Here is a 57,671-nt window from a genome sequence, read left to right on the forward strand (position 1 = left end):
ACGGCCACCGCGAGCGCTTGGCCGCGGGCGAGCGGGGCGAACGGGAACACCTCGGTGAGCGGGCAGCCGCCGAGTTTCAGGCCGAGGCTGGGCAGCGGCACGCTGGTGACGAGGATGTCGAAGAGCAGCCGGGCCGCCTGGCCGACGACGGGTCCGCCGATCCGGTGCCCGAGCGGCGGCACATGGTCGGCGAGCAGCGCGACGGCGCCCGCTCCCCGGTTGGGCCCTGCGTCCTTGTTGCGGTCCATGGCGGTACGGACCGCGCGCAGCCGTCCGAGCGGATCCGGATCGTCGACCGGAAGCCGTATCAAGTACCCGGAGAGCCGGTTGCCCTGTGGGTGCGCGGTGCGCGGGCGGCGCTTGGAGACGGGGATCAGGGCCCGGGGTGCGACGCCTTCGCTGCCGTCGCCGCGCTCGTCGAGCCAGCGGCGCAGGGCGCCCGCGACGACGGCGATCAGGACGTCGTTGACGGTGCCGCCGACGGTCTTGCGGACGCGGTGCACGTCGTCGAGGTCGACCACCACGCCCGCGGTACGCCGAGTGCCGGTGGGCTCCGAGGTCAGGGCGGGCGACGACTGTACGCCCAGGGTCGCGCGGGCGACCGAGGCGCCGATGTCGAGGGCCCGGCCCACGTCGGAGAGGGTGCCGCGGACCAGGCCAGGCAGCTTGCGGACGTCCGGGAAGAGCCCTCGGGGCGGCTCGGCGGGGCGCGGGCGGGGTTCCGGCAGGTCCATCGGGTCCATGATCGCGGCCGCGAGCATCAGCGCCCTCAGCCCGTCGGCCAGTGCGTGGTGGAACTTGAAGAGCACGGCGAACGACACGCCGTCCTCGCCGGGCAGCACATGCGCCTCCCACGGCGGCCGGTCTCGCTCCAGCGGGCGCTCCATGAGGCGGCCCGCTTCCGCGTGGAAGTCGTCGGTCGGCGCGTGCAGTGTCACGTGGTCGAGCGGCTCGAAGTCGGGCGCGGGCTCGCGGGTCGCGCCGCCGAAGGCCGGCGGGAAGGTGAGCGGGAAGGCCAGCGGCTGCCATACGTCACGGATCCGCATGCGCAGCCCGGGGACCCCGGCCGCGCGGGCCGCCAGCAGGTCGGCGGCGTGCGCGCCCGCGGTGGGCGAGTGGGCCGTGAAGACACCCAGGGCGCCGAGGTGCATGGGGTGCTGGGCGGACTCGATGTTCCAGAACGCCAGGTCGAGTGGTGCGAGCAGGTCGGAGGTCAAAGGCTTGCTCTCGCGTCGACGACGGGTGAGCAAGCAGTCAAACCCGGACAGGTGATTACGGTCAAGTACGATCAAGCTACGCTCAGTTAACAGCAGATTAAGTCCAGTCACGGGTCCCGCCCCGGTGGGAGAGGCGGGACCCGTGTGACTCCTGAGGTCAGTTCAGCGCAGGTGGGGCCGCCTCCGCGGACGTCCCCCACTCGGACGGCTCATCGCCGACCGTGAAGGCCAGCGAGCCGATGCCCCGGAGCGCGTCGGTCGTCAGGTACGTACGGCCGTACGAGGATCCGTTCACCTGGGCCGACTGGATGTACCGGTCACTGTCCGAGGTGCCCGGAGCGGTCACCGTCAGAGCGCCGCGCGGGTAGTAGCGCCGGTCGAGTGTGAGGTCGATCCGCTCGAATACGGGCGTCGACAGGCCCCAGGTGTCGTAGCCGGGCTGCACCGGGAAGATCCCGATCGACGACAGGACGTTCCAGGCGGACATCGTGCCCAGGTCGTCGTTGCCGGTCATTCCGGTCGGCGCGTCTGTGAACAGGGTCAACGCCGCATGCACCACGTCGGTCGTCTTCCACGGCTGACCGGTCGACAGATAGGTGTACGGCGCGATCAGGTCGGGCTCGTTCTGCGGGTTGTACTTGTCCGCGTTGTAGTAGTCGTACGGACCGTTGACCCACACCTCCCGCGCGGTCTTCGCCGGGTCCTGAAGGAGCTGCTGGTACGCGAAGAAGGAGTCGAGCCGGTCGTTGGCCGCCTGCTTGCCGCCGATCAGGTCGACCATCCCCGGCAGGTCCTGCGGTACGAGCCACTGGTACTGCCAGGACGTGCCCTCATGGAATCCCTCGCTCTGGGCCGGGTCGGCCGGCCCCGTGAAGGCCCCGGACGCGTCACGCGCACGGAAGAAGCCGGTCGAACTGTCGTAGATCTTCCGGTAGTTCTCGGACCGGGCGGCGTACCGCACCGCGTCGGCGTCATGTCCCAGGTCCCGCGCCATCGCGCCGAGCATGGCGTCCGACAGTGCGTACTCCAAGGTCGCGGACGCACCGTGGTCGTAGTCCGAGTCGCCGGGCTTCGCGTGCGGGCGGTCCTTGACGTAGGGCGCGAAGCCGTTGGCAATGTATTCCTTGTTGGCCTCGCGCCCCACGGCCGACGAGTCGGCGGGCGGCACCCCGTCGGCGTTCTTCTTCAGCGCGCGGTACGCCCGCTCCTCGTACCCCTTGAGCAGACCCTGCTGGTAGGCGTTGGTCAGGAACGGGGTGACCGGATCGCCGGTCATGATGTTCGTCTCGACGGTGCCGTAACCCCACTTGGGCAGCCAGCCGCTCTCCTCGTCGATCTTGATCACGGAGATCGCCATGTCCCGTGCCTCACGCGGCGCGAGCAGGGAGAGCAGCTGCGACTGGGTGCGGTAGGTGTCCCACAGCGACCAGTTCTGGTAGTAGGTGAAGCCCTTTGCGCGGTGGACCTTCTGGTCCCAGCCGGTGTAGCGGCCGTCGGCGTCGCTGCCGATGTTGGGCGCGAGGAAGGACCGGTAGAGGGACGAGTAGAAGGTGCGGCGCAGGGTGTCGGTGCCTCCCTGGGCGCGTACGTCGTTCAGCCGGTCCTCCCAGGTGCGGTCGGCCTCGCCCCGGACGGTGTCGAACGAACGGCCGCCCTCGGAGCGGAGGTTGAGCGCCGCACCGCGGGCATCCACGTAGCTGAGTGCGGTGGTCGCCTCCACCGTGCGGTCCTTCGTCGTGTCGAAGCGGACGAAGGCGCCGTCACGCCCGGCCTGGGACCCGGTGGTGACCGTTTCGCCGTCCCAGGTGCCGTAGGTGGTGAACGGCCGGTCGAAGCGGGTGATCGTGTAGACGGTGTACGGCTTGGTGTCCTGGCAGAAGCCGCTGCCCGTGATCGCGGTGCGCACGGTTCGGTCGTCGAGGATCTCGACCTTGGTGGAGACCGTCCTGTGCAGCGACTGTCCCGCGTTGAGCAGGACGTTGGCCTTGTCCGTGGCCGGGAAGGTGTAGCGCTGCACACCGGTGCGTGCGGTGGCCGTCAGCTCGGCGTCGATGCCGGTCTTCAGGCCGACCTTGTAGTAGCCGGGGCTCGCGGATTCCGTGTCGTGGCTGAACTCGGCCTGATACCGGCCGTAGTCCGTCTCGGTCACGTCGCCGGTGGTCGGAAGGACGGGCAGGTCTCCTCCGAGCCCGCAGCCGACGCCCGACAGATGGACGAGGGAGAAGCCGCGGATGTGGTTCTGGGAGTAGTCGTAGCCCGTGTTGTGTCCGGTGTCCGGGGAGAACTGCACCATGCCGAAGGGCACGGCGGCACCGGGGTAGGTGTTGCCGTCGTTCTCCGTGCCGATGAACGGGTTGACCAGATGGGTGAGTCGACCGGCGCTGGGCCCGGCGGCCTGGGCGGCGGGGGCGGCGAACAGCGCGGACGCTGCCACCGCCCCCGCCATGAGCAGGCGCAGGTGCCGGGCCCATCTCATTGGACTCACAGGATTCATGGGACTCAAGGGGAGACCTCCGTTGTCGTGACGTCAGGAACTGGGGCAGCCCGCCGGGGTCGCCCGGGACGCGTCACGGATCAGTGCCTGGTGCGCGGCCCTCACCCGCTGGACGTCCGGTTTCATGACCTTGCGGTCATAGGTGAGGAGCCCGTTGAGCTCTCCCTCGACGTCCGAGATCTGCGTGTAGACGGCGCCGTTGGATCCTCGGCAGGCCAGTTGGCGCACCTCGTCGAGCCGGGCCAGGTAGTCGTCCGTGTAGGTCGCCGGGTCCACGTCGACGTACGACTGCTGCACCGACCAGGCATGCCCCGGTACCGCGAGCCCGAGGCCGCCGTACTCGCCGGTGACCAGGGCCCGTTTCCCGTCGGGGGCGGGTGGCAGCGCGGGGCTCGGATAGCCGTGCTCGTCCATGATGTCGCCGGTGCCTCCGTCGGCCCCCAGGTTGAGGCCCGACATGCCGTTCACCAGCCGCGTCGGATCCCAGGCCTTGGCCTGGTCCGCGATACGGGCCTCGTCGTACTGCCCCCAGCCCTCGTTGAAGGTCACCCACATCACCACCGACGGGCTGCTGATGTGCTCGTCGATCAGCTGCTTCATCTCGCGCTCGTACTCGGCGCGGGCCGCGGCGTCCGGGTTCACCCCGGCGGTCATCGCAGGCATGTCCTGCCAGACCAGCAGGCCGAGCCGGTCGGCCCAGTAGAACCAGCGGTCGGGCTCCACCTTGATGTGCTTGCGTACGGCGTTGAAGCCCAGCTCCTTGTGCATCCTCAGGTCGTAGGCGAGGGCCTCGTCCGTCGGTGCCGTGTGCAGGCCGTCGGGCCAGAAGCCCTGGTCGAGGGTGGCCATCATGAAGACGGGCTCGCCGTTGAGGACGGTGCGCGGGGTGCCGTCGATCTTCTCCACCGCGATCGAGCGCATACCGAAGTAGCTGCCGACACGATCGCCGCCGACGGTCACCCTGAGGTCGTAGAGGAAGGGGTCGTCCGGGGACCAGAGTCGCGGATCGGCGATCTTCAGTGTCAGTGGCTGTCCGGTGCGGCCGCTCACCGTCGCGACCTTGTTCTTTCCGTCGTACGCCGTTGCCGTGACCGCGAGGCCGTCCCGAACACCCCTCGCCTCTATGGCGAGTTGGCCGTTCGCGACGTCGGGCGTGAGCTTGAGCGAGTCGATGTGGTCCGCCGCGACGGGCTCCATCCACACCGTCTGCCAGATGCCGGAGGACGGGGTGTACCAGATGCCGCTGGGGTCGAGGCGCTGCTTGCCGAGGGGAGGGTTCTCGCCGTTCGCCGAGTCGGTCGGGTCGTACACGCCGACGATGAGTTCCTGGGTGCGGCCGGGCTTCAGCGCGTCGGTGATGTCGGCGCTGAACTTGTCGTAGCCGCCCTGGTGTTCGGCGACCTTGACGCCGTTGACGTACACCTCGGACCGCCAGTCGACGGCGCCGAAGTTGAGCTGGAGCCGCTTGCCGGAACCCACCTTCCAGTCGGCGGGGACGGTGAAGGTGCGGCGGTACCACATGCGGTCCTCGTGCCGCTGGACACCGGAGAGCTGGGACTCGACCGGGTATGGAACGAGGATCCGCTCACCCAGGTTCCTGCCCACCGGCGGCTGCTCGCCCGCCGTGGCCGCGGCGAACTGCCAGCGCCCGTTGAGGTTCCGCCAGGCGTCGCGGGTCAGTTGGGGCCTGGGGTACTCGGGGAGCGCGTTGTCCGGTCCGACCTCGTCGGCCCAGGGGGTGCGCAGTTCGTACGTGGAGTGGTTGGGGCCGCTGCTCCAGAAGGCGCCGATCGGCTTGCCGGCCGTTGCGAGTCCGCCCTGGCCGTCGTAGCGGACGTCCGCGGTGCCGCGCGCGGTACCGGTCTTGTTGCCCACGACGGGCTCTTTGAGCGTGACCAGGAGGGCCTTGGGGTCGGCGGGGTCCAACTCGGCTGCGCTCAAGGGCCACTTGGCGCCGCCGATCACCGCTTCGAGGTGGTCGGTGACGGTGGCCGGTGGCGCGAGGAGGTCATGGGCGAAGTCGAGCCTGAGGGTACGGCCGTCGGCCAGGACCGTGGTCGCGACGGCGCCGTCGTAGTCGTAGCCGTCGGGCAGGCGGAACGCGGACTGCGGGACGGCGACCTTGCTGCCGCCGGGCTCGGTCCAGCGCAGGTGGAGGTTGGAGCCGCCGTAGTGCTCGAAGTACTCGAGTCTGAAGTCGTAGGCCTGGCCCGCTGTCAGGTCGACGGGTTCGGCGGTCTGTTCGCGGTCCCAGTCGTCGACCCAGTGGTCGATGGCGAGTTCGCCGTCGATCCAGAGACGGAAGCCGTTGTCGCCGATGACCGAGAACGTGGTGAGACCGGTCTTCTCGGGCACGATCTGGCCGGTCCAGCGGACGCTGACATCGTTGTCCTGGCCTGTGGCGGACTTCAGGCGGGATTCCAGGTTGTCGAAGTCGAGGTTCGGGTCGAAGCCGGTGGCCTTGAGCTCGTGGAAGTCGAAGGCGCCGGGGGCGGACTGGGTGTAGTAGTCGCCCTTCAGCCCGTGGATCTCCACGGGATCGTCGGCCGACGCGGGTACGGCGGTCAGACCGGCGAGGCCCAGGGCCCCGGCGAGCAGTAAGGCGAGTCGGTCTCTGAGTCGTCTGATGCGCACGGATCCTCCTCGTTGAGGACGGGTGTGGCGGCTCTTGCTCAGGCGGTACAACGTTGTCATCAACGGCAGTTGGCATGACAGCACGGGAAACGTTTCCTGTCCAGGGACATGACAACGGACTGACATGACAACGGACACGGCAACGGCCTTGGCGGGTGATCGTCCACCCACCAAGGCCGTTGTCAGGCGCCTACGACACGCGCTGGCCCTTCCCCAGGGCGATCACTCCGCCCTTGGAGACCGTGTAGAGCTCCGAATCCCGGTCCGGGTTGACGCCGATCGTCGCGCCGGGCGGCACCTCGACGTTCTTGTCGAGGACCGCGCCGCGCACCACCGCGCCCCGCCCTATGTGGACGTTGTCGTGCAGGATCGAGCCCTGTACGACGGCCCCCGGGTCGACGACGACGCCCGGCGAGAGCACGGACCTGGTGACCTGCCCGCGGATCAGACAGCCGGCGCTGATGATCGACTCGCTGGCGATACCGCCGGCGTTGAATCTCGCCGGCGACAACTGCCCGGAGTGGGTGTAGATGGGCCAGCTGCGGTTGAAGAGGTTGAAGGCGGGGCGTTCGGCGATCAGGTCCATGTGGGCGTCGAAGTACGCGTCGAGAGTTCCGACATCGCGCCAGTAGCCCTGGTCCCGGGTGGTCTCGCCGGGCACGTGGTTGTCGCTGAAGTCGTACAGCTGCGCCTCGCCCCGGTCGGTGAGCATGGGCAGGATCGAGCCGCCCATGTCGTGCACGGAGTGCTCGTCCTCGGCGTCCCGCTGGAGCGCCTCGATCAGGGCCTTGGTGGTGAAGATGTAGTTGCCCATCGAGGCGAAGACGGACTCGGGATCGTCCGGCAGGCCCGGCGGATCGGCGGGCTTCTCCAGGAAACCCTGCACCGTCTGGTTGTCGGAGCCCGGGCTGATGACGCCGAACTGCGAGGACTCGGTGCGCGGCACCCGTATGCCCGCCACGGTCACACCCGCGCCGCCCTCGATGTGCTGGGCGAGCATCTGCCGCGGGTCCATGCGGTAGACGTGGTCGGCGCCGAACACCGCTATGTAGTCGGGCCGTTCGTCGTGCACCAGGTTGAGGGACTGCAGGATCGCGTCCGCGCTGCCCAGGTACCAGCGCGGGCCGAGCCGCTGCTGGGCGGGGACGGGCGTGACGTAGTTGCCGAGCAGGCTCGACATCCGCCAGGTCGTGGTCACGTGCCGGTCCAGCGAGTGCGACTTGTACTGCGTCAGGACACAGATGCGCAGGACGTCGGCGTTCACGAGGTTGGAGAGTACGAAGTCGACCAGGCGGTATGTGCCGCCGAAGGTGACCGCGGGTTTCGCGCGGTCCGCGGTGAGAGGCATGAGCCGTTTGCCCTCTCCACCCGCAAGTACGATTCCCAGCACCGAAGGTCCACCGCGCCGCATGCCGCCGCCCCTCTGAACACGGTCGGGCCAAACTCTCCTCGCGGAGCCTGGCCCCTGTTGCTGAACTGCGCCTGTCCGATGGTTACCCCGGTTTGAGGACTTCTTCGTACAACTGGACGGTGCGCCGGGCGACCGCGTCCCAGCCGAACTCCCGCACCGCGCGCTCCCGCCCGGCCTCGCCCATGCGCCGTGCGGCCTCGGGGTCGGCGAGCACCGAGTCGAGGGCGCGTGCCAGACCGGCTTCGAAGTCCCCCTCGACCTGCACCAGGACGCCGGTCACACCGTCCTCGACGACCTCGGGAATCCCGCCGACCCGGGACGCCACCACGGCCGTGCCGCAGGCCATCGCCTCCAGGTTGACGATGCCGAGCGGCTCGTAGACCGAGGGGCAGACGAACACGGCGGCGCGCGTGAGGAGTTGGATGACATCCGGGCGGGGCAGCATCTGCGGGATCCAGTGCACCCCGTCGCGTACGCCGCTCAGCTCCTGGAAGAGGTCGCGGAACTCCCGGTCGATCTCCGGGGTGTCGGGGGCGCCCGCGCACAGCACCACCTGTACGGCAGGGTCGATGTCCCTTACCGCGCGCAGCAGGTGGGGCACGCCCTTCTGACGGGTGATGCGGCCGACGAAGAGTATGTACGGGCGGCCGGTGTCGATGCCGATGCGGTCGAGGACGTCCGTGCCGTGGTCCGGCTGGTAGAGGGCGGTGTCGATGCCGTTGTGCACGACACGCACCTTGGCCGGGTCCAGGGCGGGGTAGCAGGTGAGGATGTCCTCGCGCATGGCACCGGAGACGGCGATGACGGCGTCGGCGGCCTCGATGGCGGTGCGCTCGGCCCAGCTGGAGAGGGCGTAGCCGCCGCCGAGCTGCTCGGCCTTCCAGGGGCGCAGCGGCTCCAGCGAGTGGGCGGTCATGACGTGCGGTATGCCGTACAGGAGCTTGCCGAAGTGGCCGGCGAGGTTGGCGTACCAGGTGTGCGAGTGGACGAGCTCACGGCCTTCGAGGGCGGCGGCGATGGAGAGGTCCACGGAGAAGGTGCGCAGGGCGTCGTTGGCGCCGTCGAGGGCGGGCCAGGGGCGGTGGCGTACGACGCCGCTCCCGGCGCCCTCGCCCCAGCAGTGCACGTCCAGCTCGGTGAGGGCCCGCAACTCCCGGGCGAGGAACTCGACATGGACGCCCGCCCCGCCGTACACGTCCGGCGGGTACTCCCTGGTCAGCAGTCCAACTCGCACACAGAACCCCTGTCGTAGCGGCCGGTGCCCCTCATGGTCACTCACCTGGGGCGGATGGGGAAGAGCACGGCTGTCCCCAACGAGGCTTTCCCGTTCGGGGGTTTCATGAACGCGGTTGCCGTCAATGCTCTGGCGGTCGGGTGAAGCAGCAGTCGCCGCAGAGTCCCCCTCCGGGGAGTCGGTAGTAGAGGCAGCAGCTGCGGCGCCGGAGTGTGGTGGGGTCGAGGGTGTTGGAGAGGTCGGGGTGGGCGAAGAGGTCGGCGGCGAGCGTACGGGCCCGGTCACCCACCTCCGTACGGCCGTTGGCCTGTGCCCAGCGGTCGAGTTGGCGCACGGCTCCTGCCAGGGCCGATCCGGCGTTGCCCCACAACAGACCTGCGGAGATGCGGTACCGGGAACGCAGGACCGCCGCCAGGGGGGCGAGATGACCGGCTCGTACGACCTCGCCGATCGCCGTGGCGGGCAGCGGGCGCACCTCGGACAGCCACAGGTCGTCCGGAGCGCTGCCGTCCGGATCCCAGTGCAGCAGCCGTGGGTCGAGGTCGGGCAGCCGCCCGTACAGCGCGGCGGCGCCCAGCGCGACCGACCACAGCCGGGCGGCGAGGGCCTGGTGCGCCACGGACACGGCGATCCGCGGCTCGGGCGCATGGATACTCTGCGTGACTTTATGAATGCGGAAAGTTATCGGATCCGCGTAAACCTCTTTGTGGGTGTCGAATCGTGATGCCGTATAGGCCTGCGCGAGCGTGGGCAGGGGGCCTCGCGGCGGTACGCCGGTGCGTAGTACGAAGAAGCCGCCGAGCGGGCCGAGCGCCGCGAGTTGGGGGTCGAGGTCCACGAAGAGCAGTAGTACCAAGGCCCCTAGGGGATACCACCAGCGGGTCCGGGTCCCGTGTCGCCCACCTTGGGTATGACAGAGGGCGATTCGTACTCCATCGGCAGTAGGACCCAATGCCTGCTCAGGTACGACGACGCGAACAGTTTTGCGGGGCATCGTAGTCACCATGGAAGCCGACCGTTCGTCGCGACGGGCCCAGCGCCCCCGCCGTACGCAGAGGAGGGACTCATGAGTGCCCTCGCTTTGTCCGTGTTGCTCTCGTTCGTCTCCGCCGTCGCGTATGCGGGCGGAGCGATCGTGCAGGAGCAGGTCGCGGTGACCTCCCCCGACCAGACCTACGCACCGCTGCGCAGGCCCATCTGGTGGGCTGCCGTGGCGCTGAACGGCCTCGGCGGACTGCTGCACGTGGCAGCGCTCGCCTACGGCCCGCTGAGCCTGGTGCAGCCGCTGGGCGCGCTGACCATCGTGTTCGCCCTTCCCATGGCGGCCCTGTTCGTCGGCCGCAAGGCCGGGGCGACCGCCTGGCGCGGCGCGATCATGGCCACGGTGGGTCTCGCGGGCCTGCTGTCGCTGGTCGGCTCCTCCGATTCGCAGTCCCTGGGCAGCACCGAGCGCGTGGTGCTGGCCGTGGTGACCGGCGGCGCCGTGGTGGCGCTGATGCTGGCGGGACGCGCCGCGCACCGGCATCCGGCCGTGCGCAGTGTGCTGCTCGCGGTCGCGGCGGGTATCGCCTTCGGTATGTCCTCGGTGTTCACGAAGACGGTCGCGGTGGACTGGACGAACCAGGTCTCGCTTTCCGACCTGCCCAGCCTCGTCGTGATCGGCGTCTTCGCGACGGCCGGCATGCTGCTGTCGCAGGCCTCCTACAAGGGCGCCGGTCTCGCGGCACCGCTGGCCACACTGACGGTCGTGAACCCCGTCATGGCGGCAGCCGTCGGCATCACGATGTTCGGCGAAACCTTCCGCTACGGCACGACGGGCACCGCTCTCGCACTGGGCTGCGGGGTCGTCGCCGCAGGTGGCCTGATCCTGCTCACGACGGAGAAGATCGGCGGCACTCGGCGCACGGCGGCACCGGCGGGGCTCGAGGCCGGATCGGCTCCTGGCACGGCTGAGCCGGCGGTCCCGGTCCCTTTGGCGGCCGCGAGCCCCTCCGCTCTCTCGGACACCGGGTCAGCCTCCGGATCAGCCGTCGAAGAGCTGCTCGCGGGGCTTCCCGGGCAGGCCGGCGCCGGGGGCCGCGAAGACATCCTCGTACCGGGTCCACCGGGTCCGATGACGACGGTCGCGACGGCGGAGACCGCGTCTGAGGACACGGAGCCGCCGGACCAAGTGCCCTACTACAGCCCCATGTACGGCGGGCCCTACGTACCGCTGCCGTTCGTGAGCCACCACCGCACCCGAGTCAAATCCTGACCCCGCCCGCTCGCAGGTAGGCGACCGGGTCGACGTCAGTACCGAAGCCGGGCCCCGTCCGCACCTCGAAGTGCAGATGCGGGCCCGTGCTGTTGCCGGTTGACCCGGAGCGTCCGATGCGCTGGCCACCCGTCACGCTCTGCCCGGCCTTCACGGAGATCGCGGACAGGTGGGCGTACTGCGTGTACCGGCCGTCGGCGTGCCGGACGACCACCTGGTAGCCGAAGGAGCCGCCCCAGCCCGCGCTGACGACACTGCCGGCCGCGACCGACTTCACGGAGGTGCCGGTGGCCACGGGAAAGTCGACGCCCGTGTGGTAGCCCTTCGACCAGGAGGATCCGGCGGCGTGGTACGGCGTGCCGGTGGAGGCGTTCACCGGGGCGACGAGACCGGAGGCCTTGTCGGTCGTGGTGGAGGACGCCTTGTCCGTCGCGGCCTTCTGGGTCGGAGCGGGCTTCGGAGTCGTCTTGGGCTTCGGAGTCGCGGTGGGCTTCTTGGTCGTGGTCGGCGTCGAAGCGGACGCGCCCCCGGTGTCCGTCGTGGCGGCCGTGCCGCGCAGGCTCAGCCGCTGCCCGGGGAGGATCAGATCCGGGTCGGAGCCCACGGTCGTACGGTTCGCCGTGTACAGCTTCTGCCAGCCGCCCTGGACGTCCCGGGAGTCGGCGATGCCGGAGAGCGTGTCGCCGCGGACGACGGTGTACATCTCGGCGGTGCCCGCCTGGGACTGGGGTGTGGTCTGCGGCTTCACGTCCTGCACGGAGCGCTTGGTGCCCTGGGCGCTCTTGGCGCTCTGCGAAGTGGCCGGAGAAGGGCTGATGTCGGGGGTGTCGCCGCCCCGGGTCAGACCGGCACGGACGGAGCACACCGGCCAGGCGCCGGGCCCCTGGCCCTTGAGCACCTTCTCGGCGATGGCTATCTGCTGGTCCCTGGTGGCCTGATCCGCGCGCTGCGCGTAGGCCTTGCCGCCGTAGGCCTCCCAGGTGGACTGGCTGAACTGCAGCCCGCCGTAGTAGCCATTGCCGGTGTTGATGCTCCAGTTGCCGCTGGACTCGCAGGCCGCGACCTTGTTCCAGGTGCCCACGTCGGCCGCGTGGGCGACACTGGTTCCGACGAGCGGGAGCGCGATACCTGCGCCGCCGGCCGTGACAGTGAGTGAGGCGCGGTTGATCCTGTTCGGCTGATACCGGCGGTGCCGGCCGCGTACGGCCATGAAGGAGCCCCCTCAACATGCTCAGGAGCGGCAAAAGTAAGCGCTGCGAACAGGCCATGACAAGAGGGCAATCAGCCGACCCATCACCTCAAGTGACCAGGAATCCACCGCGCTTGCACGGCCAATGAGGCGACTGGGGCCTCTGCTGCGTACACAACACTGCCAAGCCGGGGTGCGCCGACGCCGGATCATGGAGTGGCGTAATACTGGCAGGCAGGACGGCATTGATGATTACAGCAGCTATGGGAGCCAACCGTATGAGCACTTCAGCCCAGATCGGCGTCACGGGTCTCGCGGTCATGGGGCGCAATCTCGCCCGCAACTTCGCGCGCAACGGCTATACCGTCGCGCTGCACAACCGCACCGTGGCAAAGACGAACGCGCTGGTGGAGGAGTTCGGTCACGAGGGCGAGTTCGTGGCGGCCGAGACCGCGAAGGAGTTCGTGGCGGCGCTGGAGCGGCCGCGGCGCCTGGTGATCATGGTGAAGGCGGGCGAGCCGACCGACGCGGTGATCCAGGAGTTCGCCCCGCTCCTGGAGCCCGGCGACATGATCGTCGACGGCGGCAACGCGCACTTCGCGGACACCCGGCGCCGGGAGCGTGAACTGCGCGAGCTGGGCCTCCACTTCGTCGGCACCGGAGTCTCCGGCGGTGAGGAGGGCGCGCTGCTCGGCCCGAGCATCATGCCGGGCGGCTCGGTCGAGTCGTACGCCTCCCTCGGTCCGATGCTCGAGAAGATCTCCGCGAAGGCGGCCGACGGGTCCCCGTGCGTGACGCATGTCGGTCCCGACGGTGCCGGGCACTTCGTGAAGATGGTGCACAACGGCATCGAGTACGCGGACATGCAGCTGATCGGCGAGGCGTACCAACTGCTGCGTGACGTGGCCGGCTACTCCCCCGCGCAGATCGCGGACATCTTCCGCACCTGGAACACGGGACGGCTCGACTCCTACCTGATCGAGATCACCGCCGAGGTCCTGTCGCACGTGGACGCGGCGACGGGCAAGCCCTTCGTCGACGTGGTGGTGGACCAGGCGGAGCAGAAGGGCACGGGCCGCTGGACCGTGCAGATCGCGCTGGACCTGGGCGTTCCGGTGTCCGGCATCGCGGAGGCGGTCTTCGCCCGCTCGATCTCGGGCCACGCGGCGCTCCGCGAGGCCTCGCGGGGTCTCGCCGGGCCCAAGGCGACGGCGCTCGGCGAGTCCGAGGCCGCGGCCTTCGCGGACCGGGTGGAGCAGGCGCTGTACGCGTCGAAGATCGTGTCGTACACGCAGGGCTTCCACGAGATCACCGCGGGCAGCGACGAGTACGACTGGAACATCGACCTCGGCTCCGTCGCCTCCATCTGGCGAGGCGGCTGCATCATCCGGGCGGCCTTCCTGGACCGTATCCGCGCCGCGTACGACACCCGGCCCGACCTGCCGAGCCTGCTGTCCGACGAGACGTTCGCGCAGGAGATCGCCGCCGCGCAGGACGACTGGCGCGAGGTGCTGGTCGCCGCGACCCGTCAGGGCGTCCCCACGCCCGGCTTCGGCGCGGCCCTCGCCTACTACGACGCCCTGCGCGCCGAGCGCCTGCCCGCAGCCCTCACACAGGGCCAGCGTGACTTCTTCGGCGCGCACACCTACCGGCGGACCGACCGGGAGGGCTCGTTCCACACGCTGTGGGGCGGGGACCGGTCCGAGGTGGCTGGCTGAGCGGGATCGCGTACGACGGTGGCCCGGTGCGGAACCCCGCACCGGGCCACCGGTCTTTCGGGCTACGGCCCGTGCTCTAGGCCAGCGGTCCAGGCTGGGGTTCCGGCTCCGGCACCGGGTCCGGGCCCGGCGGCTGCGGGATCGGGGACGGCGACGGGTAGGGCTCCGGTGACGGAGACGGGCGCGGGCCCGGCTTCGGCACCGGATCCGGGAAGGGCTGCGGGCGGTCGGGGCCCGGGCCCGGAGTGGGGCCCGGCTTCACGGGGTCGGGAAACGGGTGCGTCATGGTGTCCTCCAGCCAGTCGGTACGTCGGCCCTGGACTTTTCCCACGCGTACCCGGCCCCCGCGCACCCACTCACCCCGTCGCGCGAGGGATGGCGACCAGGTGGAGCAGAGCGAGCCGACCGGCCCGGGCATCGGGGACACCCGGAGGTCAGAAGCGTCCCGGGTGCGCCTCGAGCCAATCCATCGCCGCCGTCAGCAGCTCCGGGTCGGCCGCCGGAGCCTCCTCGGGGTGGCGTGCCGCCCACTTCACGACGTACGGGCAGAGCGGCGCGACGACAGTGCCCTCGCGCGCGGCGATGGCGTACAGCTCGCGCGCGAGGGAGCCCGCGATGCCCTGGCCCTCGTGCTCGGGTTCCACGATGGTGTGCACCGGGACGAGTGCGCGCCCGGGGGCTTCCAGGACGAAGTACTCGATGTGGCCGACCACTTCGTCCCCGGCGAACGCTTCCAGGCGGCCGCCCGCCCGGTCGTCGCGGATCTCGATGTCGCTCATGGGCACCACTTCCTCGATTGCCTCTGGTGAGGTCAGGCCACCACGGCCTGCGGGCTGCGCTCCTGGTCCGAGTCCGGCACCGGCTCGGACGGGTCGGCGCCCAGGGCCACGATCCGGTTGTCGCGGTCCACGTGCACGACCCGCGGCCGCAGTTCCCGCGCCTCGGCGTCCGAGACCTGAGCGTAACTGATGATGATCACCAGATCACCGGGGTGCACGAGATGGGCCGCCGCTCCGTTGATACCGATGACTCCCGAGCCGCGTTCACCCTCGATGACGTACGTCTCCAGGCGAGCGCCGTTGGTGACGTCGACGATGTGGACCAGCTCGCCGGGCAGCAGATCGGCCGCGTCCAGCAGGTCGGCGTCGATGGTGACGGACCCGACGTAGTGCAGGTCGGCCTGGGTCACGGTGGCTCGGTGGATCTTGGACTTGAACATGGTACGAAGCATGAAGGCACTCCCGGATCAAGGCTCCCTGCCTGCGTTATTGCAGGTCAAGGGCCGTTCCCTACCCTACAACCAGTCGCGGCGGAACAGGGCCCGTTCGCAGGCGCCGCCCGCGCACCCGGGACGTCCTCACGCGGCCCTCCTCGGACCGTGGGCGTCGGTCAGCACCTGGTGGCGCAGACGTGCACAGGTACGGGTGATCAGACGGGAGACGTACATCTGCGAGATACCGAGCTGGAGGCCGATGCGGGCCTGTGTCATCTCGCCGAAGAACCTCATGTACAGGATCTGGCGTTCGCGTTCGGGCAGTGCTCGCAGCAGGGGGCGCAGGACCTCGCGGTCGAGCACCCGGTCGAAGCCGGGCTCCATGGCGCCGAGGGTGTCGGTCAGTGGACGGTGGTTCTCGAGGGTGCCGGGCACGGTGTCCACGGACAGAGCGGTGAAGCTCTCCAGCGCGCCCTGGCCCAGTCGTACCTCGGCCTCGGTCAGGCCGGTGTACGCGGCGATCTCGGGGACGGAGGGTTCGCGGCCGCCCGGCGAAGAGCTGAGCTCATGGCCGGCGGCGCGGACCCGGCCGCGCAGTTCCTGTACCCGTCGCGGCACATGCACGCCCCAGAGGTCGTCCCGGAAGTGCCGTTTCACCTCGCCGAGGATCGTCGGTATGGCGAAGCTCGGGAAAGCCGTGCCGAGACCGGGGTCGAAGCGGGACACCGCTTTGACCAGACCCAGTTGCGCGACCTGGTTGAGGTCTTCGAAGGTCTCGCCGCGGTGATGGAAGCGCCGGGCGAGCCGTGCGGCCATCGGCATCCAGGCGCACACCACCTCCTGCCGCAGCGCGGATCTCTCCTGACCGTCCGGCAGAGCGGCGATACGGCTGAACGCTGCGGCGGTGTCCGGCGCGTCGTCGTAGTCGTGGGGGCGTGTGCTGCGTGGGCTCTGCGTGCGTACGTCCGGCATGAGCGCGTGTCTCCCCGATCGGTGGCATCACTCACCGTGGGAGCCGGCAGACCGCAGCGCACAGGGGAGCAGCGGAAGCTGCTCGCACGGGCGTGCCTCCGGTCCGAAGCACAGCGGACGGCTTCCCGGACGGCCCGCGTTCAAACAGGGAGGCCTGCCCAGCGCCGAGTGCCTGCGCTGCCCTCTTCGTACGACTGATCGGCGCCGTCCTGGGAACCCAGCGGACAGCGGCGCAGCCACCGGGATCACGTGTGGTTCGCCGTCCATCGGCAGGAGTAGACAGATGCTGGCATTCGTGGCGGCCGCGCTCTTCATCATCGCCTTCCTCATCCGCGTGACCGAGACATCGACCGAGGCGATCTTCAGCCCGACGAGTCTCATGCTCGTCGGACTCGCCTTCCTGGCCGTGCACTTGGCCGGCGTGGGGTCGGGCTGGTCCGGTCGGCGAAGCTCCACCCGCGCAAGCTCCACCCGCGGAAGTTCCACCCGGAGAACCAGAAGTCGACGCTGAGCACAGCGCCCAAGTGCCGTTCGGGGCACCGGACATCCGCGCGCCACCGTGTTTTGGCACCGTCCCCCCCCCTGAGACAGGCGGCTTGAGGACCGCCCCCGCACCGGGCGACGACTATGCTGCGGTACGGGCGTCCCAGACCCTGGCGGCTTTGTCAATGCTCGACACAGTGCACCACAGCGTCGGCTGCCGAACGGTCTTCAGAACCGAGGCGTCATGCCCCTACCGCAGCTCACCGTTCACCGCCATGACCGAAGGAACCGGGCCCCGATCACCATGGCCGGTGAGATCGACCTGGAACTGCCGGACGGCTTCCGTGCGGACTGGGCTCGGTGGCCCGGGTGAGGCCCGACAGTCGTTCGACCCGTATCCAGTCGCTGGTCGCCGAGCAGGCGGCCCTGCGCGGTGCCCGGGTCGGCGTGGTGGACGTGTGCACCGCGGCCGTGGCAGCGCTGCCGGTCGGCGGGGCCGGACTGTCGGCGATGTCCAGGACCGCGGCGAGCCATCCGCTGTGCAGCACCGACGACATCAGCGAGCAACTGGAGGAGCTGCAGCTCACGCTGGGCGAGGGGCCCTGCGTGGACGCCTTCACCCACGGCTCGGCCGTCCTGACGCCCGATCTGCTCACCGGTGAACTACAGGATCGCTGGACCGTGTTCGCCGACGCGGCCCTGGAAGCGGGCGCACGCGCCGTCTTCGCCCTCCCCCTGCAGATCGGGGCGATCAGTCCGGGAGTTCTCGACCTGTACGCCAATGTGCCGACCGTGCTGGGCGCGGAGGAACTGGCCGACGCGATGGCCTTCGCCGATCTCGCGACGTTGCTCCTGCTCGACGCGCGGATCGACGAGACGGGTACAGCGGCCGACGGAGCACTGGCGGACCGCGGCTTTGAGGACCTGGGCGGACACCGGGCGGAGATCGACCAGGCCACCGGCATGCTCACCGCCCAGCTGGACGTCGGCATCGACGAGGCCTTCGTCCGGCTCCGCGCCTACGCCTACATGCAGGGCCGCCGGCTTGTCGACGTGGCCACCGACGTCGTGGCCCGTCGGCTCCACTTCTCCCCGGACGCGAAACCCCAACAGACCGACGAGGAACCCTGATCCATGGGTGCCATCCGATGAACGTGCCGTGCCTCCCGCCCCTCCCGGCGGGACCAGTCCCAATCGAGGGTGTCACCATGAATCAGCAGCTCCTGGCCAAGACATTCGTCGAGCTGGCCGACAACCTGGTCGCCGACTTCGACCTCATCGACTTCCTGCGCCTGCTCACCGACCGCTGCGTGGGCATGCTCGGCGCAAGCGCCGCCGGTGTGTTGCTCGCCGACCGCGACGGCGAACTCCGCGTCATGGCCGCCTCCGACGAACAGGTACGCCTCCTTGAGCTCTTCCAGCTCCAGAACGACGAAGGCCCCTGCCTCGAATGCTTCCGCACCGGCACACCGGTGGTCGTCCCCGACCTGACCCGGGAGGTCGACCGCTGGCCGCGCTTCGTCACGGCGGCCCACCGCAGCGGGTTCGGGGCGGTCCAGGCCCTGCCCATGCGTCTGCGGGACGAGGTCGTCGGCGCCCTGAACCTCTTCCACGCCGCCCCGGGCCCCTTCGACCCGGCGGGCACGCTCATCGCCCAGGCCCTGGCGGACGTCGCCACCATCAGCCTGTTACAGCAACGCTCAAGCCATCGCAGCACGGTCCTCAACGAACAGCTGCAGACCGCGCTGAACAGCCGAGTGCTGATCGAACAGGCCAAGGGAAAGCTGGCCGAACGCCAGAACATCGACATGGAGCAGGCCTTCACCGCACTGCGCGGCTACGCCCGCGCCCACAACCAACGCCTGTCCGACGTGGCCCGCGCCTTCATCGACGACTCCGAAGCCTTCCCCGGCCTGGTGCGCTGACTAGGACCGGCCGACCCGGCCGGCTGCGGCGTGACCGATCAGCAGGTAGACGAGAGCAGGCAGACCGTAATTGACCACGGTTCGCCAGTTGTCCGACTCGATGGTGAACAGGTTGCGCGACCAGCCCGAGAGCCAGTTCGCCGCGTCGTGGATCCAGGAGACCGTACCGTTTGTGGTGTTGGCGTCGAACAGGTAGAAGGCGATCCACAGGATCAGGATCAGCGCGGTGATGTCCGCGATGATGAGGATGGCCCTCCCCGCGAGGCTTCCGCCGTAGCGTCTGGACATGTCCAACGAGTGACCCTCGCCGAAGAGTTGAAACCTCGCCGACCCGACAGCTCCTGGCATGCTCGGCCCGGTTTCGCCCCCGGTACTGCTCCGCGCAGTTGCCCGGCGTCAGATCCGTCGTCGCCGGGTCCGCTCTTTCAGAACCTGTGCCACGCGGGGGAGTTCCTCGTACAGCAGGCGGCCCACCAGCGCTCCGCCGAAGACGACGACGCCCACTCCGACCAGCCAGGACTGGATGACCAGGACGGTTCCGAAGGGACCATAGGTGACCGCGCTGGATGCGATCAGCGGTGAGAAGACGAGACGGGAGAAGACCCGAAGCCCGAGCAGCCCGAGCACCGTTGCCACTGCGCCGGGCAGCAGAGCGCTCCAGGCGATCCGCCTGCCGAGCAGCATCCGCTGCGACCACCAGAAGAACAGGACGGCGCTCAGCGTCGCGCCCACCGCGCCTGCCGGGGAATGGCGCCACAGCGTGGTGGTGGCGGTCAGGTAGAGGGACCCGACGAGCACGCCGAGCCACAGCACCTGTCGCCATCTTGCGTACCAGCGGGCCGGGGGCAACTCCCAGACCTTCTCGTAGCCGGTCTGCACCGCGGCACCGAAGGTCAGACCGAAGACGGCGAGGGCGGCAAGGCCGAAGGCGGTCGTGGTCTGCAGCACCTGGCCGGGCCGGGAGAACAACCGCGCGATCTCGTCCTTGGCGGCCCCCGACACACCGAGTCCGTCCCCCAGCCACTCCGCGAATCCCCGCCCCTGCGCCGGATCAGCCGCGGAGACAACGATCAGCAGGGGGACCAGCGTGAGGAATCCGAGCGCCGCGAAGCCCAGCGACCTCGGCCCCAGTTCGATCTCTCTGCTCCGCCGCCATCCGCGCTCGGCCGGCGAATCACGGATCGCTCGGCCCAGCCGTCCCGATACAGACGATCGGTCCGCGGCACCGGAAGGCTTCTTCGGCATGCAGGTCGACTATCACATGTGGCGACGTCACCCAAGCCGTTCGGGACAGCGGGCGAATCGTCACCGCCGCTCCAGCGTGTGAAGGCGCCGCAGCGCGCGACTCCACTCGCGCCGTATCGGCTCGGGGAGTTCCTGGTCCTTCGTGGTGGCGACCAGGGCCGCAGCCACGTCCCTGAGTTTCACATTGCAGTGCTGCGAAACGTCCACCAGCAGCTCCCAGGCCTTGTCGCTGGTGCACGGTGCCAAAGCCATCACCATTCCGCGCGCCTGGTCGATCACCGCACGGCTGGCCAGCGCGCGGCCCAACTGCTCATTCATGGCGCGCAGTTCGAGAACCTCGACAGCCAACGCCGCGTCCCCCGCGCAAGTCGCAGCCGTCAGCAACAGCTGTTCTTCGGAGATCGCGGTCACCTGGTTCATGGTGCGTACCTCACAAGTCTGTCCTCACGAAGGCAGTCGCCGGGTCGATAGGCGGTCAGCGGCGCGCCAGTTGCCGTTCGCCGGCTGCACCGGGCTTGTAGGGCAGGCCGTAGTGCTTGAAGATCGCTTCCTCCTGGTCGGCGGGCAACACATCGTCCGTGCCGATGGAAGGGGCCTGCTTCACCAGCGTTTTGACATAGCCGACCTTGAGATGACCCGGCCCGACGATCGCGTCCTGAAGGGGGACGAAGACTAGGCGGTGCCGGGTGGGCAGTCCGATTCGTACGGTGGCCACCGCAGGCTCGTCGGTGGTGGTGTCCACATAGACCGCCTCGAGGACACCGATCTTGTGCGACTGGGTGTCGACGACATCGAGGCCGCGCCACTCCCGGACATCAGCTGCGTGAATCATGGCCTTCCCCTTCCGGACGGCTCATCCGGCAGGCGTGAGTCACACCCCCGGTCTTCCGCGTAGAACCGCCGCAACGCACGCCGCAACGCCTGCTGCGTCGGCCACGGGAGCGGCTCACCCTCCCAGGCTGCGATCAGGGCCGCAGCCACCTCGCGCAGTGTGACGTCGCACTGCCGCGAGACGTCCGCCAACAGGCCCCTGGCCGTCCCAGAGCGGCAGGGAGCCAGCACCATCACCATGCCGAAGGCCTGATCGATGGCCGTACGGCCTGCCAGTGCCCGCCGCAGCTGATCGATCTCGGATCGCAGCGCCGCGACATCCTGACCCGCAGGGCCCCTTGCCGATGCCGGGGCCTCCACCGTCAGATCCCACCAATTCTCCGGAAGCATGGCTGTGCGATGCATCGCATCTACCTCTCCACGATTTCCGCGCGTCCGGCATGGCCTGAGCCGTCCCGGAACCTCTGGATGTCAGGCCAATTCGTCGGTCACCCGCGGCGTTCGCGGTCCCGTCGGTCCTCGCGCCTCCAACGCGCCCGGTGCTGACGGCTGTAGCGACGGTCCCAGCGGTCTTGACGCTCCCGGCGGTCCCGGTACTCCCCGTACTCGGAAGCGCCGCCACGACCCCAGCCTCCACGACGATCACGGCCATAGCGGGTAACGCCGAACACCAGCACGGCCGCGGCCACCCACCAGATGGGATTGAGGAAGCCCAAGCCGAACAGGACCACGATCAGGATGAGCAGGAGAACGAACACGGCGGGCCTCCCCGGAGCGGAACAGAGCGTCAATGCCGGGGGCCGGGGCCTGTTCACACAGCGTAGTCCTGCCCAGAGGATTACGGACAGCGCCCCGTGTAACGGTCTTGCACCTGGAGCGGATGGCCACTTGACATCTGTTCAGGGGATGCGGCAGGGGCTAGCGTGCACGGTACGGCCCGAGCCCCCGGCGCGTTGATCACCTCTCGCGCTCCTTCGGGGGCGCACCTTGCGCATCAGTGCCGGAACCTGCCCCGCACCTGTCGGGCCGCTTCCACACTCGCCGTCGCCACGCGATCCTCGCGCGGCCTCGATGCGCCCCATGCGGGCACCATCCATCTGCTGGCCCGCCGCGTCGCACGCAATTCACTACAGGCGGTAGGCATGTACGCGCTGCTCGTTCCGGCTTCGGTCCCCTTCGTCCTGCTCGCCACCGTCATGGGCCTGTCCTGGTGGGAGGACCACGTACTCCCACCGGCCGAGCCGGTCGAAGCTCCCCCCGAGGCTCCGTTCACCCCAACAGCCCCTCCCCCGCTCGCGGAACTCCCGCGCGTAGACACGACGTTGACAAGGGAAGTTGCCGGGCGTTGACTGACAGCACGGCGTAGGACTATGCCACTCCAGATTGTTCGGGGCAGCATTCCACCTTCCCGTTTCGCCCGGACCCCGCGGACCAGGAAATTCCCGCGATCTGGAGGCCCGGCGATGTTGTGGATTCGCCGTCCCCACCGCCCCTGCACACCAGACGCTCTCCCACCCGCGGGAGCAGCGGCCTGTAGGGCGATCACGCGCGGGAGCCCATGCGGCGAATGAACACCAGAGGACAGCCATGAGCGTCGGACAGACGATCAAGCACAAGACCCAGGAACTCAAGGGCCGGATCACCGAACGCATCGGCCGGACCACCCGCAACAAGCGACTTCAGCGCCAAGGCATGACCGACCGGGTCTCCGGAAACCTGAAGCAGGCCGGCGACAAGGCCAAGGACGCCTTCAGGCGCTGACCACGAACGCCCCGGGTGATGCCCGCCTCGCGCGGACACCACCCGGCAGGCCAACGCGGATTCAGCCCACAGGAAGTGACGGGCACGGCTATGAAGCAGAGCAACCCACGAACTGAGAACCAGAGAAGGCAGCCATGCTCACGATCGTGATCATCGCCGTGATCGTCATCGCGGCGGTCGCCGTCCTCGTCGTCGGACGTGGACGTATCCGGGACGGCGGTGGGCGCGGGCTGAAACACCGCTTCGGACCCGAGTACGACCGTGCCGTCGTCGACCACAACGGTGACACCAAGGCCGCCGAACGGGAACTGGGCGAGCGCGTCAAGCAGCACGGCTCCCTCACGGAACAACCACTGCCGGCCGAGGCCCGCGCGCGGTACACGGCCCAATGGGCCGACATCCAGGACCAGTTCATCGACTCGCCGCAGAAGGCCGTCACCGAGGCGGACGCGCTCCTTGCCCGCCTCGCCAAGGACCGGGGCTTCCCCGGCGAACAGTTCGAGCAGCAGTTCGCCGCCCTCTCCGTCCACCACGCAGCCCAGGTCCCCGGTTACCGCAGCATGCACACGGCCGCCCGCGGCCAGAGCGCCACCGAGGAAATGCGGGAGGCCATGGTCGAAGCCCGAAGCCTCTTCGAGGCACTTGTCGCCGAACACGCAACCGACTTCGACCTGCACAGTCCGCCGCCACCCGAGAGCCGACTTGCCTGACCGAAGCGATCCCGAGTGTGCGATGCGGCCGACTTACCCGAACGGGGGTTCCTGCCCATGCCGGTTCTGCGCACGCTGATCCTCCCGTCGTTGCCGTCGGCCGTCTCCGGTACGACGGCCAGCGTCTTCGCCGGTCTCGCCGGTCTCGCCGACAGGGGCGGCGGCCGCGCGCTGGCTGCGGCGGGTCGGCTCGTCGACGCCCTCGCGACTCCCCTCGCGCCGTACGACTACCTCGGCCTGATCGACCCGCTGCTGTCCGCCCGCCATCCCGCGGGCCGGGTGGTCACCGTACGGCCCGGGTGCACTGGGGCCGCCACGCTGGAGATCCGTCCCGGGCACGGCTGGGCGGGGCACCGGGCCGGCCAGTACCTGCCGTTGGGGGTGGAGATCGACGGCGTACGGCACTGGCGCACGTACTCGATCACCTCACCCCCCGAGACACCGGGCCCGACGCTCACCATCACGGTCAAGGAGGATCCCGGCGGCCGGGCGTAGACCCTCGTACTGGACGTACTTGGGTCTGCGCCCGGTGCGGCGAAGGGGGTCCCCCCGCCCGAGCCGGGCGAAGCCGGTTCGAGGGTGGGGGCGCGTGCATGGCGTCGCGAGGCAGACGGGAACTGTCAGACAGGCCCTAGCTCCTGGCCGGCACCGCGAAGCGCAGGATGCGGCCGCAGGTGGAGCCGTACTGCCGCCACAACGGGCCGGTGACGTACGGGATGCCGTACCTCTCGCAGAGTTCGCGCACCTTCGGGGCGATCTCGGCGTAGCGGTTGCTGGGCAGGTCCGGGAAGGCGTGGTGCTCGATCTGGTGGCCGAGGTTGCCGCTGAGGACGTGGAAGAGGGGGCCGCCCTCGATATTGGCGGAGCCCTGGATCTGGCGGAGATACCACTCGCCGCGGGTCTCGCCGTCGATGTGCTCCTCGGTGAAGGTCCGGACGCCTCCGGGGAAATGGCCGCAGAAGATGATGGTGTGGGTCCACAGGTTGCGCACCGTGTTGGCGGTGAGGTTCCCGAGCAGGCAGGGCAGCGCGGAGGGCCCCGCGAGCAGCGGAAAGATCACGTAGTCCTTGGTGAGTTGACGGGTGGCCTTGGCAAGAAGCCCGCTCACGTCGTCCAGGAAGGAGCGCCACGGTTTGCGGCCTGCGGCAACGGCATCGGGTTCAAGGTCGTACAGCGCGATGCCCCACTCGAAGAGCGGCGCGAGCAGGAGGTTGTAGAGCGGCTGGGCGAGATGGCGTGGACGCCAGGCCTGCTCGGCACTCATCCGGAAGACGGTGTACCCGAGGTCGCGGTCGAGGTCCACGACGTTGGTGTACGTGTGATGCAGATGATTGTGAGTGTGCTTCCAGGCCTCGGCGGGCGAGAGGAAGTCCCACTCCCAGGTCGTGGAGTGGATGGCCGGGTCGCCCATCCAGTCCCACTGGCCGTGCAGGATGTTGTGGCCCAGCTCCATGTTCTCCAGGATCTTGGCGAGGGAGAGCATGGCGGTGCCCGCGACCCAGGCGGGCGGGAACAGCGAGACGGCGAGCGCGAGACGGCCGCCCGCTTCCAGACCGCGCTGGGTGGCGATCACGGTACGGATGTAGTGGGCGTCGTCGGCGCCGCGGGTGGCGATGACTTCGGAGCGGATTCGGTCGAGTTCCGTGCCGAACTCCTCGGCGAGGGTGGCTTCGTCGGGCGCGAGAGCGGTGGCAGTCACAGGGGACTCCTTGGAGGGCTGGGCGTCGAGGACCGGCGGTGCGGACACCGCCGAGACGCGGGTCTGGGTCAACTGGCTGGCCAGGCCGCGGAGTTCGCTGGTTCGCAGGTCACGGGCGCGCCCGAACGCCCGTGGGGTGAGGCAGTCGATACAGATCCCGCGCCGGCAGCCGTCCTCCCGCTGGCGGGAGGACCACGTCACGGTTGGCTCGATGCCCTGACATCGACCTGGGACGTGGCACATCGCCGCCTTCGAGGCAGCGCCGACGATTTCCAGCGGTCCAATCCGCTCTCGCCGAACGGAGGATCACGAAGGTGTTGTCGAGACCTGCGTGCACCACGCGCCTCCCTGGAACGGAGCAGTTGAGCAGCTGCCGGGGGCTCGGGCCTCACGACGCAGCCTAACGCCACGCCCGTCGAGCGAACAGTGCGCCTCTGGCCGACCTCCGGCCCATCGGGGCCCGGGCCGGCTCGTCACTGCTCAATCAGCGGTGGCTTCGGAACTGCTCACGGCACCCTCGCTTGACGAAGCGGACGGCGCCGGAGCACTGGCACTGGGGCTGGCACTGGGACTGGAGCTGGGAGCAGAACCGGTGCCCGGTGCCGCGCTCGCGCCCGGCGAGGCAGGGCTTGTCGTCTGCGGCACCGCGCCACTGGACGCACCCGGGGTGGGTGTCCGGCTGTCGGCGGGTTCGGGGGTACCGGCCGTGCCACCGCCCACCGAGGTTCCCCTGCCGGGCTCATTCTTGACCACGGCGGCCACCGGCTTGCCCGCGATCAGCTCCACCGCGGTCACCGTGATCATCGCGAGGGCGAACACCAGGCCCGTCGCCAGGGCGTACTTCTTCCAGCTTATGGACCTCCGGCCGGAGCCACCCCGATAGGTGGTGACCGACTCGCCTTCGGAGGACGAAGAGGGCGAGGAGGCCGCCGTTGTCCCGCCGTGCTCACCAACCGGGCCATCGCGTCCGAAGGACGGCCTCTCGTCAGAGGCCGTGGCGTCCGCCGGTAAGCCGAACGCCGCCCGGGCGTCCGCGCGGTGTTCCGCCCGTTCCTCGCCCGGTGTCCTCGGCACTCCTACGGACGGCACCCGGCTGCGGATCCCCTCGCCGGTCCGTCGGAAAGCATGCGAGAAGACCGCTGCGCCGGTGGTCGCGCTGGTACTGATCACGGCGGCGCCGATGATCGTCCCGGTCACCCCCAGCAGGGACGCCAGCACCGCGCCCACCACAGTCGCGAGTGCGCTTGCCACCACCTGCACGAGCGTCAGGTCGAGCACCTTGCGCTTGGGCGCCCGCTCCTCTTCTTCTCTTTCTTCTCTGCGATTCTCCATCGACATCCCTTGATAGTTCTGGAGCCCAACAGCCCTGTGCTGCGCGTGATTTCTGCGTTCGGACCCACCCCGGGAAGATCGAGATGGACTTCTGGAAACGCGGAGGCCCCTGGGACTCCTTCAGCGGTGCGGGCAGTGCCACGGGACGACTGCCCCGCTGACGGTGTTTCATCTGCGATCAGTGACCGCGGCCTGTGCCCTGTCAGCCACACCTGGCACTCACCGAACCACCGTCCGGCAGACGCCGATCCACCACCCGACCGCGGGACCGGCCTCACGACTATGCTGGCTACGGACGTCCCTGACCCCGGCGGGCCATCACTGCTTGGCCCACATGCCCGCGGAGAGCGGATCATTCGTCCGGTCGCCCGGCGCATCCCCGAGGGAACCGACTGGGTCCTACGCCCCGGAACACCGGCTGCGGGATCGGTCACCCACCTGCCTGCACGACCGTACGACCGTACCGGGAGCCCGGCACGGTCTCGTGAACCGAGGCACCCTGCCCATGAGTACCCCACCCTTCCTGAGCGTCCACCGGCACTACGCGGACAACCGGGCGTTGATCACCCTGACCGGTGAGATCGACCTGAATTCGCTGCCCCTGGTGCACGCATCACTGGAGCGATGCCTGCACGATGGCATCCTCGCCATCGACGTCGATGTCACCTCCGTGACCTTCTGCGACAGCAGCGGCCTCAACGCCTTCCTCCACGCCTTGATGCACACCACCGCGGCCGGAGGGTCCCTGCAACTGCACCACCCCAGCCCGGCGTTGGAACGACTCGTCGCCCTCACCGGCTCCGGCTCCCTCTTCGTCACCCTCCCGGATGCCCTCGCCGGGAGCCGACCGCCCCCGTGGCCCTCGCCCATGCACCAGGCCGCGCCCTGGCTCCCACCGGCCATGCCTGCTTTCCCGGGCGGTGCTTGGTGACCGCCCCGCCCGGGCCGAGCCGACCGCGGAAACGCGTGGACCACCGCCCGCCCGCCAGGCGCGGGATGCCCCTGAGCCTGCGCCGGCTCAACCGCTGGCAGGCCGAGGGCATGCGGGAGGACCTGGCAGACCTGTACGCGGAGTCCTGCGCCACAGCGCCCGGTTGGCAGCACCGCGGCCGGCAGGACTTCCTGCGCCGCCTCACACGCAACACGTGGCGACCGGGATTCGCCATGCTGACCGCGCAGGCACCGGACTTGGTGGGGTGCGCGTTCGGATTCCCCGTGCCGCGCGACGGCTCCTGGTGGAACGGATTCCGCGGAACACTCCCGCAAGACGTCGGGCAACTCACTGCGTCCGGACAGGTGTTCGCCATCAGCGGGATCGTGGTCCGCCCCTCCGAGCGGCACCACGGCCTGGCCGACCGTCTGCAGGAGCAGCTGCTCGCCGACCACCGGGCCCTGCTCGGCGCGACCCTGGTGGACCGGACCCACCGCGCGGCCTGTGCCGGGTTCCGGTCGCGGGGATGGCGCGACATCGGCCTGGTCTACAGGCCACCAGGCCCAACCGTGTTGCGGGCGCTGGTCCTTCCCCTCGGAGAGCCGACGGCGGCACAGCCGGGCGGCCTCGCGCACCACGCACGATCGCGGTGAACGCTTTTCACCCGCCGACAGCCCGCTTCCCGGCGGCCCTTGGGCCAGATTCCGCGTACTCGCGTCGGCCTCTTGCGCGTTCTTCGACGCCACCTCAGACAAACGCGACCAGGGCCCAGCCGACCCCATATGCCCAAATTGCACGGTTCATTACATGGGCATATGTTTTATGTAGGGGAATTTTCTGAACGGCTCTGAGTGGGCCTAAGCGCGGGGGAAGCCCTTAGGCGGCACTACGCCGGGGATCGTGCACATCTGGACGTCTCGGCGGAGGCTTGCCATGACGAGCTTGGATGACAGCGCGGGGCGGGTGATCGCGGGACGGTATCGGCTGATACGCAGGATCGGCGCCGGTGGCATGGGAAGGGTCTGGCTCGCCTACGACCTGGACCTCGCATGCGAGGTCGCCGTCAAGGAAGTCGCCGTACCGAGGGATCTGCCTGAGCCGCAGCTGATCGCACGCGTGGCCAGAGCACGGGGTGAGGCACGCCTGGCTGCCCGGCTGCGCGACCACCCGCACGTGGCCACCGTGCACGACGTCGTCGAGGAAGACGGCCTTCCGTGGATCGTGATGGAGTACGTGCCCGGCGCGACGACCCTCGAAGACGTCGTACGCGAGCAGGGCCCCCTGCCCGCCGCGGAAGCGGCCCGCATCGGCCTTGGCGTACTGGACGCACTGACGGCCGGCCACCGGCTCGGGATCCTCCACCGCGACGTCAAACCGGCCAACATCCTGCTGGCGACTCCCGACCAGGACGCCACGTACCACGAAGACCGCGGGCGAGTGCTGTTGGCGGACTACGGCATCGCGCTCAGGCCCGACTCCGGCGAACCCCGCCTCACCGCCACATCCTCGCTCGTCGGAACCCCTGGCTTCCTGGCGCCGGAACGAGCCCGAGGCGCACCGCCGAGTCCCGCGTCCGACCTCTTCTCACTCGGCGCCACGCTCTACTTCGCCGTCGGCGGGACTGGCCCCTTCGACCGTGACTCGGAAGCCTCCACGCTGACCGCGCTGCTCTTCGAGGAGCCCTCGCCACCGGACCGGGCGGGGGCCCTCGCGCCTGTGCTGCTCGGGCTGCTCGCCAAGGATCCCGACCAGCGGATGGGCGGCGACGAGGCGGGACGTCTGCTCACGGAGCTGGCCGGCGGGCCGGCGAAGGTCGTCGCCCCGCCCAGCACCGCTCCAGCCGCTCCGACCGCACCGACCGCACCGACCGCACCGGCCGCTCCTGCCGCTCCTGCCGCATCAACCGCACCGACCGCACCTGAGCCCACCGTGGTCGTGGGCGTGGGGGACCAACCGCCCGACCACCGGGAATCGGACGCGGAGCCCACTGCGGTGGTCGAGCCGGCACGGGGTGAACCGGCCCCGGATGAAACGGCCCAGGATGAACAGACCCGGCTGAGAAGTTTCGCGGCGCCGCCCGGCGGACACGACGACACTCCGGCAGGCACGGGGCAGCCAGAACCCCAGCCGTCCCGGAAGATGCCACGCGGCCGGATCATCGCCATCCTCGCGGCGATCGTACTGATCGCCGGCGGAGGTGCCTGGGCTGGAACCTCGCTCCTCGACAGCTCTGAAGACACGTCGAGCGACAGCACTCCCAGTCAGACCGGGCCCGTGAAGACGTACGGGGAAACCGTGGAGCTGACAAGGGAGTTGCAGGTCGGGGAATGCGTCTCCGCAGTGTGGGGCCAGGAGAAATTCAACGGCGCGCCCGATTCCCTCGGGGTCGTCGCCTGCACGCCCCAGAGCGACACGGTGGACGGCCAAGTACTCGAACTGGACGCGGCTACCTCCCTTGACGACGCGAAGGAGAACGGAGAGAGCCGCTGCGAGGGGCTGCTCGGCGACACCGTGGGCGGCATGGCCGACGCTCAGTCGTACGCACTCGTGCCCAGTGAGCAAGGGTGGGCCAGCAACGTGCACAACACAGCCTGTCTGGTCTTCAACAAGACCGCCTCCCTTTACGGACCGGTTGGCACCGACCGCGATCTCGGGGCGGAGTACTGGATGTTCAACGGCTCCGTCGGCGACTGCATGGACACGAAAACAGAAGGAGATGCGGTCTCAGCATTCCTCGCCGACTGCAGCGCCGCCCACAACCAGGAGGTTGTCGGCTTCGTGAACGCGCCCGAGGGCATGACTTTCAAGGCAACCTGGGACGAGTCACTGAAGCTCTGCTCGAACAAGTACGGGTCTACCCCTGAGAAGGGTCCCGCTGAGGAGCTGCAAGCCTGGATGGAAAAGGAGGACTACTGGAACGACGGCTTCCGATACGTGATGTGCACGCTGTACCGGCCCGACGGCAAGAAGATCGAAGGCAGCGCTTAGGGGTGCACCCCCACCACCTCTCCCGCATCCTCCCGCGCATTCTTGAACTGCGTCCTGTACAGCTCCGCATACCGCCCGTCCACCGCCAACAACTCCTCATGCGTGCCGCGTTCCACGATCCGCCCCGCCTCGACGACGAGGATCACGTCGGCGGCCCGCACGGTGGACAGTCGGTGGGCGATCACCACGGCGGTCCGTCCCGCAAGGGCCTCGGTCAGCGCCTCCTGGACGGCGGCCTCGGAGGTGTTGTCGAGGTGGGCGGTGGCCTCGTCGAGGATGACGACGCGCTGGCGGGCGAGGAGCAGGCGGGCGATGGTCATGCGCTGGCGTTCGCCGCCGGAGAGCCGGTAGCCGCGTTCGCCGACCACGGTGTCGAGACCGTCGGGCAGGGAGAGTACGAGGTCTTCGAGACGGGCGCGGCGCAGGACGTCCCACAGGTCGTCCTCGGTCGCGGACGGGCGGGCCAGCAGCAGGTTCGCCCGCACCGAATCGTGGAACAGGTGACCGTCCTGCGTGACCATGCCGAGGGTGTCCCGCACTGACTCCGCGCTGAGGTCGCGGACGTCGACGCCGCCGATGCGGACGACGCCCTCGTCGGTGTCGTACAGCCGCGGCAGTAGCTGGGCGATGGTCGACTTGCCTGCGCCGGAGGAGCCGACGAGTGCGACGGTCTGGCCGGGTTCGGCGCGGAAGGAGACGCCGTGCAGGACCTCGGCGCCGCCACGGGTGTCCAGGGATGCGACCTCCTCAAGGGAGGCCAGGGAGACCTTGTCGGCGGAGGGGTAGGCGAAGCGGACGCCGTCGAACTCGACGGCTGCCGGCCCGTCCGGCACCGTGCGTGCGTCGGGCTTCTCCTCGATGAGCGGCTTGAGGTCAAGGACCTCGAAGACGCGCTCGAAGCTCACGAGGGCGCTCATGACCTCGACGCGCGCTCCCGCGAGTGAGGTGAGCGGCGCGTAGAGGCGGGTCAGCAGCAGGGCCAGCGAGACGACGGCGCCCGGTTCCAGGCTGCCGCGCAGCGCGAACCAGCCGCCGAGGCCGTACACGAGCGCGAGGGCGAGAGCGGATACGAGTGTCAGAGCCGTGATGAACGCCGATTGCGCCATCGCCGTACGCACGCCGATGTCCCGTACCCGACTGGCGCGTTCCGCGAACTCGGCGGACTCGTCCTCAGGGCGCCCGAAGAGCTTGATGAGTGTGGCGCCGGGCGCGGAGAAGCGCTCGGTCATCCTGGTGCCCATCGAGGCGTTGAGGTTCGCGGCCTCCCGCGTGAGGCGGGCCATCCGGCTGCCCATCCGGCGCGCGGGCACCACGAACACGGGCAGCAGGGCGAGCGCGAGCAGCGTGATCTGCCAGGACAGGGTCAGCATCACGGCGAGGGTGAGGAGCAGCGTGACGACGTTGCTGACGACTCCCGACAGGGTGTTGCTGAAGGCGCGTTGGGCGCCGATGACGTCGTTGTTGAGTCGACTGACGAGCGCGCCCGTACGAGTACGTGTGAAGAACGCGACCGGCATGCGCTGCACATGATCGAAGACAGCCGTACGAAGATCGAGGATGAGGCCCTCGCCGAGAGTCGACGAGAGCCAGCGGCCAAGGAGTCCCAGCGCCGCTTCGGCGAAGGCGATGAGTGCGATGAGCACGGCAAGGCGGATGACGGTTCCGTCGTCGCCGTCGGAGACGATCACGTCCACGACGCGCCCCGCGAGCACCGGCGTTGCGACGGCCAGCAGCGCGGTCGCGATGCTGAGTACGACGAACTGGCCGATGCGGCGGCGGTGCGGACGGGCGAAGGCGGCGATACGGCGCAGTGTCGCGCGGGCGAAGGGGCGGCGTTCCTGCTGCGCGTTCATGACGCTGTGCAGCTGTGTCCAGGCTGTGGTCTCCATGCTCATGGGAGTGACGGTATGACCTCAAGCAATGTTGAGGTCAACCATCGGTCGACGCCCCTTTCATCTTGCCCAGCACGTCAGCCGCCGTCTCCGCTCCCGCAACCCCCCGTTGGTGCGAAGTGGAAAACCTCTCCCAATGTGATAGCCGTACGACTCCCCCAGGCGCTCCCCCGCCGCCTCGCCTTCCGGTCGGCCCTCCGATCGGCCGTCCGGCCGGTCCTCTGCCTGCTCCCGCTCGCCCTGGTGATCGTGGTCGCCGTGCGGCACTGGTCCGTGCTCGCGGAGGGTTTCCATCATCTGGCGACGGCCCAGTGGCCCTGGCTGGTGGCCGCGGCCGCCGCGACCTGCGGGACCTGGGTCGCGGCCGCCTTCACACGCCAGGGCGCGGTGATGGAGCGGCTGCCCGTACGCCGACTGCTGGCCACGCAGTTCGCGGCGGGCGCCGCCAATCACCTGTTCCCGACAGGTCTGGGCGCGAGCGCGGTCAATCTCCGGTTCATGACGGTGTGCGGCGTCCCGCTCGCCCGCTCGTCGGCCGCGCTCGCGCTGTACCTGCTCGCGGAGTCGATCGCCCGCCTGACCCTCCTGACGGGCCTGCTGATCGCCTTCCCCGGCGCGCTGCGGATCGGAAGTCTCCTTCCGGACGGGGCGGTCGGGCCCTTGCTGCTCGGCATCGGCGCGGTGCTGGCCGTCGCGGCGCTGGCCCTCCTCCTGGTACGGCGGCTGCGTACGGCCGTCTTCTCCTTCCTGCGCACGGCCCTCGGCGAGGCCCGTTCCGTGCACACCCGCCCGATGCGCGCGCTCGCCCTGTGGGGCGGTTCGCTCGCCTTCCCCACACTGCAGGCGGCCGGCCTGGTCGCGGTGGGAATGGCGTTGGGCCTGCCGGTGCCACCCGCGTACATGGTGGTCGCCTACCTCGCGGCGACGGTCGCGGTCGCGCTGGTACCGACACCGGGCGGCATCGGCTCGGTGGAAGCCGCGCTGATCATCGCGCTGGTCGCGGCGGGCGGCCCGGTGGCCGTGGCGACGGCGGTGGTACTGGCGTACCGGATCATCACGGTGTGGCTGCCGTTGCTGCCCGGGGCGCTGACGCTGGGGGCGCTGGTCCGTCTGAAGGTGATCTGAGCACGCGCATGTGCGCACCCGGGGATAGCCTCGGCATAAAGCAGCCCGGGTGAAGGGGTCAGCGATGCCGGTCCGGATCGAGCGTCAGGGTTACGTCACCACGGTCGTCCTCTCCCGTCCCGGGGCCCGCAACGCCGTGGACGGGCCCACGGCCGTCGAACTCGCCGATGCCTTCCGGGAGTTCGAGGCCGATGCGTCGGCCAGGGTGGCGGTGCTGTGGGGCGAGGGCGGCACGTTCTGTGCGGGTGCGGACCTCAAGGCGATCGGTACCGAGCACGGCAACCGGGTGGCCGAGGACGGCGACGGGCCGATGGGGCCCACCCGGCTGCGGCTGTCCAAGCCGGTGATCGCGGCGGTCGCCGGGCATGCGGTGGCCGGGGGTCTGGAGCTGGCGCTCTGGTGCGATCTGCGGGTCGCCGAGGAGGACGCCGTCTTCGGGGTGTTCTGCCGCCGCTGGGGCGTACCGCTCATCGACGGCGGCACGGTGCGGCTCCCCCGGCTCATCGGCGCCAGCCGCGCGATGGACATGATCCTCACCGGCCGTCCGGTGCCCGCCCCCGAGGCGTACGAGATGGGCCTCGCCAACCGCCTCGTGCCGACCGGCCGCGCCCGCGCCGCGGCCGAGGAACTGGCCGCCGACATCGCCGACTTCCCACAGGCCTGCCTTCGTAGCGACCGCGCCTCCGTCCTCGACCAGGAAGGCCTGGTCGAGACCGCCGCGATGCGCGGCGAACTCCGGCACGGGATGGGCGTGCTGACCGAGAGCCTGGAGGGCGCCGCGCGGTTCGCGTCGGGGGACGGGCGGCACGGCTCGTTTCGTCCGTCCCGCACAACTGCTGGTGACGGACATGCCCGCTGATGCGGCAGGATGAGCGGTCGTCCCGGATGACGAACACCAGTCCGGGCATGATCGCGCATTCCCGGATTCGAGCAGGTGGCAAGTGACGACACATCACATCCGGCCCGCGGGCCTTCCCTTCGGACGCACGGGAGGCGGGCGATGAACCGCACTCTCACCCTGGACGACTGGATGATCGCCGGCATCGCCGTGGTCGCGGGCCTCATCGCGGCGTTCCTGTCGCGCATGTTGCTGCGCTGGCTCGGCAAGCACGCGCTGCGCACCAACTGGAGCGGCGACGACCTCATCGTCGCCGCGCTGCGAACTCTCGTACCCGCGGCGGCCGTTGCCGGGGGAATCGCGTCGGCGGCCGCGGTACTTCCGCTGAACGCCTCGGTCGGGCACAACGTCAACCGGACCCTGACCGTGCTCCTCATCCTGGTCTCGACGATCGCCGCGGCCCGGTTCATCGCCGGCCTGGTCCGGTCGCTGGCCCAGTCCCGGTCGGGTGTCGCCGGTTCGGCCACCATCTTCGTCAACATCACCCGGGTCGTGGTGCTGGCGATGGGCTTCCTCGTCATGCTGCAGACGCTGGGCATCTCCATAGCCCCGCTGCTCACAGCCCTGGGCGTGGGCGGTCTTGCGGTCGCGCTGGCCCTCCAGGACACCCTCGCCAACCTCTTCGCGGGTGTGCACATCCTCGCCTCGAAGACGATCCAGCCCGGCGACTACATCCGCCTCAGCAGCGGTGAGGAGGGCTACGTCGTCGACATCAACTGGCGCAACACCACGGTCCGTCAGCTCTCCAACAACCTGGTCATCATCCCCAACGCCCAGCTCGCGGGCACCAACATGACCAACTTCAACCGGCCCGAGCAGCAGATGACGCTCCTCGTCCAGGTGGGCGTCGGCTACGACAGCGACCTCGACCACGTCGAGCGCGTGACCAGCGAGGTCATCGCCGAGGTGATGACGGAGATCGCCGGCGCCGTCCCCGACCACGAACCCGCCATCCGCTTCCACACCTTCGGCGACTCCCGCATCAGCTTCACCGTGATCCTCGGCGTGGGCGAGTTCAGCGACCAGTACCGGATCAAGCACGAGTTCATCAAGCGCCTGCACAAGCGCTACCGGGACGAGGGCATCCGGATTCCGTCGCCCGCGCGGACGGTGGCCCTGCAGCCGGGTGGAGCGGAGGTCCTCCAGTCGGGCATCCCGCAGCAGCGGGACTCCACGACACGGGTGTAGAGCCGGGCGCAGCGAGCCCGCCCGGCTCCGTGCCTCAAGTCGTCACAGGGTGGCGGACGAGTCGGGGTAGTGGCCGGGCTCGCGGTTGCGGGGGGCGACCAGGGTCGAGGGCACCGGGGTGACTGTCCAGTCGGGGTGGTTCGGCATCCGCGGCGTCTTCGTCCCGTACAGCCAGTCCGTCAGGAAGCCGGACTGGTCCTGCCCCGAGACCTCGGAGGCGACCGCGATGTAGTTCGCGGTACTCGCGGCGGAGTCGCGGTAGCGCTCCAGGAAGGTGCGCTCGATGCGGCTGAAGACGTCCTCCCCGACGAGCTCGCGCAGCGCGTACAGGACGAGTACGCCGCCCAGGTAGCGCTGGCTGTCGAAGAGGTTGGCCGCGTTGGGGGCGGCGACCGGTCCGGAGGACTTCCGCCACAGGTCGCCCCTGGCGTACGTGTCCTTCATGCGGGCTTCCATGGTGGTCAGGCCGAGCGAGTCGGTCCAGCCGCGCTCGTAGCGGTACAGCAGTCCGTAGAAGTCCGCGTGGCCCTCGTTCAGCCACAGGTCGGCCCAGGTGGCGGGGCTGACGCTGTTGCCGAACCAGGAGTGGACCAGCTCGTGCATCATGTGCGAGCCGATGCTCTTCTCCGCCTGGAGCAGGAAGTTCGGCTTGTACAGCGTGAGGGTCTGCGTCTCCAGGCCCGTGAAGTCGAAGGCGTTCGCAGCGTCCGTGTTGCACGGCAGCAGGCCGTACGTCTCGAACGGGAAGGCGCCGAGCCGCTGCTCCAGCCACTGGACCAGGCCGGGGGTCAGGGCGAGCGCGGGTTCCAGGGCGGCGGCCCGCGCGGTCGGGACGACGTCACGCAGCGGCAGCCCGTTCGGGCCCTGCCGGTCCTTCACCACGTAGTCGCCGACCGTGATCTGCACCAGCTCGGTGGCTATCGGGGAGCGGGAGACGTACGTGTACCCGGTCCGGTCGCCGTCCAGGCTCTCCGTGCGCACCAGGCTGCCGCTCGCGACGCCGCGCAGGCCGGCGGGGACGGTGATCCGGAAGCTGAAGGCCGCCTTGTCCAAGGGGTGGTCGTTGCACGGGAAGACGGTGTGCGCCGAGTCCGGCTGGGGGCACACCGCGAATCCGTCGGGTGTCGGGACCCAGGCGGTGTGCGCGAGCGTCTTGCGCGGGTCGGCGGAGTACTCGACGCAGACGGTGACCCGGGCCTGCTCCGGCAGGGTCCGGGCGGGCGTGACGCGCAGCTTCTCGTCCACCTGCTCGAAGGTGGCCGGGCGCCCGCCGACCCGCACGGCGTGGATGTCCAGGCCGAGTGAGTCGAGCGAGAAGCGGGAGAGGGCCTGGGTGGTGCTGAGCGTGAGGGTCGCGGTGGCCTCGACGAGCTGGGTCGTCGCGTCGTACGAGAAATCGAGGTGGTACGCGGTCACGCGGTAGCCGTCGTTGCCGAGGGCCGGGAAGACCGGGTCGCCGAGGGTCTCCGCGCCCGGGGTGCCCTCACTCCGTAAGGCCGGGGTCTGCGCGTGGGCCGGGGATCCCACGGTGAGCGCGGCGGCCGTGCCGAGCAGGGCGGCAGCGGGGGCCGTCACTCTGGTGCGATATCTCATGGTTCGCTTTCGTCGGGACGGCCGGGGCCGGGGCAGGCGCCCTGCCGTCGGAGCAGGTGGACGATCTTCTTGCGGGACTGCAGAATCGATCTCCTTGCTTGACCGCAAGATCGAGGAGTGTGGTTGCCTCCGGCGCGCCACTTCCTGCATTCACTTGCCATTCCTGTGTTCACTCGTGCCTCGGCCGTCCGATTGGTCGCGGTCTGAGGGCACTGTTCACCCGGCCCGGGGCAGACCCCTGTCGAGCCGGGGTCACTCACGAGATATCTTGATGTCGAGCAATGTTGCAGACGTGGAGCGGAGCACCCGGTGACTGACTCGACCATCATTTACACGCACACTGACGAGGCCCCGGCCCTGGCGACATATTCGTTCCTGCCGGTGGTCCAGGCGTACGCCTCGCAGGCGGGTGTCACTGTGGAGACCCGTGACATCTCGCTGGCCGGGCGCATCATCGCCCTCTTCCCGGAGTTCCTGGAGGAGGGTCAGCGCATCCCGGACGCGCTCGCGGAGCTCGGTGAGCTGGCGAAGACGCCCGGTGCGAACATCATCAAGCTGCCGAACGTCTCGGCCTCGGTCCCCCAGCTGAAGGCCGCGGTCGTCGAGCTGCAGGGGCAGGGCTACGCGCTTCCGGACTACCCGGAGGACCCGAAGTCGGACGAGGAGCGCGACATCCGCGCCCGTTACGACAAGGTCAAGGGCAGTGCCGTGAACCCGGTGCTGCGCGAGGGCAACTCCGACCGCCGTGCCCCCGCGTCGGTCAAGAACTACGCGAAGACCCACCCGCACCGCATGGGCAAGTGGTCGTCCGAGTCCAAGACGAACGTCGCGACCATGGGCGTCGACGACTTCCGCTCCACCGAGAAGTCCGCGGTGATCTCCGCGCCGGGCTCGCTCCGTATCGAGCTGGCCGGCGACGACGGCTCCACCACCGTGCTGCGCGAGTCCGTACCCGTGCTCGCGGACGAGGTCGTGGACGCGTCCGTCCTGCACGTCGCGCCGCTGCGCGAGTTCCTCACGGCGCAGATCGCCCGCGCCAAGGCCGAGGGCGTGCTGTTCTCGGTGCACCTCAAGGCCACGATGATGAAGGTCTCGGACCCGATCATCTTCGGTCACGTCGTGCGCGCCTTCTTCCCGAAGACGTTCGCGAAGTACGGCGAGACCTTCGCCGCCGCCGGTCTGACCCCGAACGACGGTCTGGGCGGCATCTTCAAGGGCGTGGAGTCCCTGCCCGAGGCCGCCGAGATCAAGGCGTCCTTCGACGCCGAGCTCGCCGAGGGCCCGGAGCTTGCGATGGTCGACTCCGACAAGGGCATCACCAACCTGCACGTGCCGTCCGACGTGATCGTCGACGCGTCGATGCCGGCGATGATCCGCACCTCCGGCCACATGTGGGGCCCGGACGGCCAGGAGCAGGACACCCTCGCTGTCCTGCCGGACAGCAGCTACTCCGGCGTCTACCAGGTCGTCCTCGACGACTGCCGCGCCAACGGCGCCTTCGACCCGTCGACCATGGGCACGGTCCCGAACGTCGGTCTGATGGCGCAGAAGGCCGAGGAGTACGGCAGCCACGACAAGACCTTCGAGATCGCGACCACCGGTACGGTCCGCCTCGTCGACGAGGCCGGGAACGTCGTCCTGGAGCAGGCCGTCTCGGCCGGCGACATCTTCCGCGCCTGCCAGACCAAGGACGCCCCGATCAAGGACTGGGTGAAGCTGGCTGTCACCCGCGCCCGCGCCACCGGCGACCCGACGGTGTTCTGGCTGGACGAGACCCGCGCGCACGACGCCGTGCTCATCGAGAAGGTCAAGCGGTACCTTCCGGAGCACGACACCGAGGGCCTGGACATCCGCATCCTGTCCCCGGAGGAGGCGACCAAGCTCTCCGTGGAGCGCATCCGCCGCGGCGAGAACACGATCTCCGTCACCGGCAACGTACTGCGTGACTACCTGACCGACCTGTTCCCGATCCTGGAGCTGGGCACCAGCGCCAAGATGCTGTCGATCGTCCCGCTGATGGCGGGCGGCGGCCTCTTCGAGACGGGCGCCGGCGGCTCCGCGCCGAAGCACGTGCAGCAGCTGGTCAAGGAGAACTACCTGCGCTGGGACAGCCTGGGCGAGTTCCTCGCGCTGGCGTCCAGCTTCGAGCACCTCGCGACGACCACGGGCAACGCGCGCGCCCAGGTCCTCGCCGACACCCTCGACCGTGCGACGGCGACCTTCCTCAACGAGGACAAGTCGCCGACCCGCCGCGTCGGCGGCATCGACAACCGCGGCAGCCACTTCTTCCTGTCCCTGTACTGGGCGCAGGAGCTGGCGCAGCAGACGGACGACTCGGACCTCGCCAAGGCGTTCGCCGCGATCGCCGAGACGCTCAGCGCGCAGGAGCAGACGATCGTCGACGAGCTGAACGCGGTCCAGGGCTCCCCCGCCGACATCGGCGGCTACTACCAGCCCGACCCCGCCAAGGCCGCCAAGATCATGCGCCCGTCGGCGACCTGGAACGAGACGCTCGCGACTCTCGCCTGACGTGTCGTCCGCGGGCTCCGGTCCGCGACTTGTGCCGCCCCGGCCGGATCTTCCGGCTGGGGCGGTTCGGTTTGCAGGCGGTTCTGTGCGTGGCTCGATCAGGGGTGTTGCAACGGCCGTTGTCAGGGGCGCCCGCAGCCTTCTGCCGCCCACTCCTGCGCCGGGAGGTCGAGGAGCCGTTTGATCCGGGCCCTGTGCGGCAAAGGACCATGATCACCCGTCACCTTCAGTGCCGACGTGGCCGTGATGTGTCCGAGCCGCAGCGCGCTCTGCATGTCCCCGCCTCGCAGGAGGCCGGTCAGGAATCCGGCGGCGAAGGCATCGCCCGCTCCGACGGGCTCCACCACGTCCGCGCGCAGAGCGGGCACGGTCCAGGCGCCTTCGTCGCTGAAGGCAGAGGCCGTACGGCCGCCGTCCTTGACGACGAGGAGACGCGGGTGAGGCAACAGCTCCCGTACGTCGGCCGGTTGGAGGCCTGGGTCCCAGAGTTCCTGGGCCTCGTCGAGGCCGACGAAGGTGATGTCGGCGCGGTCGGCCAGGTCTCGGAGTACAGGGGCGGCCGTCCCTGGCGGCCACAGCGCAGGGCGGTGGTTGACGTCGAAACTGATGGCGTAGGAACGCTCGCTCGGCGGGGTGGCGAGCGCCTCTTCGACCAGGATCCGGCAGGACGGGGACAAGGCCGCGGTCACGCCCGTGAGATGTACGACGGACGCCGACCTGAGTTTGTCGTCGTCCAGTACCTCGGGGCCCAGGGCCGAGGCCGCCGAGTTGCCGCGGTAGTAGTGGACGCGGGTACGGGTGCCGGCTGGGTCCTTCACGAGCAGGCCCGTGGGCCGGTCCTGGTCGAAGCGCACGCCGCTGACGTCGACGCCGGCCGCACCGACCGCGGCGCGCACCCGCCGCCCCAGCGCGTCGTCGCCGAGTGCGGAGAGCCAGGAGACGGGGACGCCCAGGTCCGCCAGGTACATCGCCACGTTCGACTCCGCCCCGGCCACCGACACACGCAGGTCTTCGGCCGTCTCCAGTGACTGGGACGGGGCGGGGGCCAGAGCGGCCATGGTTTCCCCGATGCACACCACGGGTCCTTCGGCAGGCCGCCAGACGCTCGTCATGACGCCTCCGGAGCCGAGGTTGAGCCATGGCGACGGTAGGCGTCCGCCGGCCCGCCCGGCACGTCGACCCGGGCGGTGAACACGGCGCCGTCGTAAGGGCCGGGCGCGGCGAGTCCCACATGGGCGGTCGTGATGTGGAGGAGGTCCTCTTGCAGACATACGCCGGCGGGCTGCAGTGCGGGCAGCCGCAGTGTGCGGTCGAGGCGGCCGTCCGGCAGATACCGGCGTACGGTTCCCGTGCCCCACACCGCGACCCACACCGCGCCTTCGGCGTCCACCGCCATGCCGTCGGGGCTGCCTTCGTCGACGGTGACGAACACCTCCGGGGTCCCAAGGTCGGCGGTGGCCGGGTCGACCGGGTAACGCCGGACGACTCCTCGGGCGCTGTCGGCCAGGTACATGGTGTCGCCGTCGGCCGTGAACGCCGGCCCGTTCGGCACCGTGATGCCGTCGAGGACACGGGTCACCGTGCCGTCGTGGTCGACCCGGTAGAGGGAACCGGCTCCTTCGTGGGCGTCGTAGGCCATGCTGCCCGCCCAGAAGCGGCCGTACGGATCTGCGGTCGCGTCGTTCATGCGCATGGGCCGTGGGGCGTCCGCTTCCGGCTGTGCCAGCCACCGCGTCGATCCGTTGGGGGTGAGCAGGCAGATCCCGGTGCCCGCAGCGGCGATCCAGGTGCCGGGATCACCGGCGACGGGGGCCACCGCGCCCAGGGGAACGGGTAGTTGGGCCAGCTGCTTGAGTGGGGCGGTCGGGTTGTCGGGGGCGATCAGCAGTCGGCCGGCGAGGATGTCCACGAGGACGAGGCCGCGCTCCGTCCAGCGGATGCCCTCCCCGAGTTCCAGGCGGTCGGGGCGGAGGGCTTCGGCTCTCACGTCTCTCGCGTCTCTCGCGTCTTCAGCATGCGATGCGGCTTCGGTCACGGCGCGCCCTCCTGTACGACGGTGAGGAAGGCGCGTGCGCGGTCCCGCAGCTCGGTCAGGCTGCCGCCGTCGGCAGCGTCACCGATCAGGGGCGAGCCGACTCCGACCGCGGTTGCTCCGGCGGCCAAGTACGCCCGGGCGGCCGCCTCGTCGACACCGCCGACCGGCACGAACAGCTCGTGCGGGAACGGGCCGCGCAAGGCCTTGAGGTAGGCGGGGCCTCCGGCCTCCGCGGCCGGGAAGATCTTCAGCCCGGCAGCCCCGAGGGTACGGGCGGCCAGGATTTCGGTCGGGGTCATCACCCCGGCCAGCACCGGCAGGCCGAGCTCATGCGCCGCGCCGATACCGTCCCCGAGCCCGGGAGTGACGACGAAGTCCGCCCCGGCACGCTGGGCGGCACGAGCGTCCTCGGCGGTCAGGACGGTGCCGGCGCCGAGGGTCCGGTCGGGGCCGAGTGCTTCGCGTGCCCGCTCGATGACGGACAGGGCGTCCTTGCCGCTCAGGGACACCTCGATCAGCTCGACGCCTTCGTCGGCGAGGGTCAGCACGGTACGTATCGCAGCCTCGGGGTCGTCTCCGCGCACGATCGCGACCAGACGGTGGGCGGCCAGGGCCGCTTGAAGATCCATGGACGAACTCCTTGTCGCACAGGGCCGGTTCAGGGGCAGCGGCAGGTCGTGGTCAGCGTCAGCCGCCACCGCACCTCGCCGGACGCGGGTACCCGGGCGGCGTCACCCGGGCCTGCCTCGGAAAGGTCGAAGACGCGGCCGAGCATCGGCTCGACGCCCGTACTGCGGTAGGGGTGCACGGCCGGGAAGCCGCCCAGGTTGCGCCACAGCGCGATGGACATCGGCTGCCCGTCGGCTTCGAGAGCCAGCGACAGACGGTCCGGGTGATCGTGGACACAGCAGCCGGAAGCGTCCACGACCGCTCCGACCGCGGTGCCGTCGACCGGCCCGAACCGGTCCAGGCGCAGTCCGCAGGGCGCGGGCCAGTTTCCCTCCACCCACGCGGCGCCCTTCGGCCACGCCCGGTCCAACAACGGGGCCGCTTCGGGAAAGAGTCGCGTACTCGCTCCGTCGCGGGTGTGCACCGACGCGCCGTCGGAGAGGTCGAGCAGGGCATGGGCGGCCCACACGAAGCGGAAGCCCGGGTCGGCCGTCAGCACGTAGTCGGCCTCGGCTCCGTCGGTGGTGGCGTGGATCCTGCGGGCCAGGGTGAAGCGGTCACAGTGGACGACGTCGCTGTCCCCTTCTCTCGTCCAGGGCCGTGCCCAGGCGTCGCCGTGGTCGGGGATGCCGCGGACTGTGGGGATGCACTCCTCAAGGCCGCCCGCGTCCACGAAGGGATCGCCAGGCGACACGCCCTCCCGCTCGGGTGCCTCGCGCCGCCACAGCCATTCCCGGCCGGCCGTACGCAGAGACGTCCAACGGCCGCCGTGCGCAAGGTCGGTGACGATGTCCAGCGGCACGCTCACCACTCCGCGAACGAACCGTCGGGGTGCCGCCACACCGGGTTGCGCCAGGCATGCCCGGTGCGGTCGGCGGCGCGTACGGCAGCCTCGTCGACGGTGATGCCGAGGCCAGGGGCGTCGCTGCGGGAGGCATGACCGTCGACGAACCGGAACGGCTCGGGGTCGACCACGTAGGACAGCAGGTCGGCGTCCTTGTTGTAGTGGATACCGCGGCTCTGCTCCTGGATCAGGAAGTTCGGGGTGGCGAAGGCGACTTGAAGGCTGGCCGCAAGTGCGATCGGGCCGAGCGGGCAGTGCGGGGCGAGCTGGGCGCCGTACGTCTCGGCGAGCGAGGCGATTCGGTGCACCTCCGAGATGCCGCCGGCGTGGGACAGGTCCGGCTGGGCGACCGCCACGCCTGCGGCGAGCACGGGCAGGAACTCGGCGCGTCCGTAGAGGCGTTCACCGGTGGCGAGCGGTACGGGGCTCGCGGCGACCAGCCCTGCCAGCAGATGGCCGTGCTCCGGGAGGACGGGTTCCTCGACGAACAGCGGGTGCAGTGGGGCGAGTTCGGCGAGGACGCGGCGGGCGCCGGCGGCGGTGAAGCGGCCGTGGAAGTCGACGGCGACATCGCGGTCCGGGCCGAGTGCCTCGCGGGCGGCGGCCACGCGGGCGACGATCGCGGCGGTCTCGGCGGCGGTGGGGACCGGCGACGTGGCTCCGGCGGCGTTCATCTTCACCGCGGTGAAACCCGCCTCGACCTGGGCGGCTATCTGCTCACTCAGTTCTGCGGGTTCGTCACCGCCCACCCAGGCGTAGACCCGGACGCGGTCGCGCACCGGGCCGCCGAGGAGGGCGTGCACCGGAGCGCCGTACGTCTTCCCGGCGATGTCCCACAGGGCCTGGTCGAGGCCGGCGACGGCGCTGGAGAGGACCGGGCCGCCCCGGTAGAAGCCGCCCTTGGTCAGCACCTGCCAGTGGTCCTGGATGCGCAACGGGTCCTGGCCGACGAGGTGTTCGGCCAGGACGTCGACGGCGGCACGGACGACCTCGGCGCGCCCTTCGACGACCGGTTCGCCCCAGCCGACCACGCCGTCGTCGGTCTCGACGCGGCAGAACAGCCAGCGGGGCCGGACCAGGAAGGTCTCGATGCGGGTGATCTTCACTGGGAGCGGGAGCCTTCCACGGAATCGGAATCGGAATCGGAATCGGAAACCGAGCCGGAATCTGATTCGGAGTCGGAGTCGGAGTCGCCGACGCGGTCCAGATCGCGGCCGGCCTGGTCGAGGAGGGCACGCATCGCGGCCTCGGCGGCCGCCGGGTCCCGGTCGCGTACGGCGTCCAGGACGGCACGGTGGGCCGGGACCGGGTCCTCGCTGTGCGGGGAGCTGTGCACGATGCGGTCGCGGTGGGCCAGGCCGGACTCGATCACCATCTCCATGCGTTCGAGGAGTTCGTTGTGGGTGGCGGCGAGCAGGGCACGGTGGAAGGCGAGGTCGGCCTCGACGGCGTGGGCGGCGTTGCCGTCCCGCTCCCCCATCGCGTCCAGGGCGCCGTCCAGGGCCGCCAGGTCCGCGTCGGTGCGGCGCTCGGCGGCCAGGCGGACGGCGGCGGGTTCGATGATGGTGCGTACTTCGGCGAGGTTGTGCAGCAGTGCCCGGTCGGAGGCAGTGGTGGAGCCGCCCTCGAACTGCCAGCGCAGTACGTCGGCGTCGAGCAGGTTCCACTCGGCGCGGGGGCGTACGAAGGTGCCGCGCTTCTGGCGGGCGTCGACCATTCCCTTGGCGGCGAGCACCTTGAGCGACTCGCGCAGCGCGGTCAGGCTCACGTCCAGCTCGCTCTGCAGCGCCACCAGGTCCAGCGTGGCCCCCTCGGGGATCTCACCGCCCAGGATGCGGCGGGCGAGGAGTTCCACGGTCTGGCCGTGCACCCCGCGACGGGCATAGGGCGTCATGTCGTACAGCCTTTCTGCTGTTGAGGGAGCGTGGTCATGCGGAGGCCTTGACGACGCTCCAGCCGCCGTCCACGACGAGGCTCGTCCCGGTGATGAAGGAGGCTTCGTCGGCGCTGAGGAACGCGATGGCCGCGGCCACCTCCTCCGGGGAGCCGAAGCGGCGCACCGCTGTCTCGGCGATGCTGCGTTCCCGGTCCTCGGGCGGGACCCTGTCCCAGGCGGCGGTCAGGACCGGGCCCGGCAGGACGGCGTTGACGCGTACCTCGGGCCCGTACTCGACGGCGAGTTGGCCGCACAGGGACAGCAGGGCGCCCTTGGACGCGGCGTAGGCGGGATGGCCGGGGATGCCCTTATGCGCGTGGACGGACGAGGTCAGGACGACCGCGCCCCGCCGGTCCCGCAGATCGGGCAGCACGGCCCGGAAGCCGAGGAAGCTGCCGGTGAGGTTGACGTCGAGCTGCCGCCGCCACGAAGCGAGGGACATCTCGTGGGCGGGGGCGACGTCGACGGTGAAGGCGTTGCTGACGAGGACGTCCACCGGTCCGTAGGTGTGCGCCGCGGCGACGACCCGGGCCCAGTCCTCCTCGGCCGCGACGTCGGCGACCACGAACCGGGCCCGCCCGCCGTCCTTGCCGATCCGCTCCGCCACGGCCTCGCCCCTCTCCTCGGACACGTCGGCGAGCACGACGGCGGCTCCTTCCTCGGCGAGGCGTACGGCCGTGGCGGCTCCGATGCCGGAGGCCGCTCCGGTGACCACGGCCGTGCGGCCGGTGAAACGGGCGCCGTGCCGTCGTACAGGCTGGTCCATCGTGGGGTTCTGCTCCTTTGCCGGAGGGACGAGGGAAACATATGCGGTCCTACTGGCGTATCAGCACCACCAGCTCGGCGTCGCGCTCGGCGCTCCACACGAACGGCAGCCCGTAGTGGAGCAGATGGGCTCCGCTGTACGTCGTCCCCGTCGCGGTGTCGTGGTAGCGCGCCGCCGGGTCCAGGCCCCGCAGCCGCAGCCGGTCGGGCCGTCCGGGCAGAAGTGGAGCCCCGTCGAGCCGACCGGTGCCGAGCGCGGCGACGACCGTACGGTCGTCGAGGTCGTACTGCACGCCGCAGGTGCTGTCGTCCGGCGTGCCCAGGAGCCGGGTCTCTCCCTGGTGGACGACGTCCCGCACCTCCTTGTACCGGGCGATCCACCCGGCGGCCTCGGCCCGCTCCTCCGGTGTCCAGGCGCGCAGGTCGGCGCCGATGCCGAGCACCCCGCAGATGGCGTTGACGAAGCGGAAGGCGAGACTGCGCGGGCGCGGGTCGAAGAGTCCGGGGGCGTCGGTGACCCAGGAGCTCATGACGTGCGGGGCGTGGGCGTGCAGGAAGCCGTGCTGGATGGACAGTCGGTCCAGCGGGGCCGTGTTGTCGCTGGGCCACACCACGTCGGTGCGGGCGATGGTCGCGTGCTCGATGCGTCCGCCGCCGCCCGCGCAGCCCTCGACGGTGACCTCGGGATGGGCGGCGCGCAGGTGGTCCAGGACGCGCAGGTACCCGGCGACATGCTCCGCGTCCAGGTCGGCACGGCCGGCACCGGGGCGTCCGCGCTCGGTGGGCGGGCGGTTCATGTCCCACTTCAGATAGCCGACGGCGTGGTCGGTGAGGAGCCTGTCGAGCGTGCCGATGACGAAGTCCTGGACGTCGGTCCGGCCCAGGTCGAGCAGCAGTTGGTTGCGGACCAGGCGGGTGGGGCGGCCCTCGATCCGGTAGACCCACTCGGGGTGTTCGGCGTAGAGGCGGCTCTTCGGGCTGACGGCCTCGGGCTCGACCCACAGGCCGAAGTCCAGCCCCAACGCCCTTACGTCCTGCACGAATTGGCCGAAGCCCCGAGGGAACGCCGCCGGATCCGGGAACCAGTCGCCCAGTCCCCCGGTGTCGTCGGCCCGCCCGGTGAACCAGCCGTCGTCGACGACGAACATTTCGGCGCCGATGTCGGCGGCCAGCTTGGCCAGCTCCAGTTGGCCGGCCGCGTCGACGTCGAAGCCGGTGGCCTCCCAGGAGTTGTAGAGGACCTTGCGGGGACGATGCAGCCGCTCGCCCGAGAGGTGGCGTTCGTAGCGGTGCCACACACGGGAGAGGCCGTCGAGCCCGTCGGGGCTGAAGGCGCAGGCGAGACGGGGGGTAGTGAGGGTGTCGCCAGGGGCCAGGTGTACGACGCCCTCGTGCGGGACCCGTCCGGCTCGGACGCGCACGCTGCCGCCCGGCTCGGCCTCCGCGGTGATGTGCCAGTTGCCCGGCCATTCGAGGGCGATGCCGTAGGCGGCCTCCGCCTCCCCGTCCTGTACGGCGAGCCAGGGAGCGTACGCGTGTCCGGGCGCGCCCTGAAGACTTCCCATGGTGAACGTGCCTCTGGTCAGGTCGAGTTGGGTGCGCTGGAACTCCTGCGACCACTGACCGGTCAGGTACGTCAGGCGGGCGGCTCCGGTGACGGGGATGTTCACGGCGGCCGAGTCGAGCCGCTCCAGACGCAGTTCCTCCGTGGCGGTGAACTCGGTCCAGCGCAGGATCACGTCCGTGCCCGGTACGGGTTCGTAGCACAGGACGGTACGCAGGCCAAGGAGCTCGTCGCTGAAGGTGAGGCGCAGCGCGCCCGATTCCTCCTCCGCCCCGGCGAACTCCCACCACACTCCCGGCGCCTCGTCCGGCCGCGAGGCCAGCAGCTCGGATCCGGTGAACGGCCGTAGCCCGTACGGCAGATACTCGGCGGGCGCCGCGTCGGCGGGCGTGATGAAGTGCGTACGCCTCGACCGGTCAAGGGCGGACGGGCCGTCCTCGACCCCGAGCGGCCCCCACGCGTCGAGTTCGGCCCACTGTCCGTCCGGCGACAGGCGCACGGTGTAGCTGGTGTTCTCCGTGCGCAAGGTCCAGCGCTGGTACGTCACTTCACCGCTCCCAGGTTGAGCCCGGCCACGAAGTGCCGCTGGAACCGCAGGAATACGGCCACGGTGGGCACGGCGGCGATGACGGAACCGGCGGCGATCACGTTCCACATCGACACGTACTGTCCCTGAAGTCCGATGAGGGCCGCGGTGATCGGCATCTTGGTGTCGCTGCGCAGCACGGTGATAGCCCAGAGCAGGTCGTTGAAGATCCAGGTGAAGGACAGCGCGCTGAGGGCCGCGAGGGCGGGGCGGGTCAGCGGCAGGATGATCCGCCAGAAGATCTGCCACGGTCCGGCGCCGTCGACGACTGCCGCCTGCTGGATCTCGGCCGGTATGGAGCGCATGAAGCCGTGCAGGACGAAGACGTAGAAGCCGACTCCGAAGCCGATCTGTACTCCGATCAGCGCGGGCAGGGTGTCGAAGACGCCCATCAGCTCGCTGAGCTTGGAGACCGGGATGAGCAGGATCTGTGGCGGGAGCAGATTGCCGCCGAGCATGAGCAGCAACAGGGAGCGCCGGAAGGGCAGTTCGTAGCGGCTGAGCGAGAAGGCGGCCATGGCGGCCAGCGCGAGTGTCACCGCGACGCATGGCAGGGTGACCAGCAGGCTGTTGATCAGGGCGCGCTGCTGGCCGCCGTCGACCCAGGCCTGGCTGTAGTTGCCGAGGGTGAAGGACTGCGGCCAACTGCCCAGGCCGTGCGCGGCGATGTCGTCGAAGGAGCGCAGGCTGGTCACCAGGACCAGGGCGATGGGCAGTAGCCACAGGAGGGACAGCGCGCCGGCGCCCAGGTGGAATCCGGCGGTCGCGGCCCGCTTGCGGCGCAGGGCCGTGGAAGTGGCGGACATCAGTCGGCCTCCCGGAACGCGCGGACGAGGTAGGAGCAGATGACGCCGAAGGCCAGCGCGAAGATGACGACGGCGAGTGCGGAGCCGTAGCCAAGGCGCAGGGACTGGAAGGCGGTTGAGTACATGTAGGTGCTCAGCAGCTCGGACGAGTGGTAGGGGCCGCCGCGGGTCAGCGACCACACGACGTCGAAGGAGCGCAGCGAGTCGATGACGATGACCGACAGAACGACCGCGTTGACACTGCGGAGTTGGGGCAGTGTGACGTGGCGGAGGCGTTGCCAGGCGCTTGCGCCGTCGACCTTGGCCGCCTCGTACAGCGCCGGGTCGATGCCTTTGAGGCCGGCGAGGTAGAGGACCATGACGTAGCCGATCTGGCGCCACAGGGCGGGGACGATCACCGCGTACAGGGCGGTGTCCTGGTCGGCGAGCCAGGCGTGGCGCAGGTTGCCCAGGCCGACGGATTCGAGGAGTTGGTTGAGGACGCCGTCGGGCTGGTAGACCGCCTGCCAGACGAGGGCGGTGGCGACCAGGGAGAAGACGACGGGCAGGAACAGGGCCGCGCGGTAGAAGCCGACGCCGCGCCGCTCCTGCTGGAGGAGGAGCGCGGCGGCCAGGCCCAGCAGGGCGGACAGGCCGCCGAAGAGCACGAGCCACAGCACGGTGTGGCCGGCCGCGCTGCGGAAGACCTCGTCGTGGGCCATCTCCCGGAAGTTGTCCAGGCCGACGAACTGCGGTGCGGAGACACCGTCCCAGCGGGTGAGGGCGAGGTAGAAGCCCTGCACAGCGGGCCAGAACACCCACACTGCCTCGACGAGGAGCGGGACGAGGACGAACGCGAGCACCAGCGGGGGTGTACGGCGGGGGCCCCCGGTCCGCCTGCCGCGAGGCGAAGGCGGGGCCGGGGACTTCCGGTCGGGCGCGGTCAGAACAGCCATGTCACGCGTTCCAGATTTTCTCGGCGTCGCGCTGCCAGTCGGTGAGGATGCTGCCGATCTCCTTCGGCTTGGCCAGGAACTTGGTCAGCGCGGTGTCCGCGGTGGGCTGGAGGGCGTCGCTGGAGTCCCGGTTGAAGAACTGGGTTATCTCGGCGGCCTCCTCGATGTGCGCGCGGCCCTTCTTGACCAGGGCGGTGCCGGAGTCCTTCGCCTTCGGGTTGCACGGCAGGACGGTGCCCGACGAGCCCTTGATGTAGATCTCCTGGGACTCGGCGGTGGCGAGGTAGCTCATCAGGTCGACGACCTGGTCGCGGCGGCCGGTGCGGGCGCTGGCGAAGTAGCCGTCGGTGGGCGCCTCTTCGGCGAGCGGGACCTTCGCGTCGATGATGGGGAAGCGGAAGAAGTCGATGTCGTCCAGGGCGTCCTTGGGCGCCGCGTCGGCGAAGAAGGTGCCTATGAGCATCATGCCGCTGCGGCCGTTGAGCAGGGAGGTCGTCGCGTCCTGGAAGGCGACGGCGGCGCCGTCCGGGTCGAAGTACGGCAGCACCTCCTGCCAGCGGTCGAAGACCTTGCGGACCTCGGGGTCGTCGAACCGGTGCTTCCCGGCCAGGAGTTCGCGGTGGTACTGGGCGCCGTTGATACGGATGTCGAGGTAGTCGAACCAGGCCGAGGCCACCCAGGCCGTTCCGCCGCCCGCGCCAAGGCCGATCGGGGCGACACCCTTGCTCTTGAGCTTGTCGCACAGGTCGAGGAAGTCGTCCCAGCTCTTGGGCTCGCTCACGCCCCACTTGGCGAAGTTGGACTTCCGGTAGAACATGCCCCACCAGTAGTAGGTGGCGGGGACGAAGACCTTCTTGCCGGAGCTCGCGGTGCACAGCGAGTTCAGCGCCTTGGAGTAGCCCTTGAGGTCGGGCGAGGAGCTCCAGACCTCGTCGAGGTCGAGCAGCAGGTCCTTCTTGGCGTAGGCGTCCGCCACCGAACCGGGGTACCAGGTGTACACGTCCGGCGGGTTGCCCGAGGTGAGGTACGTCGGCAGCTGGGTGCGGTAGGTCTCCGCGGCGACCGTGTTGAGGCTGGCGCGCGCGGACCCCTTCTTGGCGAACGCCGCGACGAGGTCCTCCATCGCGGCCTTGGCCTGCGGGGCGGAGAGGTTGGACTGGAGGGTCACCGCGCCCTTCGAGGAACTCTTGCTGGAGGAGGTGTCGGTGACACAGCCGCTGAGCAGTGCCGTCGTCCCGGCGGCACCGAGTCCGGCGAGGAACCGGCGTCGGCTGGACTGGTAGTTCGTCATGAATGGCTCCCTGTGGATCCCGCGCGGGCGGGGCAGGCCCTCCTGACGGCCGGGCCCCGCTCGCGCTGATCCAGATTCGCGTGGCACTCACGCCACGTCAAGAATAATTACTAATTTATTTGAACTGGGTCCGGTGCACGTAGCCGTCGACTCCGCGGTACACCGCGTCGACCGTGCCGCCCGGCCCGGCCACCGCTCCGAGCGCGCCGTCGAAGGCCGCGCTGGGGAACTCCTGCCGCTTGGTCCAGCCCTGCCAGGCACCGTTCTCGTACCGCTGCTGCCAGAGCGTGTAGTCGGAGGCCCGCGCGTACAGCACCACGGCATCCCCCACGGCGACCAGCGTCGGGCTGCCGCCGACGGTCCCGCCGAGCGACGTCCACTGCGACCACTCCCCCGACGCCTCCCGGGACCGCGTCCACACGTCGTCCGCCGCGCTGCGTACGGCCACGTGGACCCGCCCCTGGGAGTCGACGACGGCCGACGGCCGCCCGTACACCGGCCGGTCACCGGGTGCGCCGAGCGAGGACCATCCGGTCGACGGTCCGCGCTGCACGACCTGTCCGTCGGAGCCGGTGGCGAACAGCGTCCAGTGCCCGGGGTCGGTGAACGCCACCGACGGCGCGTCGGTCACCCGGCCGCCCAGGCTCTGCCACGCGCCCCAGCGGCCGTCGGCGAAGACCCGCCGGTACACCCGCGAGTCGGTGCCGCGCACGAAGACATCGATCCGGCCGCCGGCCGAGGCGTACGCGGCGGGCTGGCCGAGAATCCTGCCCTTCGTGGGACCGCCGAGGTCCCTCGTCCTGCCGTCGGCCTGCTGGACGAGCGAGCCTTGCGGGCCTCGCAGGAAGGTGGTCAGCGTGTCACCGTCTCGGACGACGGCCGGGCTCGCCGTGGCCTTCACGCCCAGACTCGTACCGGGCAGGGCGTCCGCCCCGGTCAGCTTCAGGAACGCGGTGCCGTGCGCGGGGACTTCGACGGTGTACGACCCTGTGTGCGCGCCGCGATCGGCGCGTGCCCGCAGGTCGCGGACCTGGACCGGCCCGCCGAGCCCGACATCGGCGAACTGCACTGTGCGTTCGACAGGCGTGTCGGAGCGGTTGAGCAGCACGACCGCGCGACGCCCGTCACCCGCGAGAACCTTGCTGTAGACGTCGCCGACGGAGTCACTGGCCACCCGTACGCCCTGGATGGCGAGGGGGTCCTGGTCGACGGCGATGATCTCCGGGTTGCGCAGCGTCTCGATCATCGGGTCCGACAGGGTGCGCGGGTCGGATCCGAGGACGAGGGGCGAGCCCATCTCGGCCCACATCACGAACTGCGTGGTGGACTCCTCCTGCGTCAACTCGACGGTGCCGTCGGCCATTTTCCGCATGGGGATGAGGTAGTCCGGGTCGTTGTAGTGGCCCGGCCCCTGCGCCTCCGGGTGCCAGGCGTTGGCGTCCATGTTGCGCAGCACGTTGGGCCACTGTCCGGGGCTCGGGGTGCCCCAGGCGATGTCCGTGCCGGTACGCCAGGAATCGGCGATCGTCGGGGCATAGACGTACGTGTTGTGCGCGTCCTGCTCGGGCGTGTGCGGCAGGCCCCAGTCGTCGGTGAGCGGGTTGCACAGGTTCAGCAGCATCTTCCGGCCGGACTTGGCCACCGCGTCGCTGAACTCCTTGAAGGCCGGGCCCGGATCGAGCTTGGCGCCGATCCCGCACAGGAAGTCGACCTTGACCGCGTCGATCTTCCAGCCGGCGAACTGCCGGGCGTCCTCCTCGTAGTGGCCTCTGCTGCCGAGGCCGCAGGTCTTGCCGCCGTCGTAGGCGCCGGCGTCGGTGTAGATGCCCGCTTTCAGGCCACGCTTGTGGAGGTAGGAGACCAACGCCGGGATGCCGGAGGGAAAGCGGTCCGGATGGGCGACCAACCGCCCGTTCGCGTCACGTGGATTGTCGGCCTGCCAGCCTCCGTCCAGCCACACGATGTCGTAGCCACTGTCGCGCAGACCGCTGCTGACCAGCTCGTCCGCGACGGAGCGCACCTGCTCTTCGGTGGGTGCGCCAAGCCCGTAGTACGTGTTCCAGCCCATGTAGGGCGTGGGCGCGAGACCGCTGTCGTAGTACTCGGGCGCGCCCTGGTCGACGGCGGTCTGCGCCGTGGCCGTCGGGGCCGCGGTCACCGCCAGTACCGTCGCGATCGCGACCGCGGTGGCACGGCGGGTCAGTCTCGATGCCGCGGGTGTGCGGACCTGCGGGTGTGAAGTCACTTGCCTCTCCCGAGGGTTGGGAAGCATGAGGACGTGACGCGGGCCGCTGGCTGCGGCAGGGGGGCCGTCGACGTCACGGCGAAGACTGTGGCGTGCGGCCGAAACCCTGTCAATATTAATTCCTAATTTAATAGAAAGAGGCTGCCGACGGGTGCCGTGGCGCCCCGCCCCGTGCGCAGAACACCCATCGCCGGCCCGGCCTCATGAGACGAAAACTGCACCAGGGGTTGACAGAACTCCCCTCACGTCACAGCCTTTGGCAACGTTGTCAAGCCGTAGGCATCACATGCGCCGTGTCGTATCCGGCCCGCGCCGCTGTCTTTTGATGGGACATCACGCTCATGACAGATCAGTCGAGCTCGCCACGCCTCTCGCGACGCTCCCTCGTCACCACGGGCTCAACCCTGCTGGCGGGGTTCGGACTTGGTTCCCTGTTGCCCGCGTCGACCGCCGCCGCTGCCGGCACCGACACGTCGGCCGCGCCCGCCACACCCCGTGAACTGGCGCTCTACCGCCCCGTCACGGTCTCTTCGACGGCCTACGCGCCCACCCCGGGCTCGTTCGTGGTCGACCGGCTCGCCTCGCCGGGAGTGCGGGGCAGCGGCTGGCGAGCCGCCGCGGGTGACTCACAGTGGATCTCGATCGACCTGCAGGCCGCCTGCGAGGTCACGTGGATCCGCCTCACGTTCGAAGCCGATGCCGCCGACCCGGTGTTCACTCCCCCCACCACGGGCAATCCGGCCAACGGCACCACGGGCAAGGAGATCCAGTCGAGCTACGCGGTCGAGTACGTGGTCGAGACATCGACCGATCGCACGTCCTGGACCAGCGTGTACCGCACGACGGCGGGCACCGGCGGAGTGGTGAACATCCAGCTCCCGCGCCCGGTCACCGCGCGCTGGGTGCGGATGACCTCGCGCAGGCACTCCAACCCCAATCCACTCGGCCTCAACGCCTTCGAGGTCTACGGCAGCCCCAAGGGGCACCGGCCGTCGGCCACCGGCTGGACGGACTGGGGCACGCACTCCGGACCCGCGCCCAAGCTCGTGGTGGCCGACGACGGCACGGTGCCGGTGGAGTCCGGCTGGCGGCTGACCCTGGACGACTGGGCCGACGCCGAAGGCAAGGACCTGTCGAAGACGACGGTCGACACGAGCAGCTGGCTGCCGGCCACCGTTCCCGGCACGGTCCTGGCCTCACTCGTGGAACAGGGCAAGCTGCCCGATCCCGTCGCCGGACTGAACAACCTCCATGTCCCCGAAGCCCTGTCGCGGCACGCGTGGTGGTACAAGCGGGACTTCGACCTGCCACGCGGTCTGCGCACCGGAGCCGGGCGCCGCATCTGGCTCGAGTTCGACGGCATCAACCACAAGGCCGACATCTGGCTCAACGGTCAGCAGGTGGGCGACCTGACGTACCCCTTCGCCCGCTCGGCCCACGACGTGACCAAGCTGCTCTCGACGGGCGGCGCGAACGCGCTCGCGGTGAAGATCACGCCGATGCCGGTGCCCGGCAGCCCCGGTGACAAGGGCCCCGCCGGCGAGGCCTGGGTGGACGCGGGCGCCAACCAGATGAACCTCAACTCCCCCACCTACCTGGCCTCTTCGGGCTGGGACTGGATGCCCGCGGTACGCGACCGGGCCGCCGGGATCTGGAACCACGTCCGGCTGAGGTCCACCGGCCATGTCCTGATCGGCGATCCTCGAGTCGACACCCTCCTGCCGAACCTGCCCGACGTGTCGGTCGCCGAGCTGACCATCGTCGTCCCGGTCCGCAACGCCGACACCGCCGACCACAGGGCGACCGTCTCCGCGGCCTTCGACGGCGTACGAGTGTCCAAGGTCGTCACCGTGCCGGCCGGCGAAAGCATCGACGTCACGTTCACCCCCGACGCCTTCGGCCGACTGCGGCTGCGCAACCCCGAGTTGTGGTGGCCCAACGGGCTCGGCGACCCCGCCCTGCACGATCTCACCCTGGTCGCGTCGCTCGACGGCGCCGAGAGCGACCGCCGCAGCACCCGGTTCGGCATCCGCCAGTTCGGCTACGAGTACGAGGTGCCGCTGCCGTTCACCGCATCCGGCGACGCCTACACCCAGTCCGTGACCTTCGACCGGCAGCAGGCCCGCTACGTACGCATCAAGTGCCTGACCCGGGCCTCCGGTTGGGGCAACTCGCTGTGGACCCTGGCCGTGTCCGACAGCGCCCGGCCCTCCGTCGACCTCGCCCTGCACGCACCCGCCGACGCGTCGACCAAGGACGGTGACGACCACGGCCCGGCCAACGTGACCGACGGCGATCCCGCCACCCGCTGGTCCTCGGCCTACGAGGACGACCAGTGGATCCGGGTCGACCTGGGGTCCCCGCAGTCCTTCGACCGGGTCGACCTGACCTGGGAACAGGCATACGCCAAGACGTACTTGGTGCAGGTCTCCGCCGACGACGCCGACTGGACCGACGTGGCGTCGGTGGACAACGGCGCGGTGCCGTTGCCCTTCAACAGCGGCAACGCCAGCCTGCAGGTGGAGGAGTTCGCTCCGCGCACCGCCCGTTACGTCCGTATCGCCTGCGGGGTGCGCAACACGAGCTGGGGCAACTCGCTGTGGTCCCTCGGCGTCATCGACAGCGCCGTGCCCGGAACCGACCTCGCCCTGCGCCAGAAGGCGACCGCCTCCACCGAGGAGTCCGACCACCCGGCCGCCCACGCCACCGACGGCGATGCGGGAACCCGCTGGTCCTCCCAGTACGAGGACCACCAGTGGATCCAGGTCGACCTGGGCTCCGCGAAGAAGTTCGACCGGGTGGCGATCCTCTGGGAGCCCGCCTACCCGAAGACCTACGTGATCCAGGTGTCCGACGACGCGGACACCTGGACCGACGTGAAGTCCGTGTCCAACACCCCCGACCCGCTGAAGATCAGCGTGAACGGCGTACGGGTCCTGGCCCGCGGCGGCAACTGGGGCTGGGACGAACTGCTGCGCCGGATGCCGCCGGAGCGCATGGACGCGGCCGTACGGATGCACCGCGACATGAACTTCACCATGATCCGCAACTGGGTGGGCACCTGCGACCGGAAGGAGTTCTTCGCCGCCTGCGACGAGCACGGGATCCTGGTGTGGAACGACTTCCCCAACGCGTGGGCCATGGACCCGCCGGACCACGAGGCCTACAACTCGATCGCGCGGGACACCGTCCTGCGCTACCGCATCCACCCCAGCGTGGTCATCTGGTGCGGAGCCAACGAGGGCAACCCGCCGGCCGCCATCGACAAGGGCATGCGCGAGGCCGTCGAACAGCAGGTCCCCGGCATCCTCTACCAGAACAACTCGGCCGGGGGGATCATCACCGGCGGCGGACCGTACGGATGGGTCGAGCCGGACAAGTACTTCGATCCGTCCACGTACGGCAGCAAGGACTTCGGCTTCCACACCGAGATCGGCATGCCCGTCGTCTCCACCGCCGCCAGCATGCGGAACATGACGGGCGACGAACCCGAGTGGCCGATACGCGGAGCGTGGTACTACCACGACTGGAGCGAGCGCGGGAACCAGGCACCCCAGACGTACAAGGCCGCCGTCGAAGCCCGCCTCGGAGAGGCCGAAGACCTGGACGACTTCGCGCGCAAGGCCCAGTTCGTCAACTACGAGAACACCCGCGCCATGTTCGAGGCATGGAACGCGAACCTGTGGGACAACGCCAGCGGCCTCATGCTGTGGATGTCCCACCCGGCCTGGCACAGCACGGTCTGGCAGACCTACGACTACGACTTCGACGTCAACGGCACCTACTACGGCGCCCGCACGGCCTGCGAGCCCCTGCACGTCCAGGCCGACCCCAAGGGACAGGTCCTCGCCGTCAACCACACTCGGAAGGACCTGAAGAACGCCACCGTCACCGCGCGACTGCTCGACCTGTCGGGCCGCCAACTCCGCGCCGCCGACAGCGCCCGACTGGACGTGGCGCCGGCCGCCACCGCGAAGGCGTTCACCGCCGCCTGGACCGACGACCTGCCCGACCTGCACCTCCTGCGCCTGACTCTGGAGAACGGTTCCGGCCGCGTCCTGTCGCACAACACCTACTGGCGCTATCGCACTCCGGCCGCCATGGAGGCTCTGACCACGGCGCCGCAGGCGAAGTTGTCCGCGACGGTGACACGCCTGTCCCGTTCCGGGGCACGTCACGAGCTGACCGCCACCATCCGCAACCGCGGCGCGGCCGTCGCCTCCATGGTCCGGCTGTCCCTGCTGGACAACACGACCGGCGATCGCGTGCTGCCGACGCTCTACAGCCACAACTACCTGTGGCTGCTGCCCGGCGAGTCACAGACCGTCACCTTGTCCTGGCCCGCCCAGGCCCTGCCCTCACACCATCCGCTGCTCAAGGCCGAGGCGTACAACAGCCCCTCCGCGATGGCGCGCCCCTAGGCCCTAGGAACGGCTGGTGCTGCCGGGAGTTCCCACCCTCCCGGCAGCACCGCCCGTACATCGGGTGTACCTCAACTCACCGCCTGCCGCACGAGCGCACTGATCCGC

50 protein-coding genes (2 of these 50 only partly in view) are annotated in these 57,671 nt (G+C 69.9%); 17 read left to right on the forward strand and 33 right to left on the reverse strand.

The features are described from left to right. The 6 genes from OG246_RS34385 to OG246_RS34410 all read right to left on the reverse strand — a co-directional run. A protein-coding gene (locus OG246_RS34385) for a wax ester/triacylglycerol synthase family O-acyltransferase (RefSeq protein WP_266472439.1) crosses the window boundary here: on the reverse strand, window positions 1–1,217 show its 5' portion. Its footprint begins 127 nt before the window's first position; 1,217 of the gene's 1,344 nt are visible here — the first part of the coding sequence; its start codon is at window positions 1,215–1,217; the stop codon falls past the left edge of the window. Between the two features lie 157 nt (window positions 1,218–1,374). Next, a complete protein-coding gene (locus tag OG246_RS34390; RefSeq protein ID WP_266474927.1) occupies window positions 1,375–3,693 on the reverse strand; it encodes a GH92 family glycosyl hydrolase in 2,319 nt (772 codons plus the stop codon). Between the two features lie 51 nt (window positions 3,694–3,744). Beyond that, window positions 3,745–6,345: a PA14 domain-containing protein gene (locus OG246_RS34395; protein WP_266472441.1), complete on the reverse strand. Its 2,601-nt coding sequence runs from the start codon at window positions 6,343–6,345 to the stop codon at window positions 3,745–3,747. Between the two features lie 190 nt (window positions 6,346–6,535). Beyond that, entirely contained in the window at window positions 6,536–7,756 is a 1,221-nt protein-coding gene (glgC, locus tag OG246_RS34400) for a glucose-1-phosphate adenylyltransferase (RefSeq protein ID WP_266472444.1), read from the reverse strand. A gap of 82 nt (window positions 7,757–7,838) precedes the next feature. Beyond that, window positions 7,839–8,990, reverse strand: coding sequence for a glycogen synthase (glgA, locus tag OG246_RS34405; RefSeq protein ID WP_266472447.1), 1,152 nt, complete (start codon window positions 8,988–8,990; stop codon window positions 7,839–7,841). Window positions 8,991–9,111: 121 nt separating this feature from the next. Beyond that, the gene (locus tag OG246_RS34410; protein ID WP_266472449.1) at window positions 9,112–9,846 is read right to left on the reverse strand and encodes a (2Fe-2S)-binding protein; all 735 of its coding nucleotides are present in this window, start codon (window positions 9,844–9,846) and stop codon (window positions 9,112–9,114) included. 210 nt (window positions 9,847–10,056) lie between these two features. Here OG246_RS34410 and OG246_RS34415 point away from each other — a divergent pair, with 210 nt between their 5' ends. Beyond that, window positions 10,057–11,244 carry a DMT family transporter gene (locus OG246_RS34415; RefSeq protein ID WP_266472451.1) on the forward strand — a complete coding sequence of 396 codons (1,188 nt, stop codon included), beginning with the start codon at window positions 10,057–10,059 and terminating at the stop codon, window positions 11,242–11,244. On the opposite strand, the gene OG246_RS34420 is transcribed toward OG246_RS34415, so the two are convergent. Further along, window positions 11,234–12,454, reverse strand: coding sequence for a transglycosylase family protein (locus OG246_RS34420; RefSeq protein ID WP_266472454.1), 1,221 nt, complete (start codon window positions 12,452–12,454; stop codon window positions 11,234–11,236). The genes OG246_RS34415 and OG246_RS34420 overlap by 11 nt on opposite strands. A 257-nt stretch (window positions 12,455–12,711) precedes the next feature. Here OG246_RS34420 and gndA point away from each other — a divergent pair, with 257 nt between their 5' ends. Continuing rightward, window positions 12,712–14,151 carry an NADP-dependent phosphogluconate dehydrogenase gene (gene gndA, locus OG246_RS34425; protein WP_266472457.1) on the forward strand — a complete coding sequence of 480 codons (1,440 nt, stop codon included), beginning with the start codon at window positions 12,712–12,714 and terminating at the stop codon, window positions 14,149–14,151. Between the two features lie 434 nt (window positions 14,152–14,585). Here the strand turns inward: gndA and OG246_RS34435 are convergent, their stop codons facing one another. The 3 genes from OG246_RS34435 to OG246_RS34445 form a co-directional block, all read right to left on the reverse strand. Next, a complete protein-coding gene (locus OG246_RS34435; protein WP_266472462.1) occupies window positions 14,586–14,930 on the reverse strand; it encodes a GNAT family N-acetyltransferase in 345 nt (114 codons plus the stop codon). 32 nt (window positions 14,931–14,962) lie between these two features. After that, complete coding sequence (panD, locus tag OG246_RS34440; protein WP_266472464.1) at window positions 14,963–15,382, reverse strand: aspartate 1-decarboxylase; 420 nt, start codon at window positions 15,380–15,382, stop codon at window positions 14,963–14,965. A 126-nt stretch (window positions 15,383–15,508) separates the two neighbouring features. Beyond that, window positions 15,509–16,336: a SigB/SigF/SigG family RNA polymerase sigma factor gene (locus tag OG246_RS34445; RefSeq protein ID WP_266472466.1), complete on the reverse strand. Its 828-nt coding sequence runs from the start codon at window positions 16,334–16,336 to the stop codon at window positions 15,509–15,511. A gap of 283 nt (window positions 16,337–16,619) precedes the next feature. Here OG246_RS34445 and OG246_RS34450 point away from each other — a divergent pair, with 283 nt between their 5' ends. The 4 genes from OG246_RS34450 (at window position 16,620) to OG246_RS34465 (ending at window position 18,744) form a co-directional block, all read left to right on the forward strand. After that, a complete protein-coding gene (locus tag OG246_RS34450; protein WP_266472468.1) occupies window positions 16,620–16,847 on the forward strand; it encodes a hypothetical protein in 228 nt (75 codons plus the stop codon). Window positions 16,848–17,063: 216 nt separating this feature from the next. Beyond that, window positions 17,064–17,192 (forward strand): hypothetical protein, encoded by a 129-nt coding sequence (locus OG246_RS34455; protein ID WP_266472471.1) that lies wholly within the window; start codon window positions 17,064–17,066, stop codon window positions 17,190–17,192. Further along, a complete protein-coding gene (locus OG246_RS34460; protein WP_266472474.1) occupies window positions 17,189–17,950 on the forward strand; it encodes an ANTAR domain-containing protein in 762 nt (253 codons plus the stop codon). Before OG246_RS34455 ends, OG246_RS34460 begins: the two co-directional genes overlap by 4 nt. Window positions 17,951–18,027: 77 nt before the next feature. Beyond that, window positions 18,028–18,744: a GAF and ANTAR domain-containing protein gene (locus OG246_RS34465; protein ID WP_266472477.1), complete on the forward strand. Its 717-nt coding sequence runs from the start codon at window positions 18,028–18,030 to the stop codon at window positions 18,742–18,744. Here the strand turns inward: OG246_RS34465 and OG246_RS34470 are convergent, their stop codons facing one another. The 6 genes from OG246_RS34470 to OG246_RS34495 all read right to left on the reverse strand — a co-directional run bounded on the left by OG246_RS34470 (window position 18,745) and on the right by OG246_RS34495 (window position 21,578). Next, window positions 18,745–19,032, reverse strand: coding sequence for a hypothetical protein (locus tag OG246_RS34470; RefSeq protein WP_266472480.1), 288 nt, complete (start codon window positions 19,030–19,032; stop codon window positions 18,745–18,747). A 108-nt stretch (window positions 19,033–19,140) separates the two neighbouring features. Continuing rightward, window positions 19,141–19,989 (reverse strand): ribonuclease BN, encoded by an 849-nt coding sequence (locus OG246_RS34475; protein WP_266472482.1) that lies wholly within the window; start codon window positions 19,987–19,989, stop codon window positions 19,141–19,143. Window positions 19,990–20,049: 60 nt separating this feature from the next. Beyond that, window positions 20,050–20,409, reverse strand: a complete 360-nt coding sequence (locus tag OG246_RS34480) for an ANTAR domain-containing protein (protein WP_266472485.1) — start codon at window positions 20,407–20,409, stop codon at window positions 20,050–20,052. A gap of 55 nt (window positions 20,410–20,464) precedes the next feature. Beyond that, window positions 20,465–20,821: a PRC-barrel domain-containing protein gene (locus OG246_RS34485; protein ID WP_266472487.1), complete on the reverse strand. Its 357-nt coding sequence runs from the start codon at window positions 20,819–20,821 to the stop codon at window positions 20,465–20,467. Further along, window positions 20,818–21,225, reverse strand: a complete 408-nt coding sequence (locus OG246_RS34490) for an ANTAR domain-containing protein (protein ID WP_323178358.1) — start codon at window positions 21,223–21,225, stop codon at window positions 20,818–20,820. Before OG246_RS34490 ends, OG246_RS34485 begins: the two co-directional genes overlap by 4 nt. Window positions 21,226–21,308: 83 nt before the next feature. Continuing rightward, complete coding sequence (locus tag OG246_RS34495) at window positions 21,309–21,578, reverse strand: hypothetical protein (protein WP_266472489.1); 270 nt, start codon at window positions 21,576–21,578, stop codon at window positions 21,309–21,311. An 829-nt stretch (window positions 21,579–22,407) separates the two neighbouring features. On the opposite strand from OG246_RS34495, the gene OG246_RS34500 reads away from it, so the two are divergent. The 3 genes from OG246_RS34500 (at window position 22,408) to OG246_RS34510 (ending at window position 23,786) form a co-directional block, all read left to right on the forward strand. Further along, on the forward strand, window positions 22,408–22,581 hold the full coding sequence (locus OG246_RS34500) for a CsbD family protein (RefSeq protein ID WP_266472492.1): 174 nt from the start codon (window positions 22,408–22,410) through the stop codon (window positions 22,579–22,581). A 134-nt stretch (window positions 22,582–22,715) separates the two neighbouring features. Next, window positions 22,716–23,291, forward strand: coding sequence for a hypothetical protein (locus OG246_RS34505; RefSeq protein ID WP_266472494.1), 576 nt, complete (start codon window positions 22,716–22,718; stop codon window positions 23,289–23,291). Window positions 23,292–23,348: 57 nt separating this feature from the next. Then, window positions 23,349–23,786, forward strand: coding sequence for a hypothetical protein (locus OG246_RS34510; protein ID WP_266472497.1), 438 nt, complete (start codon window positions 23,349–23,351; stop codon window positions 23,784–23,786). 136 nt (window positions 23,787–23,922) lie between these two features. Here the strand turns inward: OG246_RS34510 and OG246_RS34515 are convergent, their stop codons facing one another. Together OG246_RS34515 and OG246_RS34520 are read right to left on the reverse strand one after the other, a co-directional pair. After that, window positions 23,923–24,990, reverse strand: coding sequence for an acyl-CoA desaturase (locus OG246_RS34515; protein WP_266474931.1), 1,068 nt, complete (start codon window positions 24,988–24,990; stop codon window positions 23,923–23,925). Window positions 24,991–25,470: 480 nt separating this feature from the next. Further along, complete coding sequence (locus OG246_RS34520; protein ID WP_266472500.1) at window positions 25,471–26,322, reverse strand: hypothetical protein; 852 nt, start codon at window positions 26,320–26,322, stop codon at window positions 25,471–25,473. A gap of 505 nt (window positions 26,323–26,827) precedes the next feature. Here OG246_RS34520 and OG246_RS34525 point away from each other — a divergent pair. The 3 genes from OG246_RS34525 (at window position 26,828) to OG246_RS34535 (ending at window position 30,241) form a co-directional block, all read left to right on the forward strand. After that, window positions 26,828–27,253: an STAS domain-containing protein gene (locus OG246_RS34525; RefSeq protein WP_266472502.1), complete on the forward strand. Its 426-nt coding sequence runs from the start codon at window positions 26,828–26,830 to the stop codon at window positions 27,251–27,253. Between the two features lie 65 nt (window positions 27,254–27,318). Next, entirely contained in the window at window positions 27,319–27,906 is a 588-nt protein-coding gene (locus OG246_RS34530; RefSeq protein ID WP_266472504.1) for a GNAT family N-acetyltransferase, read from the forward strand. 280 nt (window positions 27,907–28,186) lie between these two features. Beyond that, entirely contained in the window at window positions 28,187–30,241 is a 2,055-nt protein-coding gene (locus tag OG246_RS34535; protein WP_266472507.1) for a serine/threonine-protein kinase, read from the forward strand. Here OG246_RS34535 and OG246_RS34540 read toward each other — a convergent pair. Continuing rightward, window positions 30,238–32,130 carry an ABC transporter ATP-binding protein gene (locus OG246_RS34540; protein ID WP_266474934.1) on the reverse strand — a complete coding sequence of 631 codons (1,893 nt, stop codon included), beginning with the start codon at window positions 32,128–32,130 and terminating at the stop codon, window positions 30,238–30,240. The genes OG246_RS34535 and OG246_RS34540 overlap by 4 nt on opposite strands. A 141-nt stretch (window positions 32,131–32,271) precedes the next feature. Here OG246_RS34540 and OG246_RS34545 point away from each other — a divergent pair, with 141 nt between their 5' ends. From OG246_RS34545 to OG246_RS34555, 3 genes are all read left to right on the forward strand, one after another. Further along, a complete protein-coding gene (locus OG246_RS34545; RefSeq protein ID WP_266472510.1) occupies window positions 32,272–33,258 on the forward strand; it encodes a lysylphosphatidylglycerol synthase transmembrane domain-containing protein in 987 nt (328 codons plus the stop codon). A 64-nt stretch (window positions 33,259–33,322) separates the two neighbouring features. Then, window positions 33,323–34,117 carry a crotonase/enoyl-CoA hydratase family protein gene (locus OG246_RS34550; RefSeq protein WP_266472513.1) on the forward strand — a complete coding sequence of 265 codons (795 nt, stop codon included), beginning with the start codon at window positions 33,323–33,325 and terminating at the stop codon, window positions 34,115–34,117. A 141-nt stretch (window positions 34,118–34,258) separates the two neighbouring features. After that, window positions 34,259–35,344 (forward strand): mechanosensitive ion channel family protein, encoded by a 1,086-nt coding sequence (locus tag OG246_RS34555; protein WP_266472516.1) that lies wholly within the window; start codon window positions 34,259–34,261, stop codon window positions 35,342–35,344. A 42-nt stretch (window positions 35,345–35,386) separates the two neighbouring features. Here the strand turns inward: OG246_RS34555 and OG246_RS34560 are convergent, their stop codons facing one another. Further along, window positions 35,387–36,937: a M1 family metallopeptidase gene (locus OG246_RS34560; RefSeq protein WP_266472520.1), complete on the reverse strand. Its 1,551-nt coding sequence runs from the start codon at window positions 36,935–36,937 to the stop codon at window positions 35,387–35,389. A 309-nt stretch (window positions 36,938–37,246) separates the two neighbouring features. On the opposite strand from OG246_RS34560, the gene OG246_RS34565 reads away from it, so the two are divergent. Continuing rightward, window positions 37,247–39,466: an NADP-dependent isocitrate dehydrogenase gene (locus OG246_RS34565; protein ID WP_266472523.1), complete on the forward strand. Its 2,220-nt coding sequence runs from the start codon at window positions 37,247–37,249 to the stop codon at window positions 39,464–39,466. 122 nt (window positions 39,467–39,588) lie between these two features. Here OG246_RS34565 and OG246_RS34570 read toward each other — a convergent pair whose 3' ends face one another. From OG246_RS34570 to OG246_RS34625, 12 genes are all read right to left on the reverse strand, one after another. Continuing rightward, a complete protein-coding gene (locus OG246_RS34570) occupies window positions 39,589–40,578 on the reverse strand; it encodes a sugar kinase (RefSeq protein ID WP_266472525.1) in 990 nt (329 codons plus the stop codon). After that, window positions 40,575–41,453, reverse strand: coding sequence for an SMP-30/gluconolactonase/LRE family protein (locus OG246_RS34575; protein WP_266472526.1), 879 nt, complete (start codon window positions 41,451–41,453; stop codon window positions 40,575–40,577). The genes OG246_RS34570 and OG246_RS34575 overlap by 4 nt, the downstream gene beginning before the upstream one ends. Window positions 41,454–41,497: 44 nt before the next feature. Further along, the gene (locus OG246_RS34580) at window positions 41,498–42,130 is read right to left on the reverse strand and encodes a bifunctional 4-hydroxy-2-oxoglutarate aldolase/2-dehydro-3-deoxy-phosphogluconate aldolase (protein WP_266472529.1); all 633 of its coding nucleotides are present in this window, start codon (window positions 42,128–42,130) and stop codon (window positions 41,498–41,500) included. Window positions 42,131–42,159: 29 nt separating this feature from the next. Continuing rightward, window positions 42,160–42,978, reverse strand: coding sequence for a hypothetical protein (locus OG246_RS34585; protein ID WP_266472532.1), 819 nt, complete (start codon window positions 42,976–42,978; stop codon window positions 42,160–42,162). Then, a complete protein-coding gene (dgoD, locus tag OG246_RS34590; RefSeq protein ID WP_266472534.1) occupies window positions 42,975–44,120 on the reverse strand; it encodes a galactonate dehydratase in 1,146 nt (381 codons plus the stop codon). Before dgoD ends, OG246_RS34585 begins: the two co-directional genes overlap by 4 nt. Further along, complete coding sequence (locus OG246_RS34595) at window positions 44,117–44,908, reverse strand: FadR/GntR family transcriptional regulator (RefSeq protein ID WP_266472537.1); 792 nt, start codon at window positions 44,906–44,908, stop codon at window positions 44,117–44,119. The genes dgoD and OG246_RS34595 overlap by 4 nt, the downstream gene beginning before the upstream one ends. 34 nt (window positions 44,909–44,942) lie before the next feature. After that, window positions 44,943–45,716, reverse strand: a complete 774-nt coding sequence (locus OG246_RS34600) for an SDR family NAD(P)-dependent oxidoreductase (protein WP_266472540.1) — start codon at window positions 45,714–45,716, stop codon at window positions 44,943–44,945. Between the two features lie 49 nt (window positions 45,717–45,765). Further along, the gene (locus OG246_RS34605) at window positions 45,766–47,826 is read right to left on the reverse strand and encodes an alpha-galactosidase (RefSeq protein ID WP_266472543.1); all 2,061 of its coding nucleotides are present in this window, start codon (window positions 47,824–47,826) and stop codon (window positions 45,766–45,768) included. Further along, a complete protein-coding gene (locus OG246_RS34610; RefSeq protein WP_266472551.1) occupies window positions 47,823–48,671 on the reverse strand; it encodes a carbohydrate ABC transporter permease in 849 nt (282 codons plus the stop codon). Before OG246_RS34610 ends, OG246_RS34605 begins: the two co-directional genes overlap by 4 nt. After that, window positions 48,671–49,606, reverse strand: a complete 936-nt coding sequence (locus tag OG246_RS34615) for a carbohydrate ABC transporter permease (protein ID WP_266472554.1) — start codon at window positions 49,604–49,606, stop codon at window positions 48,671–48,673. Before OG246_RS34615 ends, OG246_RS34610 begins: the two co-directional genes overlap by 1 nt. A gap of 1 nt (window position 49,607) precedes the next feature. Then, window positions 49,608–50,897, reverse strand: coding sequence for an ABC transporter substrate-binding protein (locus OG246_RS34620; RefSeq protein WP_266472557.1), 1,290 nt, complete (start codon window positions 50,895–50,897; stop codon window positions 49,608–49,610). Between the two features lie 115 nt (window positions 50,898–51,012). Further along, window positions 51,013–53,142 (reverse strand): glycoside hydrolase family 27 protein, encoded by a 2,130-nt coding sequence (locus tag OG246_RS34625; protein ID WP_266472561.1) that lies wholly within the window; start codon window positions 53,140–53,142, stop codon window positions 51,013–51,015. 341 nt (window positions 53,143–53,483) lie between these two features. Here OG246_RS34625 and OG246_RS34630 point away from each other — a divergent pair, with 341 nt between their 5' ends. Beyond that, complete coding sequence (locus OG246_RS34630; protein ID WP_266472564.1) at window positions 53,484–57,563, forward strand: discoidin domain-containing protein; 4,080 nt, start codon at window positions 53,484–53,486, stop codon at window positions 57,561–57,563. Between the two features lie 71 nt (window positions 57,564–57,634). On the opposite strand, the gene OG246_RS34635 is transcribed toward OG246_RS34630, so the two are convergent. Then, a protein-coding gene (locus tag OG246_RS34635) for an iron chaperone (RefSeq protein WP_266472566.1) crosses the window boundary here: on the reverse strand, window positions 57,635–57,671 show its 3' portion. Its footprint extends 416 nt past the window's final position; only the last 37 of its 453 coding nucleotides appear in the window; its start codon lies off the right edge, out of view; its stop codon occupies window positions 57,635–57,637.

Source organism: Streptomyces sp. NBC_00620, assembly GCF_026341825.1.
Classification (GTDB): Bacteria; Actinomycetota; Actinomycetes; order Streptomycetales; family Streptomycetaceae; genus Streptomyces.

Bases quoted from the DNA above. Each gene is read 5' to 3' on its own strand.
- OG246_RS34435 (WP_266472462.1), bottom strand. From the start codon at position 14,930: ATGAGCGACATCGAGATCCGCGACGACCGGGCGGGCGGCCGCCTGGAA.
- OG246_RS34540 (WP_266474934.1), bottom strand. From the start codon at position 32,130: ATGGAGACCACAGCCTGGACACAGCTGCACAGCGTCATGAACGCGCAG.
- OG246_RS34470 (WP_266472480.1), bottom strand. From the start codon at position 19,032: ATGTCCAGACGCTACGGCGGAAGCCTCGCGGGGAGGGCCATCCTCATC.
- OG246_RS34485 (WP_266472487.1), bottom strand. From the start codon at position 20,821: ATGATTCACGCAGCTGATGTCCGGGAGTGGCGCGGCCTCGATGTCGTC.
- panD (WP_266472464.1), bottom strand. From the start codon at position 15,382: ATGCTTCGTACCATGTTCAAGTCCAAGATCCACCGAGCCACCGTGACC.
- OG246_RS34415 (WP_266472451.1), top strand. From the start codon at position 10,057: ATGAGTGCCCTCGCTTTGTCCGTGTTGCTCTCGTTCGTCTCCGCCGTC.
- OG246_RS34465 (WP_266472477.1), top strand. From the start codon at position 18,028: ATGAATCAGCAGCTCCTGGCCAAGACATTCGTCGAGCTGGCCGACAAC.
- OG246_RS34455 (WP_266472471.1), top strand. From the start codon at position 17,064: ATGCCCCTACCGCAGCTCACCGTTCACCGCCATGACCGAAGGAACCGG.
- OG246_RS34615 (WP_266472554.1), bottom strand. From the start codon at position 49,606: ATGGCTGTTCTGACCGCGCCCGACCGGAAGTCCCCGGCCCCGCCTTCG.
- OG246_RS34525 (WP_266472502.1), top strand. From the start codon at position 26,828: ATGAGTACCCCACCCTTCCTGAGCGTCCACCGGCACTACGCGGACAAC.
- OG246_RS34390 (WP_266474927.1), bottom strand. From the start codon at position 3,693: ATGAGATGGGCCCGGCACCTGCGCCTGCTCATGGCGGGGGCGGTGGCA.
- OG246_RS34555 (WP_266472516.1), top strand. From the start codon at position 34,259: ATGAACCGCACTCTCACCCTGGACGACTGGATGATCGCCGGCATCGCC.
- OG246_RS34510 (WP_266472497.1), top strand. From the start codon at position 23,349: ATGCCGGTTCTGCGCACGCTGATCCTCCCGTCGTTGCCGTCGGCCGTC.
- OG246_RS34620 (WP_266472557.1), bottom strand. From the start codon at position 50,897: ATGACGAACTACCAGTCCAGCCGACGCCGGTTCCTCGCCGGACTCGGT.
- OG246_RS34500 (WP_266472492.1), top strand. From the start codon at position 22,408: ATGAGCGTCGGACAGACGATCAAGCACAAGACCCAGGAACTCAAGGGC.
- OG246_RS34535 (WP_266472507.1), top strand. From the start codon at position 28,187: ATGACGAGCTTGGATGACAGCGCGGGGCGGGTGATCGCGGGACGGTAT.
- OG246_RS34445 (WP_266472466.1), bottom strand. From the start codon at position 16,336: ATGCCGGACGTACGCACGCAGAGCCCACGCAGCACACGCCCCCACGAC.
- OG246_RS34520 (WP_266472500.1), bottom strand. From the start codon at position 26,322: ATGGAGAATCGCAGAGAAGAAAGAGAAGAAGAGGAGCGGGCGCCCAAG.
- OG246_RS34600 (WP_266472540.1), bottom strand. From the start codon at position 45,716: ATGGACCAGCCTGTACGACGGCACGGCGCCCGTTTCACCGGCCGCACG.
- OG246_RS34450 (WP_266472468.1), top strand. From the start codon at position 16,620: ATGCTGGCATTCGTGGCGGCCGCGCTCTTCATCATCGCCTTCCTCATC.
- OG246_RS34475 (WP_266472482.1), bottom strand. From the start codon at position 19,989: ATGCCGAAGAAGCCTTCCGGTGCCGCGGACCGATCGTCTGTATCGGGA.
- OG246_RS34420 (WP_266472454.1), bottom strand. From the start codon at position 12,454: ATGGCCGTACGCGGCCGGCACCGCCGGTATCAGCCGAACAGGATCAAC.
- OG246_RS34530 (WP_266472504.1), top strand. From the start codon at position 27,319: ATGCCCCTGAGCCTGCGCCGGCTCAACCGCTGGCAGGCCGAGGGCATG.
- OG246_RS34490 (WP_323178358.1), bottom strand. From the start codon at position 21,225: ATGCATCGCACAGCCATGCTTCCGGAGAATTGGTGGGATCTGACGGTG.
- OG246_RS34570 (WP_266472525.1), bottom strand. From the start codon at position 40,578: ATGACGAGCGTCTGGCGGCCTGCCGAAGGACCCGTGGTGTGCATCGGG.
- OG246_RS34560 (WP_266472520.1), bottom strand. From the start codon at position 36,937: ATGAGATATCGCACCAGAGTGACGGCCCCCGCTGCCGCCCTGCTCGGC.
- OG246_RS34595 (WP_266472537.1), bottom strand. From the start codon at position 44,908: ATGACGCCCTATGCCCGTCGCGGGGTGCACGGCCAGACCGTGGAACTC.
- glgC (WP_266472444.1), bottom strand. From the start codon at position 7,756: ATGCGGCGCGGTGGACCTTCGGTGCTGGGAATCGTACTTGCGGGTGGA.
- OG246_RS34505 (WP_266472494.1), top strand. From the start codon at position 22,716: ATGCTCACGATCGTGATCATCGCCGTGATCGTCATCGCGGCGGTCGCC.
- OG246_RS34630 (WP_266472564.1), top strand. From the start codon at position 53,484: ATGACAGATCAGTCGAGCTCGCCACGCCTCTCGCGACGCTCCCTCGTC.
- OG246_RS34480 (WP_266472485.1), bottom strand. From the start codon at position 20,409: ATGAACCAGGTGACCGCGATCTCCGAAGAACAGCTGTTGCTGACGGCT.
- OG246_RS34610 (WP_266472551.1), bottom strand. From the start codon at position 48,671: ATGTCCGCCACTTCCACGGCCCTGCGCCGCAAGCGGGCCGCGACCGCC.
- gndA (WP_266472457.1), top strand. From the start codon at position 12,712: ATGAGCACTTCAGCCCAGATCGGCGTCACGGGTCTCGCGGTCATGGGG.
- OG246_RS34550 (WP_266472513.1), top strand. From the start codon at position 33,323: ATGCCGGTCCGGATCGAGCGTCAGGGTTACGTCACCACGGTCGTCCTC.
- OG246_RS34580 (WP_266472529.1), bottom strand. From the start codon at position 42,130: ATGGATCTTCAAGCGGCCCTGGCCGCCCACCGTCTGGTCGCGATCGTG.